56 protein-coding genes (1 of these 56 running past the window's edge) are annotated in these 56912 nt (G+C 66.0%); 37 read left to right on the forward strand and 19 right to left on the reverse strand.

From position 1 onward, the window contains the following. Positions 1 to 183: 183 nt before the first annotated feature. Positions 184 to 1395, reverse strand: coding sequence for a tyrosine--tRNA ligase (gene tyrS, locus BTJ49_RS10680; protein ID WP_113065402.1), 1212 nt, complete (start codon positions 1393 to 1395; stop codon positions 184 to 186). 193 nt (positions 1396 to 1588) lie between these two features. Between tyrS and BTJ49_RS10685 the strand changes: the two genes are divergently transcribed. After that, positions 1589 to 3034 carry a peptidoglycan DD-metalloendopeptidase family protein gene (locus BTJ49_RS10685; RefSeq protein WP_113065403.1) on the forward strand — a complete coding sequence of 482 codons (1446 nt, stop codon included), beginning with the start codon at positions 1589 to 1591 and terminating at the stop codon, positions 3032 to 3034. 7 nt (positions 3035 to 3041) lie between these two features. Continuing rightward, complete coding sequence (locus tag BTJ49_RS10690; protein ID WP_113065404.1) at positions 3042 to 4160, forward strand: anhydro-N-acetylmuramic acid kinase; 1119 nt, start codon at positions 3042 to 3044, stop codon at positions 4158 to 4160. 4 nt (positions 4161 to 4164) lie between these two features. Here BTJ49_RS10690 and BTJ49_RS10695 read toward each other — a convergent pair whose 3' ends face one another. From BTJ49_RS10695 to BTJ49_RS10705, 3 genes are read right to left on the reverse strand one after another with little or no spacing between them, the layout of a single operon-like run. After that, complete coding sequence (locus tag BTJ49_RS10695) at positions 4165 to 4452, reverse strand: hypothetical protein (protein ID WP_113065405.1); 288 nt, start codon at positions 4450 to 4452, stop codon at positions 4165 to 4167. A 47-nt stretch (positions 4453 to 4499) separates the two neighbouring features. Then, positions 4500 to 5807 carry an MFS transporter gene (locus BTJ49_RS10700; protein ID WP_113065406.1) on the reverse strand — a complete coding sequence of 436 codons (1308 nt, stop codon included), beginning with the start codon at positions 5805 to 5807 and terminating at the stop codon, positions 4500 to 4502. Further along, positions 5804 to 6577 carry an exodeoxyribonuclease III gene (locus BTJ49_RS10705; RefSeq protein ID WP_113065407.1) on the reverse strand — a complete coding sequence of 258 codons (774 nt, stop codon included), beginning with the start codon at positions 6575 to 6577 and terminating at the stop codon, positions 5804 to 5806. The genes BTJ49_RS10700 and BTJ49_RS10705 overlap by 4 nt, the downstream gene beginning before the upstream one ends. A gap of 83 nt (positions 6578 to 6660) precedes the next feature. Here BTJ49_RS10705 and pyrE point away from each other — a divergent pair, with 83 nt between their 5' ends. Both pyrE and BTJ49_RS10715 read left to right on the forward strand, forming a co-directional pair. Then, on the forward strand, positions 6661 to 7305 hold the full coding sequence (gene pyrE, locus BTJ49_RS10710; RefSeq protein WP_113065408.1) for an orotate phosphoribosyltransferase: 645 nt from the start codon (positions 6661 to 6663) through the stop codon (positions 7303 to 7305). Positions 7306 to 7383: 78 nt separating this feature from the next. Next, on the forward strand, positions 7384 to 8037 hold the full coding sequence (locus tag BTJ49_RS10715; protein ID WP_113065409.1) for a DUF4124 domain-containing protein: 654 nt from the start codon (positions 7384 to 7386) through the stop codon (positions 8035 to 8037). 46 nt (positions 8038 to 8083) lie between these two features. Here the strand turns inward: BTJ49_RS10715 and BTJ49_RS10720 are convergent, their stop codons facing one another. The 3 genes from BTJ49_RS10720 to coaBC are packed head-to-tail and all read right to left on the reverse strand — an operon-like array spanning position 8084 to position 12110. Further along, positions 8084 to 10426 carry a phosphomannomutase/phosphoglucomutase gene (locus BTJ49_RS10720; RefSeq protein ID WP_113065410.1) on the reverse strand — a complete coding sequence of 781 codons (2343 nt, stop codon included), beginning with the start codon at positions 10424 to 10426 and terminating at the stop codon, positions 8084 to 8086. 14 nt (positions 10427 to 10440) lie between these two features. After that, positions 10441 to 10896, reverse strand: a complete 456-nt coding sequence (gene dut / locus BTJ49_RS10725) for a dUTP diphosphatase (protein ID WP_113065411.1) — start codon at positions 10894 to 10896, stop codon at positions 10441 to 10443. Next, complete coding sequence (gene coaBC, locus BTJ49_RS10730) at positions 10893 to 12110, reverse strand: bifunctional phosphopantothenoylcysteine decarboxylase/phosphopantothenate--cysteine ligase CoaBC (RefSeq protein WP_113065606.1); 1218 nt, start codon at positions 12108 to 12110, stop codon at positions 10893 to 10895. The genes dut and coaBC overlap by 4 nt, the downstream gene beginning before the upstream one ends. 119 nt (positions 12111 to 12229) lie before the next feature. Here coaBC and radC point away from each other — a divergent pair, with 119 nt between their 5' ends. From radC to BTJ49_RS10745, 3 genes are all read left to right on the forward strand, one after another. Further along, positions 12230 to 12898 (forward strand): DNA repair protein RadC, encoded by a 669-nt coding sequence (gene radC / locus BTJ49_RS10735; RefSeq protein ID WP_113065607.1) that lies wholly within the window; start codon positions 12230 to 12232, stop codon positions 12896 to 12898. 542 nt (positions 12899 to 13440) lie between these two features. Continuing rightward, positions 13441 to 15129, forward strand: a complete 1689-nt coding sequence (argS, locus tag BTJ49_RS10740; protein ID WP_113065412.1) for an arginine--tRNA ligase — start codon at positions 13441 to 13443, stop codon at positions 15127 to 15129. Next, positions 15129 to 15704: an SPOR domain-containing protein gene (locus tag BTJ49_RS10745; protein WP_113065413.1), complete on the forward strand. Its 576-nt coding sequence runs from the start codon at positions 15129 to 15131 to the stop codon at positions 15702 to 15704. The genes argS and BTJ49_RS10745 overlap by 1 nt, the downstream gene beginning before the upstream one ends. 53 nt (positions 15705 to 15757) lie before the next feature. On the opposite strand, the gene BTJ49_RS10750 is transcribed toward BTJ49_RS10745, so the two are convergent. Next, positions 15758 to 17146, reverse strand: coding sequence for an RDD family protein (locus BTJ49_RS10750; protein WP_146742323.1), 1389 nt, complete (start codon positions 17144 to 17146; stop codon positions 15758 to 15760). 103 nt (positions 17147 to 17249) lie between these two features. Here BTJ49_RS10750 and BTJ49_RS10755 point away from each other — a divergent pair, with 103 nt between their 5' ends. Then, entirely contained in the window at positions 17250 to 17999 is a 750-nt protein-coding gene (locus tag BTJ49_RS10755) for an SDR family NAD(P)-dependent oxidoreductase (RefSeq protein ID WP_113065415.1), read from the forward strand. A gap of 11 nt (positions 18000 to 18010) precedes the next feature. Then, a complete protein-coding gene (locus BTJ49_RS10760) occupies positions 18011 to 18715 on the forward strand; it encodes an HAD family phosphatase (protein ID WP_113065416.1) in 705 nt (234 codons plus the stop codon). Here BTJ49_RS10760 and speA read toward each other — a convergent pair. Continuing rightward, a complete protein-coding gene (gene speA / locus BTJ49_RS10765) occupies positions 18694 to 20580 on the reverse strand; it encodes a biosynthetic arginine decarboxylase (protein ID WP_113065417.1) in 1887 nt (628 codons plus the stop codon). The genes BTJ49_RS10760 and speA overlap by 22 nt on opposite strands. Before the next feature lie 119 nt (positions 20581 to 20699). Here speA and speE point away from each other — a divergent pair, with 119 nt between their 5' ends. After that, positions 20700 to 21551, forward strand: coding sequence for a polyamine aminopropyltransferase (speE, locus tag BTJ49_RS10770; protein ID WP_113065418.1), 852 nt, complete (start codon positions 20700 to 20702; stop codon positions 21549 to 21551). Positions 21552 to 21583: 32 nt separating this feature from the next. Here the strand turns inward: speE and BTJ49_RS10775 are convergent, their stop codons facing one another. Then, entirely contained in the window at positions 21584 to 21781 is a 198-nt protein-coding gene (locus tag BTJ49_RS10775) for an antitermination protein NusB (protein ID WP_113065419.1), read from the reverse strand. A gap of 193 nt (positions 21782 to 21974) precedes the next feature. Between BTJ49_RS10775 and BTJ49_RS10780 the strand changes: the two genes are divergently transcribed. From BTJ49_RS10780 to BTJ49_RS10800, 5 genes are all read left to right on the forward strand, one after another. Further along, positions 21975 to 23012 (forward strand): hypothetical protein, encoded by a 1038-nt coding sequence (locus tag BTJ49_RS10780; protein WP_113065420.1) that lies wholly within the window; start codon positions 21975 to 21977, stop codon positions 23010 to 23012. Between the two features lie 90 nt (positions 23013 to 23102). Next, entirely contained in the window at positions 23103 to 23741 is a 639-nt protein-coding gene (locus BTJ49_RS10785; RefSeq protein ID WP_113065421.1) for a ParA family protein, read from the forward strand. Between the two features lie 55 nt (positions 23742 to 23796). Next, positions 23797 to 24270 carry a histidine phosphatase family protein gene (locus BTJ49_RS10790; RefSeq protein WP_113065422.1) on the forward strand — a complete coding sequence of 158 codons (474 nt, stop codon included), beginning with the start codon at positions 23797 to 23799 and terminating at the stop codon, positions 24268 to 24270. Positions 24271 to 24296: 26 nt separating this feature from the next. Beyond that, the gene (locus BTJ49_RS10795) at positions 24297 to 24935 is read left to right on the forward strand and encodes a YceI family protein (protein WP_113065423.1); all 639 of its coding nucleotides are present in this window, start codon (positions 24297 to 24299) and stop codon (positions 24933 to 24935) included. Positions 24936 to 24945: 10 nt separating this feature from the next. Beyond that, positions 24946 to 26799, forward strand: coding sequence for a phospholipase D family protein (locus tag BTJ49_RS10800; protein ID WP_113065424.1), 1854 nt, complete (start codon positions 24946 to 24948; stop codon positions 26797 to 26799). Between the two features lie 22 nt (positions 26800 to 26821). Here the strand turns inward: BTJ49_RS10800 and BTJ49_RS10805 are convergent, their stop codons facing one another. Further along, on the reverse strand, positions 26822 to 27316 hold the full coding sequence (locus BTJ49_RS10805) for an energy transducer TonB (protein WP_113065425.1): 495 nt from the start codon (positions 27314 to 27316) through the stop codon (positions 26822 to 26824). Between the two features lie 16 nt (positions 27317 to 27332). After that, positions 27333 to 28610: an acetyl-CoA C-acetyltransferase gene (locus BTJ49_RS10810; RefSeq protein ID WP_113065426.1), complete on the reverse strand. Its 1278-nt coding sequence runs from the start codon at positions 28608 to 28610 to the stop codon at positions 27333 to 27335. Between the two features lie 116 nt (positions 28611 to 28726). Between BTJ49_RS10810 and BTJ49_RS10815 the strand changes: the two genes are divergently transcribed. From BTJ49_RS10815 to BTJ49_RS10850, 8 genes are all read left to right on the forward strand, one after another. Next, positions 28727 to 29851, forward strand: coding sequence for a hypothetical protein (locus BTJ49_RS10815; protein WP_240601812.1), 1125 nt, complete (start codon positions 28727 to 28729; stop codon positions 29849 to 29851). A 206-nt stretch (positions 29852 to 30057) separates the two neighbouring features. Then, positions 30058 to 31599 carry an efflux transporter outer membrane subunit gene (locus BTJ49_RS10820; protein ID WP_113065427.1) on the forward strand — a complete coding sequence of 514 codons (1542 nt, stop codon included), beginning with the start codon at positions 30058 to 30060 and terminating at the stop codon, positions 31597 to 31599. 11 nt (positions 31600 to 31610) lie between these two features. Beyond that, entirely contained in the window at positions 31611 to 32774 is a 1164-nt protein-coding gene (locus BTJ49_RS10825) for an efflux RND transporter periplasmic adaptor subunit (protein WP_113065428.1), read from the forward strand. A gap of 9 nt (positions 32775 to 32783) precedes the next feature. Then, positions 32784 to 35846 carry an efflux RND transporter permease subunit gene (locus BTJ49_RS10830; protein WP_113065429.1) on the forward strand — a complete coding sequence of 1021 codons (3063 nt, stop codon included), beginning with the start codon at positions 32784 to 32786 and terminating at the stop codon, positions 35844 to 35846. 202 nt (positions 35847 to 36048) lie between these two features. Then, a complete protein-coding gene (locus BTJ49_RS10835; protein ID WP_113065430.1) occupies positions 36049 to 36579 on the forward strand; it encodes a DUF2127 domain-containing protein in 531 nt (176 codons plus the stop codon). A gap of 76 nt (positions 36580 to 36655) precedes the next feature. Next, positions 36656 to 36985 (forward strand): hypothetical protein, encoded by a 330-nt coding sequence (locus tag BTJ49_RS10840; RefSeq protein ID WP_113065431.1) that lies wholly within the window; start codon positions 36656 to 36658, stop codon positions 36983 to 36985. Between the two features lie 24 nt (positions 36986 to 37009). Next, a complete protein-coding gene (locus BTJ49_RS10845) occupies positions 37010 to 37519 on the forward strand; it encodes a hypothetical protein (protein WP_113065432.1) in 510 nt (169 codons plus the stop codon). Positions 37520 to 37580: 61 nt separating this feature from the next. Continuing rightward, entirely contained in the window at positions 37581 to 37925 is a 345-nt protein-coding gene (locus tag BTJ49_RS10850) for a TfoX/Sxy family protein (protein ID WP_113065433.1), read from the forward strand. A 34-nt stretch (positions 37926 to 37959) separates the two neighbouring features. Here the strand turns inward: BTJ49_RS10850 and BTJ49_RS10855 are convergent, their stop codons facing one another. Continuing rightward, positions 37960 to 38415, reverse strand: coding sequence for a GNAT family N-acetyltransferase (locus tag BTJ49_RS10855; RefSeq protein WP_240601813.1), 456 nt, complete (start codon positions 38413 to 38415; stop codon positions 37960 to 37962). Between the two features lie 681 nt (positions 38416 to 39096). On the opposite strand from BTJ49_RS10855, the gene BTJ49_RS10860 reads away from it, so the two are divergent. The 4 genes from BTJ49_RS10860 (at position 39097) to BTJ49_RS10875 (ending at position 41396) form a co-directional block, all read left to right on the forward strand. Continuing rightward, positions 39097 to 39480, forward strand: coding sequence for a hypothetical protein (locus BTJ49_RS10860; RefSeq protein WP_113065435.1), 384 nt, complete (start codon positions 39097 to 39099; stop codon positions 39478 to 39480). A 25-nt stretch (positions 39481 to 39505) separates the two neighbouring features. Further along, the gene (locus tag BTJ49_RS10865) at positions 39506 to 40072 is read left to right on the forward strand and encodes a hypothetical protein (RefSeq protein ID WP_113065436.1); all 567 of its coding nucleotides are present in this window, start codon (positions 39506 to 39508) and stop codon (positions 40070 to 40072) included. Positions 40073 to 40147: 75 nt separating this feature from the next. Then, positions 40148 to 40903: a hypothetical protein gene (locus BTJ49_RS10870; RefSeq protein ID WP_146742325.1), complete on the forward strand. Its 756-nt coding sequence runs from the start codon at positions 40148 to 40150 to the stop codon at positions 40901 to 40903. Positions 40904 to 40964: 61 nt separating this feature from the next. Continuing rightward, positions 40965 to 41396 (forward strand): hypothetical protein, encoded by a 432-nt coding sequence (locus tag BTJ49_RS10875; protein WP_113065438.1) that lies wholly within the window; start codon positions 40965 to 40967, stop codon positions 41394 to 41396. A 343-nt stretch (positions 41397 to 41739) separates the two neighbouring features. Here BTJ49_RS10875 and phhA read toward each other — a convergent pair whose 3' ends face one another. Further along, positions 41740 to 42627 (reverse strand): phenylalanine 4-monooxygenase, encoded by an 888-nt coding sequence (phhA, locus tag BTJ49_RS10880; protein ID WP_113065439.1) that lies wholly within the window; start codon positions 42625 to 42627, stop codon positions 41740 to 41742. 144 nt (positions 42628 to 42771) lie between these two features. On the opposite strand from phhA, the gene BTJ49_RS10885 reads away from it, so the two are divergent. From BTJ49_RS10885 to BTJ49_RS10895, 3 genes are read left to right on the forward strand one after another with little or no spacing between them, the layout of a single operon-like run. Further along, a complete protein-coding gene (locus BTJ49_RS10885; protein ID WP_206098401.1) occupies positions 42772 to 43251 on the forward strand; it encodes an Lrp/AsnC family transcriptional regulator in 480 nt (159 codons plus the stop codon). 52 nt (positions 43252 to 43303) lie between these two features. Then, a complete protein-coding gene (locus BTJ49_RS10890; RefSeq protein ID WP_113065440.1) occupies positions 43304 to 44113 on the forward strand; it encodes a lysophospholipid acyltransferase family protein in 810 nt (269 codons plus the stop codon). Next, the gene (locus tag BTJ49_RS10895) at positions 44110 to 45129 is read left to right on the forward strand and encodes an alpha/beta fold hydrolase (protein ID WP_113065441.1); all 1020 of its coding nucleotides are present in this window, start codon (positions 44110 to 44112) and stop codon (positions 45127 to 45129) included. Before BTJ49_RS10890 ends, BTJ49_RS10895 begins: the two co-directional genes overlap by 4 nt. 59 nt (positions 45130 to 45188) lie before the next feature. Here BTJ49_RS10895 and BTJ49_RS10900 read toward each other — a convergent pair whose 3' ends face one another. Then, on the reverse strand, positions 45189 to 46664 hold the full coding sequence (locus BTJ49_RS10900; protein ID WP_113065442.1) for an AAA family ATPase: 1476 nt from the start codon (positions 46662 to 46664) through the stop codon (positions 45189 to 45191). A gap of 112 nt (positions 46665 to 46776) precedes the next feature. Here BTJ49_RS10900 and BTJ49_RS10905 point away from each other — a divergent pair, with 112 nt between their 5' ends. The 7 genes from BTJ49_RS10905 to BTJ49_RS10935 all read left to right on the forward strand — a co-directional run bounded on the left by BTJ49_RS10905 (position 46777) and on the right by BTJ49_RS10935 (position 51185). Then, positions 46777 to 47868: a PQQ-dependent sugar dehydrogenase gene (locus tag BTJ49_RS10905; protein WP_113065443.1), complete on the forward strand. Its 1092-nt coding sequence runs from the start codon at positions 46777 to 46779 to the stop codon at positions 47866 to 47868. A gap of 52 nt (positions 47869 to 47920) precedes the next feature. Then, positions 47921 to 48544 carry a YbhB/YbcL family Raf kinase inhibitor-like protein gene (locus tag BTJ49_RS10910; protein WP_113065444.1) on the forward strand — a complete coding sequence of 208 codons (624 nt, stop codon included), beginning with the start codon at positions 47921 to 47923 and terminating at the stop codon, positions 48542 to 48544. A gap of 167 nt (positions 48545 to 48711) precedes the next feature. After that, positions 48712 to 48870, forward strand: coding sequence for a DUF1328 domain-containing protein (locus BTJ49_RS10915; protein WP_113065610.1), 159 nt, complete (start codon positions 48712 to 48714; stop codon positions 48868 to 48870). A gap of 33 nt (positions 48871 to 48903) precedes the next feature. Then, on the forward strand, positions 48904 to 49275 hold the full coding sequence (locus tag BTJ49_RS10920; RefSeq protein WP_113065445.1) for a hypothetical protein: 372 nt from the start codon (positions 48904 to 48906) through the stop codon (positions 49273 to 49275). Positions 49276 to 49278: 3 nt separating this feature from the next. Then, positions 49279 to 49749 (forward strand): hypothetical protein, encoded by a 471-nt coding sequence (locus BTJ49_RS10925; RefSeq protein WP_113065446.1) that lies wholly within the window; start codon positions 49279 to 49281, stop codon positions 49747 to 49749. Positions 49750 to 49753: 4 nt separating this feature from the next. Next, the gene (locus tag BTJ49_RS10930) at positions 49754 to 50002 is read left to right on the forward strand and encodes a hypothetical protein (RefSeq protein WP_113065447.1); all 249 of its coding nucleotides are present in this window, start codon (positions 49754 to 49756) and stop codon (positions 50000 to 50002) included. A gap of 61 nt (positions 50003 to 50063) precedes the next feature. Then, positions 50064 to 51185: an AI-2E family transporter gene (locus BTJ49_RS10935; protein WP_240601814.1), complete on the forward strand. Its 1122-nt coding sequence runs from the start codon at positions 50064 to 50066 to the stop codon at positions 51183 to 51185. 16 nt (positions 51186 to 51201) lie between these two features. Here BTJ49_RS10935 and BTJ49_RS10940 read toward each other — a convergent pair whose 3' ends face one another. The 4 genes in view from BTJ49_RS10940 to BTJ49_RS10955 are tightly spaced (at most 9 nt apart) and all read right to left on the reverse strand, a layout consistent with a single transcriptional unit that may run on beyond the window. Then, positions 51202 to 51936 (reverse strand): SDR family NAD(P)-dependent oxidoreductase, encoded by a 735-nt coding sequence (locus BTJ49_RS10940; protein WP_113065612.1) that lies wholly within the window; start codon positions 51934 to 51936, stop codon positions 51202 to 51204. After that, positions 51933 to 53378, reverse strand: a complete 1446-nt coding sequence (locus BTJ49_RS10945) for a TolC family protein (protein WP_168184719.1) — start codon at positions 53376 to 53378, stop codon at positions 51933 to 51935. Before BTJ49_RS10945 ends, BTJ49_RS10940 begins: the two co-directional genes overlap by 4 nt. 1 nt (position 53379) lies before the next feature. Further along, on the reverse strand, positions 53380 to 56571 hold the full coding sequence (locus tag BTJ49_RS10950; protein ID WP_113065448.1) for an efflux RND transporter permease subunit: 3192 nt from the start codon (positions 56569 to 56571) through the stop codon (positions 53380 to 53382). Between the two features lie 9 nt (positions 56572 to 56580). Next, positions 56581 to 56912 carry the 3' portion of an efflux RND transporter periplasmic adaptor subunit gene (locus BTJ49_RS10955; RefSeq protein ID WP_113065449.1) on the reverse strand. It continues 934 nt past the right edge of the window, so only the last 332 of its 1266 coding nucleotides appear in the window; its start codon lies beyond the right edge, outside the window; the stop codon is at positions 56581 to 56583.

Raw genomic sequence — 56912 nt, forward strand, 5'->3', positions numbered from 1 at the left:
AGGACGTTTCGTCCGAGGGAGCCGCACATTCTACATCGCTTTCCGTTTCCGTCAACACCCTTTTTCAAGGAAATTTTGTTGCCGGAGCGGAGCGCGAATCGCGCTGTGCCTGAGCGAGGCGCGAATCTTAGAGAGGTGGCACAAGATGCGCAAGCCTTTTTTGCAAAATCGCCGAAAAAAGTTTCAGGCCGTCTTGAGAAGCACCCGCGCGAAGTTGCGTTTGCCGATCTGCAGCACGCCCTCGAAGCCGGCCTCGAACACGCGTTGCGCGTCCTCTGCGACCTCACCGTCAATACGCACTGCACGCTCCTTGAGCTTGCGATTGGCTTCCGAGTTGGACTTGCTCAGCCCCGCCGCCGTCAGCAAGGCCGGCAGGCGAAGCCCCTCGTCTGGCACCACGATCTCATCGAGCGGCAGCAGCGAGGTATCGCCCTGCCCACGCACGACGGCATGCCAGCCGGCCACGGCCTGCTCGGCGGCCGCCGCGTCATGGAAGCGGGTCGCCAGTTCACGCGCCAGACGCAACTTGGCATCGCGCGGATTGAGCTGGCCGTTCTCGACTTCGCGCTTCATCGCCGCCAACTCGTCCAGCGAGACATCGAAACTGAGCAGTTCGAACCAGCGCCACATCAGTTCGTCGCCGATCTTCATCGTCTTGGTGACGATATCGATGGCCGGTTCGTTGATGCCGATGTAGTTGTCCAGCGACTTCGACATCTTGTTGACGCCGTCCAGACCTTCCAGCAGCGGCATGGTCAGCACCACCTGGGGCGGCTGGCCCTCGTGTTCCTGCAGCGCGCGCCCCATCAGCAGATTGAATTTCTGATCGGTGCCGCCCAGCTCGACGTCGGCCTTCAACGCTACCGAGTCGTAGCCCTGCACCAGCGGATACAGGAACTCGTGGATGGCGATGGGCTGCTGCGCCTTGTAGCGCTTGTCGAAATCATCGCGCTCGAGCATGCGCGCCACGGTGTGCTGCGAAGCCAGGCGAACCATGTCCGCCGCACTCATCTTGCCGAACCACTCGCTATTGAAGCGCAGCTCGGTCTTGTCGCGGTCGAGTACCTTATATACCTGTGCAGCATAGGTCTCGGCGTTGGCTTTCACCTGCTCGGGCGTGAGCGGCTTGCGCGTGACGTTCTTGCCGGTCGGGTCGCCGATCATGCCGGTGAAGTCGCCGATCAGGAAGATCACCGTATGCCCCAGATCCTGGAACTGGCGCATCTTGTTGAGCAATACCGTGTGCCCGATGTGCAGATCCGGTGCGGTCGGATCGAAACCCGCCTTGATGCGCAGCGGACGCCCCTGTTCAAGACGCTTCTTCAGCTCCTCTTCCTTGATGATCTCGTCGGCGCCGCGGCCGATCAGCGCCAGCGCGCCCTCGATGTCGCTCATGAAAACCTCATGTACTACGAAATGGGTGGGACCGGATCGGAGACGGCCCCGACCTGAACGCGGTTAATTGTGCGTTAACCGAGGTGATGAACGCAACGCTTTGAAAAAAAAGGCGTTGACGGGGTTTCCCGGGCCTCGCTATCGTAGCTGCAATTGCTACTTCTTTCGGCATACAGGGGCGGGAAATCTAGATATGGCTCGGGGTCCCTCGGCTGCGCATCAAGCGCGTCGCCAGGCGATGCGCCGCAAGGCACAGCGCCGGCATCAGCACTTCTATCAACGATACACGCACTGGTCCTTCGGTTCGTCCGACTCGGGGCCTCCGTTGCATTGGGCACGCGAACGCTGGGTGCTTGCTGCCGCAGCCGTGCTGCTGGTGGTGCTGTCCGCGCTGGTCATGCCCGCGTGGGCCAACGCGATGAAGCATCGCCCCACCGTGACCACCTACACCGAAATGCCGCTGGACCTGCCGACCCTGCCGCCGCAGGCGCCGCGCAAGCCCGTCGAGAACTGGCAGGTGATGCGCGTACAACCCGGCCAGACCCTTTCGGGACTGTTCGAGTCGCATGGACTCAGCTATCACGACCTGACCCTGGCGCTGGGCGCGACCAAGAAATCCGGCACCCTTCATGACCTGCACCCGGGCGATGTCTTCGGTTACCTCACCGACGCCAACGGCGCACTCGAAGCCCTGCGCTTCGATCTGGACGGCGGCCATCGCGTCGTGCTGCGTTTCGCCAACGGCGAAGTGACGCGCCACGTGCAGGAACGCGAACTGGAGCGCCGCGAGCACATCGCGCACGGCGTGATCCAATCGTCCCTGTTCGGCTCGGCCAGCAAGGCCGGCCTGAGCGAGGCGATGGTGGTGAAGCTGGCCGACGTATTCAAGTACGACATCGACTTCATCAAGGACATCCGCAGCGGCGACCGCTTTACGGTGGTCTACGACGATGTCTGGCGCGACGGCGCCTACCTGCACAGCGGCGACATCATCGCCGCCGAGTTCTACAACCGCGGCCACCGCTACACGGCCTTCCGCTTCCAGAAGCCGGACGGCACGTTCGGCTACTACAGCGAGGATGGCCGCCCGCTGCAAAAGGCACTGTTGCGTACGCCGGTGAAGTTCTCGCGTATCTCCTCGCGCTTCAGCCTGGCTCGTAATCACCCGATTCTCGGCTACACCCGTGCGCACAAGGGCGTGGATTACGCCGCACCGCGCGGCACGCCGATCCATGCCGCCGGCAACGGCGTGATCCGCGTGCGCGGCTGGGTGCACGGTTTCGGCCGCTTCATCCTGATCAAGCACGACGCCAAGTATTCGACGGCCTATGCGCACATGTCGCGCTTCGCCAAGGGCCTGCATATCGGTTCGCACGTGCGTCAGGGCCAGGTGATCGGCTACGTCGGCATGACTGGCCTGGCCACCGGCCCGCACCTGCACTATGAAGTGCGCATCCACGGCCATCAGGTCAATCCGTTGACCGTGACCATGCCGAAGCCGAAACCGCTGCAGCCGAAACTGCTGGCGCAATTCACGCAGCAGATGAAGCCGATGCTGGCGCGCATCGATGCGCTCGACGCCAACATCCGCCTGGCCAATCGGACAGACACGGCCAAGCGCGCGTCACAGACCGATTGACGCCGACATGCCGAACACCGATGCCGCGTTGTACGTCGGCCTGATCTCCGGCACCAGCGCGGACGGCATCGACGCCGCGCTGTGCCGCTTCGATCCGCATACCGAACTGGTTCACGCGCGCACACACCTGTGGCCGGACGCGTTGCGCGAGGACATCCTCGACATTTCGCAGGGCAACCGCCTGCTTGATCTCGATGCCTACGGCCGCCTCGACGTGGCCGTGGGACAATGCTTTGCCGAAGCCGTACATCAGCTCCTGCGCGAGGCTGACGTCCTGCCCTCGGCCGTGCGCGCCATCGGCTCGCACGGCCAGACGGTGCGTCACCGCATCCACGGCGACCAGCCCTTCACGCTGCAGATCGGCGACGCCAGCGTCATCGCCGAACGCACCGGCATCGATACCGTGGCCGACTTCCGCCGCGCCGACGTAGCTGCCGGTGGCCAGGGTGCGCCGCTGATGCCGGCCTTCCATGCCGCCGTGCTCGGCGCGCGCGAACATGTACGCGGCGTCCTGAACCTGGGCGGCATCGCCAACCTCAGCGTGCTGTACCCGGATGGCCGCGTGATCGGCTTCGACACAGGTCCGGCGAATGGCCTGATGGACGCCTGGTGTGCGCTGACCTACCACCAGCCCTATGATCGCGACGGCGCCATCGCCGCCAGCGGCAAGGTCGATGAAGCCCTGCTTGCGGCCCTGCTGGACGATCCCTATTTCGCGTTGCCTGCGCCCAAGAGCACCGGTCGCGAGGTCTTCCATCTCGACTGGCTGCGCGCGCGCGGCGACATCGACGCCATGGACCCCGCCGATGTACAGGCCACTTTGCTGGAACTGACGGTGCGCAGCATCGCTGATGCCGTGCGCCGCGAAGCAGCACAGATCGAGGATCTGGTGGTCTGCGGCGGCGGCGTGCACAACCATGCATTGATGCAGTCACTGGCCGAGCAACTGGCGCCCTGTCGCGTGCTCAGCAGCGAAACGCTGGGCGTGGCACCCGACCATGTGGAGTCGATGGGATTCGCCTGGCTGGCCCATCGCCGCCTGCGCGGCGAGACAGGCAACCTGCCCAGCGTCACGGGAGCGATCGGACCGCGACTGCTCGGCGCGATTCACGCGGCTCCGCGCTGAGCCTTCAGTCCTTCGAAGGCGGCTTGTGCGCCGCCAACCGACCGACCGGCGCAGAGGCCAGCGCATCCAGCGCTTCCTCGAACGCGGCCGTTTCTTCAGCCTGCCAGGTGCCGGCCAGTTTCGCGATGCTGTGGAACTCGCGTTCGGCGCCCAGCACCTCGCCGCCCAGACCCAGGCCGCTGCGCATGGCATGAAGAATCACGTCGTTGATCGACCATTTGCGGTCGCGCGCGATCTCCTTGATGCGCGCCACCATGGCGTCGTCAATGTGGCGTACTACGATGTCCGGCACGTGCGGAACCTCCTCCGCGCTACATGCCCCCTGTGCGGCCTATTGTGTCAGTTTTGCGACGCCTTGGCAGCCTCGTCCTCGGGCTCGCGCGGCCGGTCCAGCGTCATGCGCCGCGACAACCACGCCAGAAGCAGCAGCGTGGGCACCACGGAGAGCGCGCTGAAGATGTAGAAGCCCGAGTAGGTCCAGCGTTCCACCAGAAACCCCGAGAACCCGCCAATGAGCTTGCCCGGCAGATTGGCCAGCGAACTCAGCAGCGCGTACTGCGTGGCGGTGAATTCCATGCTGGTCAACGAGGACAGGAACGCGACCAGCACGACCCCGGCGAAACCCAGGGTCGAATTGTCGCCGGAGATCGCCGCGATGAAGGCCCAGGTCTGCCCCGGGTGCTGCGCCATCAGCAGATACAGCAGGTTGGACAACGCCACGCCCAGTGCCGCGATGTACAGCGAGCGCTTCAATCCCAGCGCTGCCACCGACACGCCGCCCAGGAACGCGCCGGCGATGCCAATCCACACACCGTACAGCTTCGATACCGTGGCGATCTGGTCCTTGGTGTAGCCGGTGTCGATATAGAACGGCCCGTTGATCACGCCCAGCATCTGATCGGGCAGCTTGAACAGGCCAATGAACAGCAGCAGCACGATCGCGATGACTACGCTGTGACGGTGGAAGAAATCGCGGAACGGGCCGACGAAGGATGCCTGAAACCCCACGCGCTCGCGTACATGGATGGTTTCCGGTTCGCGCATCACCAGCGTCGTCAGCAATGGCACTACCAGACAGGTGGCCATGGCCAGATAGGCCGTGTGCCAACTGCTGTAGGCCGCGATGTAGAGCGCCCCGGCCCCCGACACGATGAGACCGAACCGGTAACCCAGCGTGTAGGTCGCGGCCAATGCGGCCTGCGCCTCCGGCGGGGCGATCTCGATGCGGTAGGCATCGATCATGGTGTCCTGCGTGGCGCCGGAGAATCCGGCCAGCGCGGCCAGCGCCACGAACAGTTCCAGTTGCGCCGGCCCGGTCGCCGCCATGCCCGTGAGCGCCGCGATCAGCAGAATCTGCGACAGCGCCAGCCAACCGCGACGACGTCCCAGGAAGCCCAGGATGGGGGCCTTCCAGCGGTCCAGCAACGGCGCCCAGATGAACTTGAAGACGTAGAAGAAGCTGACATAGCTGAACAGGCCGATCGCCCCCAGCGTCAGCCCGAACTCGCGCAGCCAGATCGACAGCGTGTAGCCAATCAGCAGAAACGGCAGACCGGAACCGAAACCGAGCAAACACAATGTGCCCGCCGACGGTGTGGCGAAGGCCTTGACGATGCCGCGCCAGCCGCGCGGCTTGGCGGCAGTCATGCGTCGTAGTCCACAGTGAACGGCGCGTGATCGGAGAAGCGTTCGTCGCGGTAGATCGAGCAGTCGGTCATGCGCTCGCGCAGCGACGGCGTCGCCAGCTGGTAGTCGATGCGCCAGCCGACGTTGTTCTCGCGCGCGCGGCCGCGATTCGACCACCACGTGTACTCGACGGTGTCCGGCTTCAGCGCACGGAAGGCATCGACCCAGCCGCGCTGGTCGATGAGGCCGTTCATCCAGTCGCGCTCCTCCGGCAGGCAGCCGGAATTCTTCTGGTTGGACTTCCAGTTCTTGATGTCCAGCTCGCTGCGCACGATGTTCCAGTCGCCGCACACCACATAGTCGCGGCCGCTGTTCAGCCACTCGTCGAGAATGGGCGCGAACCAGTCCATGATGCGGAACTTGTACTGCTGACGCTCGTCGCCAGACGAACCGGACGGAAAATACAGCGACACCACGCTGAGATTGCCGAACCGCGCCTCGATGTAGCGGCCCTCGCAATCGAAATCCTCGCGGCCGAGCTCGGTGCGGATCTCATCCGGTTTCTGCCGCGAATAGATCGCCACGCCGCTGTAGCCCTTCTTGCTGCGCGCGTCGTGGAAACAGTCGTGATAGCCCTCGCGGGTGAACACCGGATCGTCGACCAACTGATGCGTGCGCGCCTTGGTTTCCTGCAGGCACAGCATGTCGGCGTCCTGCTGGTCGAACCACTCGAAAAACCCCTTGCGTGCCGCCGAACGAATGCCGTTGGCGTTGAGACTGATGATGCGCATGCGCGACGTTCCGGTGAAGGTTGCGGCATCATAACAATCTCGAGGGGCCGCATTCCGGCCCGTTTTCTGTTCAGGAGATTCGCGTGCAAGCGCATCAACGCCAATTCATCGAACTCGCGCTGCAGCGCGGTGTCCTGCGCTTCGGCGAGTTCGTGCTCAAGTCGGGGCGCATCAGCCCGTATTTCTTCAACCTCGGCCACATCGCCTCCGGTGCGGCGCTGGGGCAGCTGGGCCACGCCTACGCCACCGCGGCCATGGCTTCGTCGCTCCAGTTCGACATGCTGTTCGGACCGGCCTACAAGGGCATCCCACTGGCCGCGGCCACGGCCATCGCGCTGGCCGACGCGCATGATCGCGACACACCGTTCGCCTACAACCGCAAGGAAGCCAAGGATCATGGCGAAGGCGGCACGCTGGTCGGCGCGCCGCTGCAGGGACGCGTGCTGATCGTGGACGACGTGATGACCGCCGGCACCGCCGTGCGCGAATCGCTGGCCCTGATCCGCGCCCATGGCGCAACGCCGGCCGGCGTGCTGATCGCGCTGGATCGCCAGGAGCGCGGCGAAGGCGAGCGTTCGGCCGCACAAGAGCTGACGGCCGAGGAAGGCGTTCCGGTCGTCGCCATCGCCGGATTCGCCGATGTGCTGACCTACGCCGCGCAACAGCCCGAGCTGGCTGATGAACGCGAACACCTGCAGGCCTACCGCGACCGCTACGGTTCCATCTGAACCCTCACGACGACTTGTGCGCCGCTGCATACAATGCCGCGGCAGCGCACGGCTATACTCGGTCCCGGAGGATCGTTCATGCACAAAACCACATCCAGCCTCATCCTGATCGGCCTGCTCGCCTGCAGTGCGTCCGCGCTCGCCTGGCAAACCAAGCATTCGGAGAATTACCGCTACAGCTGGCGCGACGACAGCGGTCTGCCGCATTACAGCGACAGCCTCAACAGCGAAGCCATCAGGAATGGTTATGACGTGATCAACAGCAGCGGACTGGTGGTGCGTCACGTGCAGCGTCAGCTGACGCCGGAAGAGCGCAAGGTCGCCGAGGCCGAGAAGGCCAAGGCCGATGCAGCCAAGGCCGCGGCCGATCGTCAGCACGCGCAGGACGAACAGATGCTGTCGGCCTATCCCAACGAGCAGGTGTTCCGCGACTCGCAACAAGCCGAGATCGATGAGCTGACCCAGGCCATCCGCACCACCCAGATCAACCTGCATGCGCAGGAACAGAATCTGGCCCAACTGCTGTCGCACGTGGCCGACATCAAGCACGACGGCAAGCCGGTGCCGGCTTTCCTCGAAAAGCGCATTGACGCGCAACGTGCCGCGGTCACCGATCAGCGCGCAAAGCTCGGCAAGCAGCAAGAGGCCAAGGTCGAGGCCGAGAAGCGGGTCGAACGGCTGGTCCAGCGCTACCGCAAGCTGCGCGCCGCCGAGGATGCCGCTACGCGCTGACACGGGTTTTGCGCGGGCGGCCCTATCGGCTCGCCCGCGCGATTCATCAGAACGGCAACGCCAGATCCGGATCGACCGCGAGCAGCTGTTCGCGGAAGGTCTGCTGGATGCGCTTGAGCGCGGTCTCGTCGTCGGCATCGAAACGAAGCACCAGCACCGGCGTGGTGTTGGACGCGCGGACCAGACCCCAGCCGTCCTTCCAATCGGCGCGCAGGCCGTCGATGGTGGTCAGACGCGCACCTTCGAACTGCGCCTTGTCGCTGAACTTCTTGATGAAGGCGTAATGCTCGCCTTCCTCCATGGCAATCTTCAGTTCCGGTGTCGACACGCCCTTCGGCAGGGTCGCGAAGATCTCCTCGGCGCTGCGTTCGTCCAGGTCGCCGGCAATCACTTCCAGCAACCGCGCGGCGGCGTAGATGCCGTCGTCGAAGCCGAACCAGCGCTCGCGGAAGAAGAAGTGGCCGCTCATCTCGCCGGCCAGCAGCGCTTCGGTCTCGCGCATCTTCGCCTTGATCAGCGAATGGCCCGTGCGCCACATCAGCGGACTGCCGCCGGCGTTGAGAATGTCGCTCTGCAGATGCCCGGTGCATTTGACATCGTAGATGATGGTCGCACCTGGATTGCGCACCAGCACGTCGCGCGCGAACAGCATCAGCAGTCGATCGGGATAGACGATCTCGCCCTCGCGCGTGACCACACCGAGACGGTCGCCGTCGCCGTCGAAGGCCACGCCCAGGTCCGCACCCGTGCTCTTCACCGAAAGGATCAGATCTTCGAGATTGTGCGGGTCCGACGGGTCGGGGTGGTGATTGGGGAACTCGCCGTCGACCTCGCAGTACAACGGCACCACCTGGCAACCGATGGCCTGCAGCACTTGCGGGCCGATAGCACCGGCGATGCCGTTGCCGGCGTCGACGACGACCTTCAGCGGACGCTCGGCCTGCACGTCGTCGGCGATGCGGTCGATGTATTCGCCGACCACGTCCATGCGCCGCAGTTCGCCGCTTCCGCCGCTGTGCAGGCGGTTCTCGGCGATGCGTTCGTACAGCTCCTGGATCGCACCTTCCGACAGCGTCTCGCCGCCGACCACGATCTTGAAGCCGTTGTAGTCGGGTGGATTGTGGCTGCCGGTCACGGCCACGCCGGAGCCGGTATTGAAGTGATAGGCGGCGAAATACACCAGCGGCGTCGGCACGGCACCGATATCGATCACGTCGATGCCCGCTTCACGCAGGCCCTGTGCCAGGGCTTCGGAAAGTTCCGGGCCGGACAGACGACCATCGCGACCGATAACGATCTCTTTCAGACCCTTGTCCTGCATGACGCTGCCGATGGCCAGACCGATCAGGCGCGCGACATCGGCATCGATGTCCTTGTCGACCACGCCACGGATGTCATAGGCACGGAAGATGCTGCGATTGACGGCGCGCGCGGCGGCCGATGACGGTTCGGCCTTCGGCGCGGCTTTCTGCGCCGCCGCCGGGGCGTCGCTCTCGTTTTCCATTACATCAGACAAGACAGGCTCCAGATTCTCGTGAGTTCCATGTGACCGCATCGCACGCCGACGCATCCACAGCAATCCCGCGCTCGCAGCCAGGCACAACAATGTCAGCATTCCGCTGAACACGACCGAATCCGGCAGAACGATCCAGGCCACCGGCAACGCGGCGATCACTCGGAGACGGGTGCCCGCCACTTGCATGCCGAGGTCACCATCCTGGGGTTTGGCGCTGGTGCGCCCATGCCGGGTGAGGAGCAAGCCGTCGGCATCGTCACCCAAGCGCAGCTCCAGGCGCCCCGCAGCCGGATCGTTGCGCTCGAATGCGGCGCGTACCGGCGCGAAGGGAAATTCGACCCATGCATAGCCCAGCGGCGCACCCTTGTCGCCCACCTGACGCGCCAGGGTCAACACGGTCCGCCCCTTGCTCAAGATGGCCTGCATCAACGGTTGCGCCTCGTTGCTCTGCGCTCCGAGCAACTGCGCCGCCCGCGAATAGCCGAATTTGTCGTAATCGGCATGCACGACCTCGTCCAGCCCCGGACTGAAGAATTCGATGTCCACGGCATGGGGCAGCAGTGTCGCCGCGCGTTTGGCCGCTTCCGCGCGACCCGCGGCGTCACCCTGTTTCAGGGCGGCGAGCACGGCGCTGTCGCCGATCATCGCCTGCACCTTGTCACGATCGGCGCGCAACAGGGTCGACAACTGATCCACCGTCTGATGCTGCGCTTTGCGCACCTGCTCGACCGCGCCGCTCTTGCTGGCAATGAGCCAGGTCTGCCATCCGCAGAACAGCGCCGCTGCAATCAGTACAGTGGCCGCGGCCAGCAACCACAGTCGCTGCAGCAACTGCTTGAGTGCCTCCAGTTGCCGTTTCGCACGTTCGTTCATGTGTCCCCTCCGCCTCAGGCCACACCCGTGGAACCGAAGCCACCGCCCCCGCGACGACTCGGATCGAACGCATCGACCACTTGCCAACGTGCCTGGGTGACCGGCACGAACATCAGCTGGGCGATGCGATCGCCCGGTTGCATGGTGAACGCTTGTGCGCTGCGATTCCAGCACGAAATCATCAGCGGCCCCTGATAATCGGCATCGATCAGGCCCGTCGAGTTGCCCAGAATCAGCCCGTGCTTGTGGCCCAGCCCCGAGCGCGGCAGGATCAGCGCGCACCAGCGCGGATCGCCGATATGGATGGCAATGCCGCTCGGCACCAGCTCGCTCTGCCCGGGCTGAAGCGTCAGCGGCGCATCGATCGCCGCGCGCAGATCCATGCCGGCGCTACCGTCAGTGGCATACGCCGGCAGCGGAATGTCCTTGCCCAGACGCGGGTCGAGAATCTTCAGTTCAACATCGATCATGCGTTTGGTGGATTCCTGCGAGCATGGAATTGTGCGGCGATACGCGCGATCAGGGCCTGCGCTAGTTCACGCTTGTCGCAACGCGGAAGTTTTTCGCTGCTTTCCGGGCCGATCAGCGTCAGCGCGTTGTCTTCGGTCTCGAACCCCATTCCGACTCCGACCTGATTGGCGGCAATCAAGTCGAGCTTCTTGCGTTCGAGTTTTCCTCGGGCATACGCCTCGACATCCCGCGTCTCGGCAGCGAAACCGACCAGAAACGGCGGGTGCGCCAAGGCCGCCACCGTGGACAGGATATCGGGGTTCTCGGTCAGCTCCAGGGTCAGCGGCTGACCATCGCTTTTCTTCATCTTGTGCTCGGCCGGCGCGCGCGGGCGGTAATCGCCCACGGCCGCCGCAGCGATATAAATGTCGCTTCGCGGCGCTTCCGTCAGCACCGCGTCCAGCATCTGCTGCGCGCTGCGTACGTCGACGCGTCGCGCCACGCCGACCGGCGTCTCCAGGCAGACCGGTCCGGAGACCAGGCACACCTCCGCGCCGGCTGCTGCTGCTGCCGCGGCCACGGCGTAGCCCATGCGTCCCGAACTGCGATTGCCCAGATAACGCACCGGATCAATGTCCTCGAATGTCGGGCCGGCGCTGACCAGCACCCGCATTCCACGCAGCGGGCCGTCGCCGAAACTGGCGGCCAACGCATCGCGCAGTTGCACCGCCTCGAGCATGCGCCCATCGCCGACCTCGCCGCAGGCCTGGTCGCCGCTACCCGGACCGTGCACCTGCACGCCGCGCGCACGCAGCGTCTTCACATTGTCCTGCACGGCCGCGTTCGCCCACATCTGCTGGTTCATCGCCGGCGCCACGTGCAGCGGTGCGGCGCTGGCCAGACACAGCGTGCTGAGCAGATCGTCCGCCATGCCGTGCGCCAAACGCGCCAGGATGTCGGCGGACGCCGGCGCGACCAGGATGCGCTCGGCCCAGCGCGCCAACTCGATGTGGCCCATCGCGGCCTCGGCCTGCTCGTCCCACAGACTGCTGCGAACCGGCTGCCCGGACAGGGCCTGGAACGTGGTCGCCGTGACGAAACGCTCGGCCCCCGCCGTCATGACTACGCGGACTTCGGCGCCCGCTTCGCGCAGACGACGAACCAGCTCGCAGGCTTTGTAGGCGGCGATACCGCCGGACACGCCCAGCAGAATGCGACGTTGGGCCAGACTCATGTCGGAACTCACTGACGATCAGGCAAGTCCGTAGCTTACCGGATTCGACCGTCCGCGCCCCTGTCCGCGTCGTGATCGAGATCGCGATGATGCATGTGCTTATTCAAGGGAGTGTATGCATGGGCATTGCCGACTGGCCGCGCAGCGAACGACCGCGCGAACGACTGTTGAAACACGGCGCGACCGCATTGAGCGACGCCGAACTGCTCGCTGTGCTGCTGGGCAGCGGTACCCGCGGCAAGGATGCCGTCGCGCTGGGGCGGGAACTGCTGCAGGCCGGCGGCAACCTGTCCGCCCTGCTCTCCGCCGCCGAACCGCCGCGCCTGCGCGGCCTGGGACAGGCCAAACACGCCCGTCTGGCCGCCGGTTTCGAACTCGCCCGGCGCGCACTGGGCGAGGAACTCGATCGCGGCGCACCGCTGCGCGATCCGGTCGACAGCGCGGCCTATCTCAAAGCGCGCCTGCGCGACCTTCCGCATGAAGTGTTTGCCTGCCTGTATCTGGACAACCGGCACCGCGTGCTCGGCTTCGAGGAGTTGTTCCGCGGCACCATCGACGGCGCCAGCGTGCATCCACGCGAGGTCGTGCGCGCCTGCATGCGACACAACGCGGCCGCCGTGATCTTCGCCCACAACCACCCTTCCGGCGTCGCCGAACCCAGCGCCGCCGATCGCACCATCACCCTGCAGCTTCGCGAGGCACTGCAGATGATCGACGTGCGCGTACTGGATCACCTGGTGGTCGGCAGCGGCCTGCCCGTATCGATGGCCGCACGTGGTCTGATCTGAACCGCCCCATGGCATCAGGCCATAAAAAAAGCGCGGCCGGAGCCGCGCTAGTCACTTCGTCGCGAGTTCTTTGGAGGAGATCAGCGACCACCGTCCCGTAAAGCGGGGGAGTTTCGCCACGGGCAAGTGCAACAGCGCATCGATCCGGGCGTCCGACCCGTTTCCTGCGCCGCGTGCAGTGTCGCGCCCGAGCATGACCAACGTATGACATGGCAAGCACACAACGGACGTTTCGATTTGTTTGTCGCACAGTTATGCACAATTTCATAAAACGGTCACTTACGCGGGCAAGCTGCATGCCGAAACGAGAAACATTATACAAGTATTTATTTTACAACAGGTTTTTTTATCATCACCCTGATGAGAAAAATAAGAAAAAATCCTAGGCGACGCCAGCGCCGACCTTGCCCACAGACTTATCCACAGGCTTGTCCACGCCCGGGAATCGACCGCAAAAGGTCAGTCCGCACGCCCACTTGCGGATGTTCGAGCGCCCTGCGGGCTGCTAGCATGGCAGCTTCCCGCAACCATCGAACCCAGCCGTGAAACAGCAGCTCCACGACCTGGTGCTGCAGGCCTTTGCCGCCCTGCAGCACGACGCCACCCTGCCCACCGACCTGACCGCGCCCGATTTCGTCATCGAACGCGCGCGCAACCGCGAACACGGCGATTTCGCCACCAACGCGGCGATGCTGCTGGCACGCCCGGCACGACGCAATCCGCGCGAACTGGCGCAGGCACTGGTCGCCGCGCTGCCGCCGAGCGAACTGGTCGAGCGCGTGGAAATCGCTGGCCCCGGCTTCATCAACTTCTTTCTGAGCCCGGCGGCCTACCACGCCGAAATCGGCCAGGTGCTGGATCGCGGCGCGCACTACGGCCACAACGGCGTCGGCGACGGGCGCGTGGTCGGCGTGGAATTCGTGTCCGCCAACCCGACCGGCCCGCTGCACGTCGGCCACGGCCGCAACGCCGCGCTGGGCGACTGCGTCGCGCGTCTTCTCGACGCCAGCGGCTGGGACGTGAAACGCGAGTTCTACTACAACGACGCCGGCGTGCAGATCCAGAACCTGGCGATCTCCACCCAGGCGCGCTGCCGCGGCCTGGCGCCCGGCGACGAGGGCTGGCCCGAGGACGGCTACCGCGGCGAGTACATCGCCGACGTGGCGCGCGCTTATCTTGCCGGCGAGTCCGTTTCGGCCGACGACCGCACCGTCACCGCCGCGGCCGATCCGGAAGACCTGGAGGCCATCCGCGACTTCGCCGTGGCCTATCTGCGTCACGAACAGGATCTGGATCTGAAGGCCTTCGGCGTCCACTTCGACGTCTACTTCCTGGAATCCTCGCTGTACGAAGGCGGTCAGGTCGAGGAAACCGTCCGCGAACTGCAGGCGCACGGCCACACCTACGAGGAAGGCGGCGCACTGTGGCTACGCACCACGGACTTCGGCGACGACAAAGACCGCGTGATGCGCAAGTCCGACGGCACCTACACGTATTTCGTGCCGGACGTGGCCTACCACCGCAACAAATGGCAGCGCGGCTACACGTCCGCCATCACGGTGCTGGGCGCCGATCACCACGGCTCGCTGGCGCGCGTGAAAGCCGGTCTGCAGGCGTTGGACGCCGGCATCCCGAAGGGCTACCCGGACTATCTGCTGTACCAGATGGTCACTGTGATGAAGGGCGGCGAGGAGGTGAAGATCTCCAAGCGCGCCGGCAGCTACGTCACCCTGCGCGACCTGATCGACGAGGTCGGCCGCGACGCCACGCGCTACTTCCTGATCGCGCGCAAGGGCGATTCGCAGCTGACCTTCGACATCGACCTAGCCCGCTCGCAGTCCAACGACAACCCGGTCTACTACATCCAGTACGCCCACGCCCGCGTGTGCAGCGTGCTGCGCCAGTGCCAGGAGAAGGGCCTGGCATTCGACCCGGGCGAAGGCCGCAAGCATCTGGCACGGCTGGACAACGAGCACGAGCAGGCGCTGATGACCGAACTCTCGCGCTACCCCGAGATCGTCGAGTCGGCCGCCGAGAGTCTCGAACCGCACCTGCTGGCCAACTGGCTGCGCGAACTGGCGCAGGCCTTCCACACGTACTACAACTCCCACCAGTTCCTGGTCGACGACGACACCCTGCGCCAGGCACGCCTGACCCTGGTCACGGCGACCCGCCAGGTGCTCGCGAACGGACTGGACCTTTTGGGCCTGTCGGCCCCGGAGAGCATGTAATGCCACCTCGCAAGAACAAGCAGGCCGTGCGCAACGGCGGTTTCCCGGCCTGGGGCTGGGTCCTGATCGGCCTCATCATCGGCGCCATCCTGATGGCCATGGCCACCCGCGGTGGCTGGCTGCCGATGGGCCGCAAGCACAACGGTCCGCAGCCGAACCCCAACGCCACGGTGCCGCGCGGCAGCGAGCCGGGCGTGGCCGATCAGGCCGCCGGCACGAAGAAGAAGTCCAAATACGACTTCTACTCGGTGCTGCCGGAGAAGGAAGTGATCATTCCGGACGCCGAGATCAGCCGCCAGGCCAAAGCCGAGACGCAACCCGGCAATGCCTCGCCCGCCGACAGCGGCGGCTACCTGCTGCAGGTTGGTTCGTTCCCGAACGCCTCCGATGCCGAGGCGATGAAGGCGAAGCTGGCGCTGCAGGGTTTCGTCGCCGAAGTGAAGCCCGTGACCATCGATGGCCACACCTGGAACCGCGTACGCCTGGGGCCTTACACGTCGGCCGCCAAACTGGAATCCGCCAAGCAGCGGCTCGCATCGGCCGGCATCAAGGCCATCGCGCTGAAGGAACACTGATCGCTTTCACGTTCGCGCCCTTTCATGAGCGCGAACGCGATCCGGCGGACCGCTCAGCGACAGGACCGCGGCAGATATTTGTGCGGAAGATCCGGACTGAGGCACCGCCAGATCACCACGCCGTGACTCAGCTCCGGCGTGAACAACAGGTGTCGGTCGCGCACCTGCGGTGACGCACGATCGTTGTAGCGCACGGTGACATCTCCGTAATCGACCTTCACCTCGGCCACGTAACGGCCAGCCAGCTGCGACGGCGACGGCAGGCCAAGCGCGGCGTTGTCCTGCGGCGGACGATCCTTCTCGCGCATGTAGCGCGCAACGGCCGCCTTGGGCATCTGCGCAAGTTGCACGCCTTCGACCACCTGCGTGCGAACCACATACCCCTGATATGCCGGAATGGCGATCGCGGCCAGTATGCTGATCGGCACCAGACTCACGCCGACCACGATCAGGGCGATGGCCCAACCCGGGAGCCCGGTGCGCGCCGGCGGCGGCGAGGACGGATCGGCCCGATAGGCTTCCAGCGGCGTCTTGCGCACCACCAGACTCCCCGCCATCAGGTCATGCAGCGCCTGCTTGCGCGCCGTGAAACCCGCCATGATGTAGCCCATCAGAAGAAGCAGGCCCGACAGCAACTTGCCCAGATAGCGCCCCAGCGCTCGCCCAAACCCGATCCGCCGGCCGTATTCATCCGTCACACGCAAACCCAACGCCAGCTTGCCCGGTGTGGCCTGCAGCGCCGACGACTCGAACACGGCGAAATAGACCAGGATCAACACGAAGTTCACCGCGTAGATGCCCAGGATCGATGATCCCGCCCGCTCCGGATGCCCGGCCATGGGAATCATCAGCAGAGCATCGATGATGGCCAGCGGTATCCACAGGGCCAGCGTATCGATGAGGTAGGCGACGAAGCGCATCCAGAATCCGGCATGCAGCCCGCGGCGCGCACTTTCGGTAGGCAAGACACGGCCCGCCGACGGCCTGGACGCCGTCATGGGTGTCGCGCTCGGTGGTGGCGGAACGGGCATCGCTTCGGCCACGGTATTCCGCAGCAATTCGCTGAGCGTTTGCCACTGCTTCGTGCCCTGCGCACAAGCCTGCGTATCGGCGGACAGCGTGCCTTCATGCAGCGCGTGCCGTACATAGGTCGCGCTCAAGGGACCGCGCGTGCCCTGGCGCATGCGCACCCACAGCCGCGACGACGACCCTTCCTCGAGCAGCACCGCATCGGCACCGCAGGACACGAGCGCCTCGCGCTGCCGTTCCGCGGCTTCCTGCGGAACCGCCTTCAGCGTCACCGGCATTCGCGCCAGCACGCGCTCGCTGAACGCCATGGCATCGAGCTTGAGCAACTGCGCGACACGCTCCCACACCGACGGCGCATCGCGGTCGGGCTGCACCCTTCCGGTCAAGGTCACCGAATACATCGCTTCGGACATGATTTCCCCCATGTTTTTCCCCCAATGCACCCGATTCTAGTCCAGCCGGGCGCAAAACGAAGCACGGCTCCGCGCCGGTGCACGAAACCGCTACACTGGGCGGATGACGAAAACAGCCATGGTGACCGGAGCCACCTCCGGATTCGGCGCAGCCATCGCCGAACGACTCGTGAAGGACGGCTGGTGCGTGGTGATCTGCGGACGCCGCGCGGAACGCCTGCAGACCATGGTCGAGCGCCTCGGTGCTGACAAGGTGCACGCTGCCGCCTTCGACATCCGCGACGACGACGCCATCGAAGCGATGCTCGATGCGCTGCCACCCGCCTTTGCCGACATTGACCTGCTGGTCAACAACGCCGGCCTGGCGCTGGGCACCGAGCCGGCCCAGTTCGCCGACCTGAACGAATGGCGGCAGATGATCGACACCAACGTCACCGCGCTGGTCACGCTGACGCACGCGCTGCTGCCGGCGCTGATCGAACGCCGCGGCGCGATCGTCAACATCAGCTCGATCTCGGGCAGCTATCCGTACAAGGGCGGCAATGTCTACGGCGGCACCAAGGCGTTCGTCACGCAGTTCACGCTGGGCCTGCGCACCGATCTGCACGGCACCGGCGTGCGCGTGACTTCGGTCGAACCGGGCATGGCCGAGACCGAATTCACCCTGGTGCGCACCGGCGGCGATCAGGCCGCCTCGGACAAGCTCTACGCGGGCACCCACCCGATCACGGCCGAGGACATCGCCGAGACCGTCGCCTGGATCGCGCATCTGCCGCCGCACCTCAACGTCAACCGCATCGAGGTGATGCCGACCAGTCAGTCGGCCGCGGGGCTGCAGGTGCACCGGGACTGATCCGCGACGGCATGTCCGCTCCCGACGAAGCCCCCGGCGAACCGTTCCGGTTGCTGATTCTCGACTGCGACGGCGTGCTCGTGGACAGCGAACGGATCGCCAACCGGGTGTTCGCCGAGATGCTCGGCGAGCTCGGCCTGACACTGCAGCTCAACGACATGTTCGAACACTTCGTCGGCCTGACGATGACGCAGTGCCTGGATCGGGTCGCGGACCTGCTGGGCAGGCCCGCGCCCCTGGGGTTCGTGGCCGCCTACGATCGGCGCACCCGTGATGCGCTGGAACACGAAGTCCAACCGGTCCCTGGCATCGTCGAAGCACTGGATCACATCACGCTGCCCTGCTGCGTGGCCTCCAACGGCGAACAGGCGAAGATGCGCATCTCCCTGGGTGCCACCGGCCTGTGGCCGCGATTCCGCGGTCGCACGTTCAGCGCCGAGGAGGTGCCGCGCCCGAAACCGGCGCCGGATGTCTACCTGCTCGCAGCCGAACGCAACGGCACCGATCCGGCCGACTGCCTGGTGGTCGAAGACACGCCGACGGGCATCGCCGCCGCCGCGGCGGCGGGCATGACCGTGTTCGGCTACGCCGCAAACATGCCGGCGCAGCGACTGCGCGCGGCCGGCGCGCACGCGGTGTTCGAAGACATGCGCGAACTGCCGGCGCGCATCGCGGCCGGAAGACCGAGGTCGTCTCAGGACGTCTCTTCGAGGTAGGTGTAGCCGGTCAGTCCGGCTTCCAGCGTGGCGCGCAGGGCCTCGGCCTCGTCACCCTCGATGCCGGCGGCCTGCAGCTTTTCCGCATACGTCGCGCGCAGGTCGTCCAGCGCGTAGCCGACATAGTCGAGCATCAGGTCGGCGGTGTCGCCGCGGCGCACGTGGTCGAAACGGAAGCCCTCACCATCGCAGCGCACATTGACCGCATCGGTGTCGCCGAACAGGTTGTGGATGTCGCCCAGGGTCTCCTGGTACGCACCGACCATGAAGATGCCCAGGCGGTAAGACTCGCCCTCGCGCACCTCATGCAGCGGCAGGCTCACGTCCACGCCCTCGGCGTCGACATAGGCGTCGATGCGGCCGTCGGAATCGCAGGTCATGTCGACCAGCACGCCACGTCGCGTCGGCGCTTCGTCCAGCCGCGCGATCGGCGCGATCGGGAACACCTGATCGATGGCCCACACATCGGGCACCGACTCGAACACGGAGAAGTTGCCGAAGTACTTGTCGACCAGCTTTTCGTCCAGCTCGTCCAACGCCTGCCGGTGCGCGCGCTCGCCGGGCATCAGGCGCGGACGCACCGCGCCGACGATGGCGTAATACAGGTCATCGAGGCGCGCGCGGTCGGCCAGGTCCAGCTGACCGAGCGCATACAGCGTCTGGCCCTCGGCGAGGTGATGCTGGGCCTCGTGGAACAGCTCCAGCGGCGGGCGCTCGTCGAGGGCCGCGTGCACATCGCGCAGGTGGCGCAGCACCGCCGGCTCATCCTCGCGCGGCGGATCGACGCGGCCTTCCGGCACGCGCTCGACCTCGCTGACGTTGACCACCAGCACGGCGTGATGCGCGGTCATCGCGCGGCCGGCCTCGGTGACCAGTCGCGGCTTGTTGATGCCCTCGGCGATACAGGCCTCGGCCAGCGGCTGCACCAGACTCGCCGCGTACTGCTCCATCGAGTAGTTGATCGAATTGAAGCTGCGCGAGCGCGTGCCCTCGTAGTCCACGCCCAGGCCGCCGCCGGCGTCCATGATGGTGATCGGCACCTGCCGCTTGCGCAGCTCGATGTAGTAGCGCACCGCCTCGCGCATGCCGGTGGCGATGTCGCGCACGTTGGAGATCTGCGAACCCATGTGGAAATGCAGCAGACGCAGGGTGTGCTTCAGACCCGCGTCCTCCAGCCGCTTGACCAGCGCCAGCAACTGGCGCGGACCGAGGCCGAACTTGCCCTTGTCGCCACCGGTGTTCTGCCACTTGCCGGCGCCGATCGAGGCCAGCCGCACGCGCACGCCGAGCAGCGGCTCGACGCCCAGCGCCTTCGATTCGGCGATCACGTAGTCGAGTTCGGACGGCTTCTCGATGACGATGTGCACGCGCAGGCCCATCTTGATGCCGATCAGCGCCAGACGGACGTACTCGCGGTCCTTGTAGCCGTTGCACACCACCAGACTGTCCGGTCGCGCCAGGCCCAGCACCGCCATCAGCTCCGGCTTGGAGCCGGCTTCCAGGCCGAAGCCCTTGTCGCCCACGCGCGCCAGCTCGCCGGCCACGCCGCGCTGCTGGTTGACCTTGATCGGGTACACGGCGGTGTAGCCGCCGGTGTATGCGTACGCTTCCATCGCCTGTTCGAAGGCGTTCTGCAGACGCTGCAGACGGTCGGCGAGAATGTCCGGGAAGCGCACCAGCAGCGGCATGCGCAACCCTTCGGCGCGCGCCTTCTCGACCACCTCGGGCAGCGATAACGTCGGCCCTTCGGCGCCCTGCGGACGCACCGTCACGGCGCCGCTGTCGGCAACATCGAAATAGCCCGCGCTCCAGTTCGGAATCGACCAGGTACGACGCGCGCGATCGATGTTCCAGTCCGTGCTCATCGTTGCCGTGCTCCGCGGAAAGCCTGAAACGACGTAGTGTAGTGCAGCATGTGCGGATACGGACAAGCCGCTACAATGTGCGGTCGATCCGCGTCCCCCATGACTTTCAAGGAACCGTCATGTCGCAACCCAGCTGGTTCACCGAGGCCCACGAGGCTTCCGGCTCGTCCATCGGTTTTCGCACCGAGGCGCTTCTGCACGCGGAGAAGACTCCGTTCCAGAGCATCGAGATCCACAAGACCACCGATTGGGGCAACCTGATGGTGATCGACGGCTGCGTCATGCTGACTTCGCGCGACAACTTCCTGTACCACGAGATGATGACGCATCCGGCGCTGTTCACGCATGCGCTGGCCAAGCGCGTGGTCATCATCGGCGGCGGCGACTGCGGCACGCTGCGCGAAGTGCTCAAGCACGAGGAAGTCGAGCACGTCACCCAGGTCGACATCGACGAACGCGTCACGCGCCTGGCCGAGGAATACTTCCCGGAGCTGTGCGACTCCAACGACGATCCGCGCGCCGAACTGCTGTTCGACGACGGCATCAAGTACATGGCCGAACGGGAGCCGGGCAGCGTGGACCTGGTGATCGTCGATTCCACCGATCCGGTCGGCCCGGCCGAAGGTCTGTTCAACGCCGACTTCTACGCCAGCTGCTTCAAGGCGCTGCGCCACGGCGGCCTACTGGTGCAGCAGTCCGAATCGCCGCTGGCGCACCTGGACCTGATCAAATCCATGCGTGGCGCGATGCGCACCGCCGGCTTCAATGCGCTGAAGACGCTGCCGTTCCCGCAGCCGTGCTACCCGACCGGCTGGTGGAGCTGCACCATGGCGCGCAAGGGCGGCGACCTGTCCGGCTTCCGCGAACGCGGCGCCGCGACCAAGACCTTCGCCACGCGCTACTACAACGTCGACATGCACAAGGCCGCGCTGGCGCAACCGGAATTCATGCGCCAGGCACTGGGCGAGTAAGATCGCCGGCGGCGTACGTCACGCCGCCGCGGTCAGAACAGCGTCTGCCGCTGCTTTGGCAGCAGCACGAGAACCAGGGTGGCGATCGGACCCAGCAGCAAGGACAGCAGAAACCAGCCCAGGCCGCTGCGATTCTTTCCTTGCGCCAGACCGGCATTGATCAACGCGAGCGTGCCCCAACCAACGAAATAAGGAGCGCCGTTGGAGGCCAGGTTCGCGAATTCATCCATTGCTGTTCTCCGCAATTTTGGAACATGGGTGCGTGCCGGCGTGCGTCGCGCATGCGCGAACCGACACAAGTGCCTCTCCGCACTCTAACAACGAAAACGTTACCGAGACGTTTGCGTACGGCCCGCGACTCAGCCGCTCTTCATGATCGGCGCGTAAGGTGAGGCGAATGCTCTCGCCAAGGAGAAGAACGCCATGACGTGGCGCACCGCTTTCACGTCCTTGCTCACCATCCTGTTCGGCCTGACCGTACTGCCCGCGCATGCGGAGAACGCTGCTGCACAACGTAAGGCGCGTGAGCAATTCCAGCATGACCTGGTGTCCGTGCTGGCTCTGCGGGCCGATCCGAAACCGCTGCTGGGCGCGGCCCTGCTGGCACGTGCCGGCGATATCGACCACGGCGGTCCGCTCGACTTCCATCATCTGATTACCCGCGCCGCCGCCCAGGATGCCGGGCCGGCCGCGAACTGGGTCCGCCTGAGCGACTGCGACGCCCAGGCCGACAACTGCCCCAACACCAAAGCCCTGGACGCATTGGTCAAGCAGGCGCCGGACAATGCCGCCGTGTGGCTGCTGCGCATGGGCCAAGCTGCACAAAACGGCGACGCCAAGGCCACCGAGGCCGCCTTGCAGAAGGCCGCCAACGCGAGCCAATACGACGATTACACCGGGCGCAGCCTGCAGGCGTTGGCGATCGCCGTGATGCAGCTGCCGCCGCCCCCGGCCACGCTGTCGGGCGAGGGCAGCCCGCGCGCGCAGGTCGCCGATCTGCAGATGACCCTGGTCTACGGCATCGGCGACGCCCAGCCCCTACCCGGCTTCCACTTGGCCGCGGCGCAGTGCCTGCCCAAGGTGGTCAAAGAGCAGCCGCAACGCCGCGCCACCTGCCTGAAGCTGGCCCACGTGCTGGTCTGGGGCAGCAGCCCGCTGGCCCGTTCGCTCGGACTGCACCTGCGATCGACGCTGTCCGAGGATGCCGCGGTACGCGCCCGAGCCGACGCCGCGATGCGCGACCTGACCTGGCAAGTGCGGCATTTCGGGCAGCTGGAGGCACAGGCCCGCACCCACCCCGAGTTGGCACAGCGCATGCTGATGCTGGCGCGACAGGGCGGCACCCAGATGAGCCTGATGCAAGCCACGCTGCACATGGCCGGCATTCCGCTCGAAGCCCCCGACGAGGCCTCGCCGCAACCGGCAGCGGCGGCCTCCAGCCCGGCCGTGGAAACGCCCTGACTTGCGCTGACGCCCGCGCCGTGTAGGCTTGTCGCACGTCACCGCGCGTCCGCGCGGCGGCCTTCCCTCGAGCTACGGGAGCAGTCGGCGATGCAGACGATACTTGTGGCAAGCAGCAAAGGCGGTTGCGGCAAGACCACACTGGCCACCAATCTGGCCGCCGCACGCGCGCAGAAGGGGCGCAACGTGGTCATCATCGACGCCGATCGCCAACACTCCAGCTACCACTGGTGCGCGCGCCGCGCCGAACACGAGCACCTGCCCGGCGTACTGGGCATGGACGGCTCGCCCAGCCAGACCTTCGATCGCCTGCCGCCGGACACCGAACTGGTCATCATCGACACCCCCGCCGGCATCACCGAATACCAGCTCACGCCCTGGCTCGAACGCGCCGATGCAGTGCTGGTGCCCGTGCTCCCGTCGGTCATCGATCTGGACGCCACCACCACATTTGTCGACATGCTGCACGCCATGCCACCGGTCAAACGTGGCAAAGTGCCCGTGGGTCTCGTCGGCAACCGGCTCAAGCCCTGGACACATGCCAGCCAGGACGCCGTGGCGCTGCTGCGCGACCTGCCCTTTCCGGTGGTCGGCGCGCTGCGCGACAGCCAGGCCTACGTTCTGTTGACCGGCCTGGGCAAGAGCATCTTCGACTACGCTTCCGAACACGTACGCCGGCATCAGGATGACTGGCGCAAGCCACTGCGATGGATCGCGCGCAACACTTAGCACGCCGGCCCCGCGCCGCCCGAACACCCGCTCGCTTGCCCCGGATCCTTCGCTCATGCATGACATCATTCTTCTGCGCCACGCCGCGGCCATGTCCTCGGCACCCGACGGCACCGACGGCGCACGCCCTCTCAGCACACTCGGCGAGAACGAAGCGCGCGCCGCCGGCCGCTGGTTGCGCGAACACAATGTGCAACCAGCCCGCGTACTGTGCTCCCCGGCCCAGCGCGCCCTGATGACCGCGCGCAACGTGCTCGACGTGCTGGGCAGCGACACCAGCCCGACCCTGGAACCGGCGATCTACGACGCCGTGCCCGGCACGCTGATCAACCTGATCGAACAGCACGCCACATCCGGCATCCTGGTGCTGGTCGGCCACAACCCGGCACTGGAACAACTGGTCGGTCTGCTGTGCGAGGGCCGTTCCAGCGAAGTCCGCGGCATGCCGCCGGCCGGGCTGGCCTGGCTGCGCGCCGACCTGCCGCTGGACCCGGGCGGCGCACAGCTGCACGCCTTCTGGTCGCCCTGAGCGGGCGCATCGCCGGCCCCAGCGCCATGTATGCGCGCGCGCTCAAGCGAAGCTCGCGATGTTTCGTCGCACTGGCGACGCTGTTCGCCTGCGCGACGCTTCAGGCCACCCCCGCCACCACACTGCACATCGATCGCGGTCGCTCGCACGCGGCATTCAGCGTGCGCCTGATCTGGTGGCAATCGGTGATCGGTCGATTCGATGACGTTCGCGGCCAGATTCGCATCGATCCGGTTCATCGCACCGCACGCGTCCAGGCGCGTATTCGTGCCGAAAGCGTCCGCGTGAAGCCCTCGCGTTATCGAAAGCGACTGCTCGGCAAGCATTTCTTCGATGCCGGAACCTATCCGGACATCACCTTCACCTCCGACCCCATACCGCTGGCGCAGCTGCATCGGGACCATGAACGCCTGAAGGGACAGATCACCCTGCATGGCGTGACGCGACCGATGACGCTTCGTCTGTACGACACGCAATGCCCGGGCCAGGGATTCGACCAGTGCACGCTGCATCTGCGCGGATGGCTCGATCGCACGCATTTCGGCATGCGCGCCTACCGCGCCTTCGTTTCCTCGCGGGTGAACCTGAGTCTGGTGATCCGTCTGCGGGCCGAACCTGAACCTTCACCGTCGCCGCCCGCGCCGCACGGGACGGACACCCGCTAGAATTGCCCGCATGACCAGCCGACTTCGATGCGCGTTGTCCCTGCTGGCGCTGATCATGTTGCTGCAGGGATGCGCAGTCTCGCGGGTGCATGTACGCCAGGCCGCCTCCATCATCCAGCAAAGCCAGCCCGCCAACGCGACACGTTGCCAGCGGGCAGACCACTGCGCCACGCCCTCGCCCCTGATGGCCGCGGCCGAGGATGCGCAGCACTACTCCACGGCCAAGCATCCCCAGCACGTCGTCACGCTGCTCAACAGCGGCGAAGCGGCCCTCGCCGCGCGCATCAACCTGATCCGCGCAGCGAAACGCAGCATCGACCTGCAGACCTACATCTGGGCGCCCGACGACAGCGGAAAACTGATGCTCGACGAGTTGGTGCGCGCGGCCCAGCGCGGCGTGCACGTGCGCATCATCGCCGACCAGCTGTTCTCGTTCTCCGATCCCTCCCAGCTGGCGCGGCTGGCGCGGGTCAATCCGAATTTCCAGCTGCGCCTGTACAACCCGACCTTCGCCAACGCCAAGACGCCGCCGCTGGAATTCGCCGCCGGCATCATGTGCTGCTTCTTCCAGTTCAACCAGCGCATGCACAACAAGGTGATGGTCGTCGACGGCACCATCGGCATCACCGGCGGGCGCAACATCGAGGATCGCTATTACGGCTGGGATCCGAAGTTCAACTACATCGACCGCGACGTCATGGTCGGCGGCCCCGCCGCGCGCGAGATGGCGACCAGCTTCCAGCATTTCTGGGTGCACAAGCGCACCAAGCGTCTGACCCAGCTGCGCGACGTCAATACCATCCTGCGCGAAACCGGCGTCAAACCGGTGCATTGGACGGAGCCCCGCTACGCGCACCCCGGGCGCGTCGCCGAAGTGCGCCGGCAGGCCGAGGACCCTCGCTGGCTGGGCCAGCACATCCTCGATCACACGCTTCGCGTGGGGCCGGTCGAGTTCTTCTCCGACTTCCCCGGCAAGACCGACAACCCGGGGCGCATGCGTTCACAGGAACTGACCGAACACATCATGCGCATGATCTCGCACGCCAAGCACCAGATCGTGCTGCAGACGCCGTACCTCGTGATGAGCAAGCAGGCGCGCCGGATCTTCCTGAAGCTGCATCGTGAGCAGCCGCGCCCGCGCGTGATCGTGTCGACCAATTCGCTGGCCTCGACCGACGCCTTCGCGGTCTATGCGATGTCCTACAAGCACCGCAAGCGCTACCTGAAGGACTACGGTTTCGAGATCTACGAACTGAAACCGCATCCGGCCGACATGCCGGTACTGACCCTGCCGGCCGCCGACGATCAATCCGCCCCGCCCTCCGCGCCGATCGCGCGCCAGGACATGCACCGCACTCGCCGCCGCAACAGCCCGGCGCCGCTGATCGAAACCCAGGGCATGCGCATCGGCCTGCATGCCAAGTCCATCGTCGTCGACGATGCGTTCGCGATGGTCGGCTCGCACAACTTCGATCCGCGCTCGGACCACTACAACACCGAGGCCGGGATCATCATCTACGACTCGCGCTTCGCCGAGCAGCTGAAGCGCTCGATTCTGCGCGAGACGCAGCCGAAGAACGCCTGGACCATCGCCCCGCGCCAACCCAAGGTGCCGGTGCTGACGTACATCAACCAGGCCATCGGCACCGTGTCCGAACACCTTCCGCTGTTCGATTTCTGGCCGTTCCGCTACGCCACCAGCTACGACATCGATCCGGGCTGCCGGCCGCTGACGCCATACGACCCGAAATTCTTCCAGTGCTACCACGCGGTCGGCGACTTCCCCGGCGTCGCGCTGCCATTCAAGACCATCTACACGCGCATGATCACCGCCTTCGGCGTCGGTCTCAGCGGGATTCTGTAGGCGACAAAGCGCCCGCTTCCGTTCAGCGCACGCCGGGATCGATGCGGAAGCGGATCGGCAGCACCGCTTCGCGACGCGCGTGCGGCGGCATGTCGAAGGTCCAGCGCCGTGCGGCGGCCAATGCGGCCTGATCCAGGCCGGCATCGCCGCTGGACTGCTGCACGTGCGCCTGCGTGACATGTCCCCGGGCATCCAGCATCACGCGCACGCGGACCAGACCCTCGCGATGCGTGCGCAGCGCAGCGATGGGGTAGTGCGGCGACGGCGTGTACGTGGGTCTCGGCTCGATGGCCTGTGCGCTCGCGACGGCCGCATCGGCACGTGCATCGCGCTTGGCCCGCTCGCGCGTCGATCGATGACGCCTGTGCACGGTCGGCAGCGGCTTCGTCGCGCGCATGCCCGGGTCCAGCGTCACACCGTCACTCAAGCGCTGCACGCTGCTGAGCAGCGCGGTCGCGCCGATGCTGAGCAACAGCACCAGCAGACTGAGTGCAAGGATGATGCGAAGGCGCGGCATGGAATCCGCTCCCGGATCAGGGACGCTCGAGGATGGCCGTCACGCCCATGCCGCCAGCCGTGCAGATCGAGATCAGGCCGCGGCCCGAACCCTTCTGTTCGAGCAGCTTGGCGAGCGTCGCGACGATGCGCGAGCCGGTGGCGGCGAACGGATGACCGACCGCCAGCGACGACCCGTGGACGTTGAGCTTGGCCGGATCGATCGAACCCAGCGGCTTGTCCAGGCCGAGGCGATCGCGGCAGTAACTTTCCGACTCCCACGCGCGCAGCGTGCACAGCACCTGCGCGGCGAAGGCCTCGTGGATCTCGTAGAAATCGAAGTCCTGCAGCGTCAGGCCAGCCTCGGCGAGCATGCGCGGCACCGCGATGGTCGGCGCCATCAGCAAGCCCTCACCGTGCACGAAATCGACCGCCGCGACGCGTGCGTGGGTCATGTACGCCTGCACCGTGTGCCCATGCGCGGAGGCCCAGTCGTCACTGGCCAGCAGCACGGCGGAAGCACCGTCGGAAAGGCCGGTGGAATTGCCCGCGGTCAGCGTGCCGTGGCCCGACGTGCGATCGAAGGCCGGTCGCAGCGAGGCGAGTTTCTCCAGGGTGGAATCCGGACGCAGGAAACCGTCGCGCTTCAGGCCGCGGAACGGCACCAGCAGATCGTCGAAGAAACCGGCCTCGTAGGCCGCCGCCAGTTTGCGATGGCTTTCCAGCGCCAGCTTGTCCTGGTCCTCGCGGCTGATGTTCCACTCGCGCGCCATCAGCTCGCAGTGGTCGCCCATCGACTTGCCGGTGCGCGGCTCGGCCACGCCCGGGAACGACGGCTTGAATTCACCGAAGGAGAACCCGCGGAACGCCGCCTTGATCTTGTCCATCGGCGTCTTCGCGCGGTTGATGCGCAGCAGACGCTTGCGCAGCCGATCGTTCAGCGCCACCGGCACATCGCTGGTGGTGTCGCTGCCGCCGGCAATGCCGGCCTCGATCTGGCCGGCGGCGATCTTGTTGCCGATCAGGATGGCGTTGTCCAGCGACGTACCGCAGGCGCGTGCCGTGGTGATGCCGGGCGTGGTCGGCGCCAGACCGGAACTCAGCACCGCCTCGCGCGCGATGTTCCAGTCCGAGGCGTGCTTGAGCACCGCGCCCATCGCCACTTCGCCCAATTCCTCGCCGTGCAGGCCGAAGCGCTCGACCAGCGCGCCGAGCACCTTCACCGACATGCCGAAATTGCCGACCTCCGCATACGCGGTGTTGTTGCGGCAGAAGGGAATGCGAACGCCACCGATGACGCCAACACGCTTTTGCATGATCTGTCCCGCTCCTGTGGGCCTCTTAAGGTAACGCGCGCGTGCCCATGGCGGAAGCCTGCGCGGTCACTGTATTCGCTCGCGGTACACTTGCGCTTTTGCGAGGCGAGTCCAGCGTGGACCACGACGACCTGATCAGCTGCCCCGGCGTGCTGGCGCTGGAATGCGCTCCCGGCACCCACCCTTCCCGCGTCCTGCTCGAACGCGATGAAATCGAGGTGCTGGCGGGATTCATCGCCGCCGACCTGGCCGGTCTGCTGCCGGACCTGACCGAGACGCGCCTGGCCGTCGCCGGCGCGCTGTTCGACGCCGCGCAATTGCTGCGCCCACAGTTTCCCGCCTACGCGACCCTGGATGAGCTCGCCGCACGCCTGCCGCGCGATCGCGGCGGCATCGTCGCCTTCGGCGCACGCGACGGCCGCATGCCGGCTCAGCCGCTGACGCCCGACCCGGTGCTCGCCGGCAGCCCGATGTTGTACCTCCCATGGACACTGCAAGCACCGCAGTCCATCGGCAAGGAACTGGGCGAGGCCATGGAAGTGGAACTGATCGGCCGCGGCGAAGCCGGTACGCGCACCGCCGATTTCCTCATGCGCACGCTCGACATGCAGCTCGAGCATGCACGCTATCTCAGCCGCCACGACCTGATGGCACTAACCTGCGTGCAGTACGAGCACGCCAACCTGGCCCCGCTCTGGAACGTGCTCGAAGCGGCCTTGCTGAGTCCGGCTTCACGCGAGGACACGGTGAGTGCGCGCGGTCTGCCCATGCGCTACGCCGACGGTACCGTGCAGATCGCATCGCCCCTGACGCAGCTGCGCGAACGCGCATCGGATGCCGACGACGATGTGCACACCCTGGCCGGATGGGTCTTCGAACTGCGCCAGTTCGCCGCCGTCCTGCAGGCGCACGCCGTGCCGATGCAACTGGACGGTAATGCCGACGATGCATCGACGCGGTTCCTCGACATCCACGCGCCGGCCGATCCCGCCCTGCCGCCCCCGGCGCTCTACACGCACCGCGCGCCGGGCCTCGGCGTCATCGCCGTCAGCGTCGCCCAGACCGACGGCGCACGCATGCATGTGCTCGCCAACGCACTCCTTCTCGGCGGCCGACTCGACGACCACCTTGCCGTGCTGGCCGCACGCTTCGACGCCGACGCCGCACCGCATGAACTGGAACGCGTGCACCTCGACGCCGATCGTCGACTGACTCCACCGCCCGCGCAACGCCTGCACTAAGCACGAACCCGGCGGCGCAGCCGCCGCCCTGACATAGCCGGATGTCCGAGTCGCCTTGCCCCGACCGAATGCGTATGATGCGCATTTGGGGAGGGCGTGATGCGACGCTTCGCGGGCATCACGACCTGATTGCGCTCGACCACTATATCTAAACTAGCCAGTATGGTATTTTGCCATGCCGGCTCTTGCTGCCTCAGGTTCTTGCCTTGACTCAGTCATCTGCTCGACTCAACGCCGCCGCACCCATTCTCCGCCGCGGCGGACTCGCGCTTCTGGTCGGCCTGGCCCTGGCCGGCTGCGCGGTCGGACCCAACTACAGTCGTCCGGATGCGCCGGCGGTCGACCGCTATACAGCCGGCAAGCTTCCGGCATCCACCGTGTCCGCCGATGCTGTCGATGGCGACGCCCAGCGCTTTCTGCAGGGCCGCGCCGTGCCGCAACGCTGGTGGACAGCCTTCGGCAACCCGGAACTGGACCGCCGCGTGCATCAGGCACTTGCTCACAGCCCCAGCATCGCCTCGGCGCGGGCGGCCCTGCGCCAGGCGCAGGAAAACGCGCGCGCCGCGGGCGGAGCGCGGTGGCCGGCCGTGGATGCCGGCGCTGGCGCGACACGGGAAAAACTGTCCGCTGCGCAATCCGGAACGGGTCGTGCCGTGGGGCCGTACACCCTGTACAACGCCTCGGTCAGCGTGGGCTACACGCTGGACCTGTTCGGCGGCGTGCGCCGCGGCATCGAGGCGCAGGAAGCCCTGAGCGACGTGCAGCGGGCACAACTGGATTCCACGTATCTGACCCTGGCCGGCAATGTCGTCACGGCCTCGCTGCTGGAAGCCTCGCTGCGCGAGCAGATCCGCGCCACCGAGCAGATCGTCAAGATGCAGCGCGACTCGCTCGACATCGCCGAGAAGCAGCGCAAAATCGGCGCCAAGTCGCTGTCCGATACGCTCGCGGTGCGTGCTCAGCTGGCCACGACCCAGGCCACGCTGCCGCCGCTGCGCGCGCGACTGGCCGCGACGCGCAACCGCCTTGCAACCTACCTCGGCGTGCCGCCCGCGCAACTGGAAGCGGTGCCGTTGACGCTGGACGCCGTGCGCCTGCCGCGGGACATCCCGGTCAGCCTGCCTTCAAAGCTGGTCGACCAGCGGCCGGACATCCAGGCCGCCTCTGCGCAGCTGCACGCGGCTTCGGCGCAGGTCGGCGTCGCCACCGCGGCGATGCTGCCGCAGATCACCCTGTCCGGCAGCGCCGGTTCGCAGACGCTCAGCGCCGGCGACCTGTTCTCGGCCGGCACCGGCGCATGGTCGGTGGGACTGAACCTGACCCAGCCGCTGTTCCACGGCGGTGAGCTGCTGCACAAGAAGCGTGCGGCGCAGGCCGGGCTGGACAAGGCCCGCGCCGACTGGCAGCAGACGGTGCTGGTTGCTTTCCAGAACGTCGCCGACGCCCTGCAGGCACTGCAGTTCGACGCGCAGACCCTGGCCGCGCAGGCGACCGCCGAGGAAGCCGCTTCGCAACGCCTGGCGCTGACCCGCCAGCAGTACCGCCTAGGCGCCACCGGCTATCTGGATCTGCTGGATGCCGAACGCAGTCTGCAACAAGCCCGCATCAACCTGATCCAGGCGCGCGCCGCGCGCCTCTCCGACACGGCCGCGCTGTACACCGCTCTCGGCGGTGGATGGCGCGGTGATGACCGCACGACCACCCCTGCCGCGGCGGCTACATCCGCCGCTCCGGCCGTTTCCAACTGAGGAGTTCGCGCATGCCCAAGCGCGCCGACAAGAAGAAGCCCAGTCTCGCCAAGCGCATGATCCTGATGATCGTGGGCGTCCTGGTACTGATTGCCGTGATCGCCGGCATCAAGACCCTGCTGGTGATGCGCATGATCAAAAGCATGCCCAAGCCGGCACCGATCACCGTCAGCACCATCAAGGCGGTGGACAAGACCTGGCAGCCCTCGCTGCAGGCGGTCGGCTCCCTGCGTGCCGCACGCGGCGCGGATCTGGCGATGGAAGAGTCCGGCCTGGTCACTGCAGTGAAGCTGCATTCCGGTCAGGACGTGAAGAAGGGCCAAGTGCTGCTGCAATTACGTGACGGCGACGAAGTGGCCAAGCTGCACCAGCTCGAAGCCAACGCCAAGCTCGCCGGCATCACCTTCGACCGCGCCCGCCAACAGCTGGCGGCCAAGGCCATCAGCAAGGCTGCGTACGACAGCGCCTCGGCCGACTACAAGGCCCGCCAGGCCGCCGTGCAGGAACAGAAGGTGGTGGTCGCCAAGAAGCAGCTGCGCGCGCCGTTCACCGGCCGCGCCGGCATCATCACCGTCAGCCCCGGCGACTTCGTCAACACCGGCACCACGCTGGTCACCGTGCAGCAGCTCGACCCGCTGTACGTGGACTTCAACGTGCCGCAGCGCGAACTGGGCCGTCTGCGCGTGGGCCAGGACGTGCACCTGCACGTCGACGCCTACGGCGACCGGGTGTTCGATGCCAAGCTCAGTGCGATCAACCCCAAGGTCGATACCAACACGCGCAACGTGAAAGTCGAAGCCACCGTGCCCAACCACGACAAGGCGCTGACGCCGGGCATGTTCGCCAAGGTACGCATCGACGTCGGCCAGAAGCAGGAGCGTCTGACGCTGCCGCAGGCCGCCATCGTCTACAACCCGTACGGCGACACGGTCTACGTGGTGCAGCCGGGCAAGGGCAAGGACGAGAACGGCAAGCCGAACCCGCCGACCGTGCAGCAGGCCTTCGTCACCACCGGCGAAACGCGTGGCGATCAGGTCGCGATCCTGAAGGGCATCAAGCCGCTGACCCAGGTCGTCACCAGCGGCCAGATCAAGCTCAAGAACGGCGCCTCGATCAAGATCGACAACCGCGTGCAGCCCGCCGACAGCCCGGACCCGACGCCGCAGGAGCACTGAGCGAACGCCATGAATTTCACCGACGTCTTCATCAAGAAGCCGGTCCTGGCGATCGTCGTCAGCCTGCTGATCCTGGTGCTCGGCATCAAGGCGGTCAGCAGCCTCACGGTGCGTCAGTACCCGAAAACCGAGAACGCCACGGTCACCGTCACCACCGCCTACTACGGCGCCGACGCGCAGACCATGGCGGGCTTCGTCACGCAACCGCTGGAACAGGCTATCTCGCAGGCGCAGGGCATCGACTACCTGTCCTCGTCCAGCACCCAGGGCGTGTCCACCATCACCGCCACGCTGCGCCTGAACTACGACGCCAACCGCGCGCTGACCGAGATCACCACGCAGGTGAACTCGGTCAAGAACCAGTTGCCGCCGCAGGCCCAGCAACCGGTGCTGACAGTACAGACCGGGCAGACCATCGATGCCATGTACATGGGCTTCTACAGCGATGTGCTGCCCACCAACAAGATCACCGACTACTTGGCACGCGTGGTCAAGCCGAAACTCGACGCCGTCGAGGGCGTGCAGACCGCCGAGCTGCTCGGCGCGCGCAAGTTCGCGTTGCGCGCCTGGCTTGATCCGGCCAAGATGGCCGCACGGGGCGTCACCGCCAGCGATGTGCAGCAAGCGCTGGCGGCCAACAACTACCTGGCCGCTGTCGGTTCCAGCAAGGGCCAGGCGGTCACCGTCGATCTGACCACCGACAGCAACCTGCACACAGTCGACGAGTTCAAGCATCTGGCCATCAAGCAGGTCGACGGCTCCATCGTGCGCCTGCAGGACATCGCCAAGGTCGAGCTCGGCTCGGAAAACTACAACTTCAACGTGGCCTTCAACGGCAAGCGCTCGGTGTTCATCGGCATCAAGGTCGCCCCGAACGCCAATGTTCTCGACGTTGCCAAGCGCGTGCGCGACACGTTCCCCGACATCCAGCAGCAGCTGCCGAACGGCCTGACCGGCGAGATCGTCTACGACGGCACCAAATTCGTGAACAGCTCCATCGATGAGGTCGTAAAGACGCTGATCGAGGCGCTGGTCATCGTCACCGTGGTCATCTTCCTGTTCCTGGGCAGCCTGCGCGCGGTCATCATTCCCGTGGTCGCGATCCCGCTGTCGCTGGTCGGCACGTTCTTCATGATGCTGGCTCTCGGGTACTCCATCAATCTGCTGACGCTGCTGGCTCTGGTGCTGGCGATCGGCCTGGTGGTCGACGACGCCATCATCGTGGTCGAGAACGTCGACCGACACATGAAGGAGGAGCACAAGACGCCACTGCAGTCGGCGCTGCTGGCCGCACGCGAGCTAGGCGGCCCGATCCTGGCGATGACCGTGGTGCTGATCGCGGTGTACGTGCCGATCGGTTTTCAGCAAGGCCTGACCGGCGCGCTGTTCACCGAGTTCGCCTTCACCCTGGCCGGCGCGGTGACGGTCTCGGCCGTGGTCGCGCTGACGCTGTCGCCGATGATGACCTCGCGCTTCTTCCACAGCGACCAGAAGGATGCTCGCCTGGCCCAGTTTATCGACCGCCAGTTCACACGCGTGCAGAACCGCTACCGTCGCATGCTGAGCAACGTGCTGACCACCAAGTCCGTGATCATCGTGATGTCGGTGCTGCTGCTGCTGGCGACGATCGCGCTGGGCATGACCGCGCAGTCGGAGCTGGCACCGGAAGAGGATCAGGGCGTCGTGCTCGGCCAGATCGTGGGCGCGCCCAATACCACCGCGCAGCAAATGAACGTGTACGCAGAGCAGATGTTCGAAGACGCCAAGACGCTGCCTGAGTACGACCAGATGTTCCAGCTGACCGGCGTTCCTACAGTCAACCAAGGCATCGGCGGCGTGCTGCTCAAGCCATGGGAACAGCGCGATCGCAGCGCCCACGAACTGCAACAGGTGTTGCAGCAGAAATGGAACAACATCGCCGGCGCACAGGTCGCAGCCTTCCAGTTCCCGGCCCTGCCCGGCGCGCAGGGCCTGCCGATCCAGGTCGTCATCACCACCACCGAACCGTTCCAGAACCTCAACGAGGTCGCCAGCAAGGTGCTCTCCGAGGCGCAGGCCAGCGGCAAGTTCTACTTCATCGACTCGGACCTGAAGGTCGACAAGCCGCAAAGCACGGTCAAGCTCGATCGCGACATGATCACCTCGCTGGGCCTGACCCAGCAGGACGTCGGTGCGGCCCTGGGTGCCGCGCTGGGCGGCGGTTACGTCAACTACTTCTCGATCTCCGGCCGCTCCTATCGCGTGATCCCGCAGGTGCTGCAGGTGGACCGCCTCAACCCGGACCAGGTGCTGGACTACTACATTCGTGCTCCGGACGGTTCGGTGATCCAGGCCTCGACGGTGGCCAAGGTCGCCAACGAAGTCGTGCCGCGCTCGCTGAATCACTTCCAGCAGCTCAACTCGGCGACGATCTCCGGCGTGTCCGGCATGTCGCAGGGCGAGGCACTGACCTACCTGCGCGACCTAGTGAAAAAAGTTGCGCCGACCGGCTACAACGTCGACTACTCCGGCCAGTCACGCCAGTTCATGAAGGAATCGGGCGGCTTTGCGGGCACGCTGTTCTTCGCCGTCATCATCGTGTTCCTGGCGCTGGCGGCGCAGTTCAACAGCCTGCGCGATCCGGTCGTGATCCTGGTGTCGGTGCCGCTGGCGCTGTTCGGCGCGCTGATCTTCGTCAACCTGTTCGCCAGCCTCAACATCTACACCGAGGTCGGACTGGTGACGCTGATGGGCCTGATCAGCAAGCACGGCATCCTGATGGTGGAGTTCGCCAACCAGTCGCAACTGGAGGGCATGTCCAAACGCGACGCCATCCTCCACGCCGCCTCGGTGCGTCTGCGCCCGATCCTGATGACCACCGCGGCCATGGTGCTCGGCGTGCTGCCGCTGGTCATCGCCACCGGCGCCGGCGCGGCGGGTCGCTTCAACATGGGTCTGGTGATCTCCACCGGCCTGGCCATCGGCACGCTCTTCACGCTGTTCGTGGTGCCGGCCTTCTACCTGCTGCTGTCGACCGATCACCACGCCGACAAGCAGGACGGCGATCCGCAGCGGCTGACGGCGGAAGCCTGATCCAGACGCCACTGCAGGAAGACGTGATCCACACGTCGCATAGAAAAGGGCGCGGTCATCCGCGCCCTTTTTCTTTCGTATCGCGATGAACTGCGGACCAGCCCCCAGCCTCCGCCTGGACGATGCCGCCCGACGCACTTTTCCACCCGCCCGCCGCTGGCGCTAGACTGGATGCCTGTCTTCTCAGGGGGAGGAAGGCCTCATGGATAACCCGCCGAAACGCTCGACCTTCGTGACCGTGGTCGCGTGGATCTTCATCATCCTCGCCGGCTTCGCCACCCTCATCGGCACACTGCAGAACATTCTGTTCGCGACCCTGATGAAAGGACCGGCCTTCGATCAGGCCATGCACGACATGCCGCACACCTCGCCCGTCATGCAGGCCATCTGGTCGCATTTCCAGCTGATTGCAGTCGTCATGCTGATCCTCGCCGTGATGAACCTGATCGCCTCCATCGGCCTGCTCAAGCGTCGCAACTGGGCACGTCTGCTGTTCATCGGGCTGCTCGGCGTCGGCATCGCATGGCAGCTGGCCGGCATGGTGCTGCAGCATTTCGCAATGGCATCGATGCAGACACAGTTCGCCGACGTGCCGAACATGCCCGACATGCATGCCTTCATGACCGGCATCTACGCGTTCGCCATCCTCCAGGGACTGGCGATCAGCGGCGTCTTCATCTGGATCATCCTGCGCCTGATTTCACCGCGCATCCGCGCCGAGTTCGCATCGTGAACCGACGCGATGCCGCCCATCGCATGGGCCGATTCCCTGTCACGCCCACGTTTTCAACGAAGAGGTCTCGTCCATCATGCTGCGCTTCCTGAGAAACATCCTGCTCGGCGCCGTGCTGGTCTATGTCCTGGCCTGGGGACTCGATGCCATCGGCCACTGGCTGCATGCATCCGGCCACGCGTCGAACGTGCCGCACGGCATCGGCGCGGGATTCATCTACCTGGCCTACCTGCTGCGCATGCCAGTGCGTCTGTTCGCTTCGCTGGCGCACTCCCACGCGCTGCACGTCAGCGCCACCGTGGCCGGCTATGTTCTGTGGGGCGTGATCCTCGCACTGATGGCGCGCGCGCAGACCGCCCAGCGGGCGCGTCGACGCCGCGCATCGCCGCCCAAGGACAGCACCTGACACAAGGACAAAGGCAGCAAGGACATGCCCAGCCCGACCATCGACACCCTCGACCGCATCGTCGCCTTTCTCAATCAGATTGGCATCGCCACCCGTGAGGGCGAGGTGCCAGCCGACGCCTTCCTGCCCGGCGTGCGCGTGCACGAAGGCGGGCTGATCTTCGATCGCGCCGCGCTGCGCTGGCCCGGCGACCTGCTGCACGAAGCCGGTCATCTGGCCGTCGCGCCGCCCGCCTTGCGCGCGCAACTCAGCGGCGACATCGAACTGCCCGCCGACATTCCGCACGCCTCGGAGATCGAGGCCACCGCCTGGGCCTGGGCCGCGCTGTGTCACCTGGGACTGGAACCGTCCGTACTTTTCCACGAGGGCGGCTACCACGGACGTTCGGAAGGACTGATCCGCACCTACTCACTGGGCGTGCATCCCGGTGCATTCGGACTGGCGCAGATCGGCCTGACCCACGCCGGCGCCGCGAACCCCTCTTCAGGTGTGCCGGCCTACCCGCACATGACGCAGTGGCTGCGGCAGGCCTGAACGCCTCGGTCGCAACCGCGCCTATACTGCTTTCCACACGCCACGCTCACGGGAGACACGCATGGCCACCGATGCCGATTTCATCGCCTACGTCCATGAGCAGACCGGCCTCGGCGAAGCCGTGCGCTACCGAAAGATGTTCGGCGAGTACGCGTTGTACCTGGACGACAAGGTGGTCGCGCTGGTGTGCGACAACCGCGTGTTCCTGAAGCCGACGGACGCGGCGCGCGAACTGATCGACGCCGTCGAGGAAGACGCGCCGTATCCGGGCGCGAAGCCGCACATCGTGCTGGATGAGTACCTCGACGACCGCGACACCCTGGCGCGCCTGCTGCGCGTCACCGCCGAAGCACTGCCGGCGCCAAAACCTCGCAAGAAGAAGGCCCGCGCGCGCAAGACGTCCTAGTCATCCGTTCCCGGCATGGCGGGCGCGTACCGGCTCAGCCGAACTCCACTTCGTACATGTGGTAATCGCAGCGCTGCATGCCCAGGCCTTCGTAGGTCTTCTGCGCACGGTGATTCTCGTGCTCGACGTACAGGCGCATGCCCACCGCGCCGGCCTCGCGCGCACGCTGCTCGACAGCGGCATACAGCGCGCGGAACACGCCGCTGCGGCGTGCAGACTCGACCACGTAGACGCTCTGGATCCAGAAGAAGTCGCCGTTGCGCCAGTCGCTCCATTCGTAGGTGACCAGCAGACTGCCGACCGGCTCGCCGTCCCGTTCGGCGATCAGGTAGAAGCCGCGGCGCGGTTCGTCCAGCACGCCGCGCACGCCAGCCGTCAGCACGGCGCGGTCGAGGGTCTTGTCTTCGGTTTCGGCGGCCATGGCCGCGTTCCAGGCGACCAGGTGGTCGAGGTCGTTGGGGGTGGCGGGGCGGATGGTGAGGTCGGTCACGGGGGTGCTTGTGTTTGTGAGGGGAAGGATCAAGCCTAGTATGTCGGCTGTGGCCTGCACAAAGTTCCTCTTCATCCTAAAAGCGGTTTCGTCCGGCTAACGCCGGCCGAGTCACTTCTATTGCTTGTCCAATAGAAGTAACCAAGACAAGGACACCCCAGCATCCGCGCCCTCCGGCCCTGCGGGCCTCCGGGTCCGCTCCGGGTTCCGGGGGTTCGCCGACAGCACATCCTGTGCTGACGACGAACTGGCGCACATCCCTGTGTGCCACCCTACGGGCCTGATCCTCCACCCTCCGCCGCTACCGAAGGGGAATGAAGAGCGCACCTTGGAACATCGCGTTATATTCACTGGCATTGTGATCACTGGCAGCTTCCGACCCATTGCGGTTGTTGGCGAGTCTCGCAGCGCGTCGCTTAAGGTGCGCCACGCGCCATCCCGCGTGCGCGGAGTCTAAGCCGTTCAATGACATGGGGTCTGTTACACCCGCTGATCCGGGGGTGTAACTCATACACCCGCGAATCCGCCGCATAACATCCCGCGGACTCGCGGCTGCGAGCGCCTCCATATCCAGGCTAAGTCACTGACTCCGTGTAGGACTTCGCCGATTGTTCGAGCCCACGACCGCCGGCATACTGGGCGCAACACCCCGTTTAGGGGGTCTAATTGGCGTTGGGCGCTATGAAGCGAAAGGCATCGTTGCTGTTGCTCCTTCTACCGAGCGTTGCGGTAGCGGAAGTCTCCGACAAGATGGCAACCATCCCGGAGGTGCTTGTTCAAGGCGCGGTCGCGGCTGCAATTGCCTTCGCCGTTTCGAGGTTCCGCTGGTGGCTCGTGTTTATTGCGGCCAGCTGGGCTCTTTTACTGGCTGTGGGTGCGTATGGGCTCTGGGAGGAAAAGCACATGAGAGAGGCGGTGCTTCATGAGCAAGGCATCAAGTATTTCGTTGCTCTCTCAGCCGAGTTTGGTTGTGTGGTCGCTAGCGGCGTGCTTGGGGCGTTTCTCAATAGGAGAGCTCGGCGCGCCCAACAAGGCGTTCAACGCGACGGCTTCGCCGCGCGTTAACTTGAGCGTCAGGCACCAATAGACCATGGCCGCGGACTTCTTCTTCGCTAATCCAACGTTCACCATTCAGCCGCTGAAGCCTGTCGCCGTATTCAAGTGGCGGCACATTGGCGATCCGGAGGTTCAGTACGCTATTGCCGTGGAAGAGCAGTATTTGAACTTCCACCTATACATGCTGAACAACCTCCGTCACACCAAGGCCGGCCAGCTGGCGCAGCCACCCTATGTGGCCGAGCTCGGGTTATCTGTCCGGGCGGGAGCAGTTAAGGCAGCGGTACTCGTTGCAGCATCAATCCTCGAGGCGGCACTTCGCGCACTTGCAGAGGCTCGCGGCTACCCGCTCAACGCAGACCAACGCCGCAGAACATTCGGGAACGTCATTCGCGCATGGGAGCAAGACGGTGCGCCGCGTGCCGAGGTAGCGGCTATCTGGCCAGACGTTAGGGCCGTGCATGAAGTGCGCAACTTTGTGCATCTCCACAAGGCTGCCCGCGACTCCGATGCCGAGTGGGGGAAGGTTCTTCAAAGCGAACAAGCACTCTTGCAAGGAGCACTAAATGCAATCGAGCATGTTGCGCAAATTGGTGCCTAACCCTGCAGTCGAGTGGACCTGCGCGAAACCCCGCGCAGGTCGCTCACTTCCACGTTGGGCCGCTTTGGAGGGACTGTGAAATCAAGCAGAGTGGACTTCTTCGCTAATGGACTGTGCGTCCACTGCCACCTAGTTAAGAATGAGCTCTCCACCTTCGGAGATTTCCACGAAACCACGGAGGCGTTCTGGCAGAGCGCAGATAAGGGGCTGCAGAGCGACATCGATACGATTCTCGCGAAGAATCCGGAGTCTGATCACAACGAGATAGTCGAGAGCTACGGATGGGAGATGCACTTAAATCAGTCGCGATATCCGGACCTTCATCGTAAGGCGCTGATAATCTCGATTTACGCTTACGTTGAGGACCAGCTCAACGGTCTGTGCCAGATACTCGAAGAGAGCTTGGAAGGGGCGATCAGCCTAAAGGATTTAGCGGGCCGGGGCACCGAACGGGCGTTTAAGTTTCTTTCCAAGGTTGCGTTGTTTAACCTTGGGGAGATTAAGACAATGGCCTTCGTCAAACATACGAATCTTCTCCGTAATGCGCTTGCTCACGAAGGAGGCCTGCTTCCAGGTCAGCCGAACCACCTTCTCAACAAACTCATTGCGGACAGCCCGGACTTGCATGGCGAGCCAGGAGATAAGGTGCGCATCGACAGTGACTTTGTACGGCGATTGATCGAGACGCTGGAGGCATTCTTCAGTGAGCTCGATACCCAGATTCAGGCGTTCATGAAGCGATTCGACGCCGCCCAACAACACGCTGCACCCGACGGCCCTCCCTCCGCGGCTTCGCCGCTCCGGCAGGGCCCGGGTGAGCGTGAGCGTTGATCCGGGCAAAAAAGGGGACGGAGGCAATTAAGCTGAGCCTTTCCCTCCTCGGTGTCCCGCCATGATGCTCGGCAACTCCTTCCGCCCGCTGTGGGTCGAGTACAAGCGCCCCTGGAAGCTGGGTTCGCTTCTTGCGGGCATCGGGTTGCTGATCGCGGGTTCGTTCTACTACCGGGCGCCGGACTGGGATGTTCCGATCAGCATCATCATGGCGGTGGTTACCTATCTCACCGCCCCATGGAGCCTGCGGGTGGTGGTGGAGCGGCGGTGGCGGTACCTGCCCTTGGCGATGTTCTTCACCTGGTTCAGCGTGGATGGTTGCTACTGGCTGTACTGGCGCGCCAGGGACCCGGTGGCGCTTGCGCTAATGCGGGATGCCAATTTCCCTGCGTCACTGTCCCTGTACGCCATGTGCGGCCTGATCTGGTACTACAACGGCAGCCTCAAGCAACTGCTCGCCGATGCCAGGACGTGGCTCAAAGAGAAGAAGTGACAGAGACGCCGAGCATCACGGCAAGAGCGCGGAACTCGTTCATATGTGCCGTAACGATATGACCTGCGACCCCCAACCCCTTCGGTAGCGGCGGAGGGTGGAGGATCAGGCCCGCAGGGTGGCGCACAGGGATGTGCGCCAGTTCGTCGTCAGGTCAGGATGACCTGTCGGCGAACCCCCGGAACCCGGAGCGGACTCGGAGGAGCGAAGCTCCGCAGAGCGCGGACGTTGGGGCGCCCTTCTTTGGTTCCTTTCTTGGGCGAACAAGAAAGGAACCCGGCCGGCGCCAGCCGGTCGGAACGCTCTTCAGAACCCCAACGACACGCCAAACACCAACCAGGCGTCAGGCGTCCTCGTCGGTAGCAAACCCCTCGCGCGTCCCCCGATGAATCACATCATCGGAATCGAGAACATCCCGCGCCCGAATCGAAGGCTGATTCGCCAACCGCGCATAGATCGGCGTGAAATCCGGCCGCGTCGCGTCGAACAGCTGCTCGAAGCTGTCGATGACGAAATAGGTCTGCTGGTAGGTATCGATGCGGTACTGCGCGCGCATGATGCGCTCCAGATCGAAGCCGATGCGGTTGGGCGCATCCGACTCCAGGCAGTAGATCGACTCGCCCTTGGAGCTGACGATGCCGGCGCCGTAGATGCGCAGGCCCGCGTCGGTGCGGATCAGGCCGAATTCGACCGTGTACCAGTACAGGCGCGTGAGGTTGAGCAGCGCTTCCTCGCTGATGCCGTGCGCCTTCAGCGCGCCGCGGCCGTAGGCTTCCATGTAGTCGGCGAAGACCGGGTTCATCAGCAACGGCACGTGACCGAACAGGTCGTGGAACAGGTCCGGCTCGGAGATGTAGTCGATCTGCTCGGGCTTGCGGATCCACCACGTGACCGGGAAACGGCGGTTGGCCAGGTGCTCGAAGAAGGTGTACTCGGGCAGCAGGCCTTCGACGCCGACTAGCTCCCAGCCGGTGGCTTCGCGCAGGATCGGGTTGAGTTCGCTGAACTTCGGAATCGCGTCGGCCGTCATCTGCAGCACGTTCTGGCTGTCCAGGAACTCCTGGCAGGCGCGACCGTCCAGCACCTCGCGCTGACGCGCGAACAGCTCGCCCCAGACGTGGTGGTCGACGCTGCTGTAGTCGTCCCACGGCTGCTCCACCACGCCGGTGGCGTAGACCGGGATGGTGCCGCGGTCGGTCTGCTGGTGTTCAACGCGTCGTGGGGTGTTCATGGCGTGACTCCGAATCAAACGTGTAGGCCGCCTATCAGCTTAGACAGATGCACGCGCAAGATGGTTGCCGAGTTGCGCCGAAAGCCCGAAAAAGCGCAATATTCTTTCAAGAAACTATCATTTTTGACGATTTTATGCCGAATCATGGCCATTGACCGCACAGATCGGCGCATCCTCGAAGTGCTGCAGCGCGAGGGGCGCATCACCAATGCCGAGCTGGCCGAGCAGGTCAGCCTGTCGGCCTCGGCCTGCCTGCGCCGGGTGCAGCGGCTGGAAGCCGCGGGGGTGATCGCCGGCTACGCCGCGCAGGTCGATCCGCAGGCGATCGGGCTGGGGCTGCAGGCCTTCGTCCGCGTGCAGTTGAAGCAGCACGACGGCGAGACCATCGAGCGCTTCGTGCAGCTGGTCAACGGCTGGGACGAAGTGGCCGCCTGCCACGCGCTGACCGGCGACATGGACTATCTGCTGCACATCCACGTGGCCGACCTGGAGCATTTTTCCCGCTTCCTGCTGGACCAGCTGCTCAATACCGCCGGCGTGGCCGACGTCAATTCCAGCTTTGTGCTGCGCACGGTCAAGCGCGCGGCATCGCTGCCGCTGACGCAGCTTCCGCACACGGCCTGACGCGCGCGATGCTGGCAGTGCACGCGGCCCCTCGCGTATCCTTGCAAGTTCGATGAATACACCCGCCCAGCCCATCACTCGCACGCGCGATCCGTGGCGCGCGATCCGCTACCTGTATCGCGTGCCGCTGCTGCTGCTGCACATCATCGTCGCCGTCGTGCTGGCGTTGACCGTGTTCACCTGGGCACGCCAGACCGTGGACAAGGGCCGCGAGCCGCTGGCGCACCGGCTGATCCGCTGGTGGTCGCGCGTGCTGCTGCGCATCTTCGGTTTCCGTGTCTATCGCTACGGGCGTCCGCTGCCGGACCCGGCCATGTTCGTGTGCAACCACTCCTCGTGGCTGGACATCGAGCTGATGCACACCCAGCGCGCGGTGTGCTTCGTGGCCAAGGCCGAGATCGCGCGCTGGCCGCTGGTCGGCTGGCTGGCCTCGACCGGCGGCACCATCTTCCACCGGCGCGGCAGCAACCATTCGCTCGGCGTGGTGATGAAGGAGATGACCCGGCGGCTCGGCGCGGGTCGCTCCGTGGCCGTGTTCCCCGAGGGCGGCACCAACGACGGCCGCAAGCTGAAGGTCTTCCATGCACGGATCTTCCAGGCCGCGCTGGACGCCGATGTGCCGGTGCAGCCAGCCGCGCTGCGCTTCATGCGCGACGGCGAGCGCTGCTACGACGCCGGCTTCCTGCCGAACGAGAGCTTCATGGGCAACTTCCTGCGCCTGCTCGGCGACCCGCCGCTGGACGTGGAAGTGCACTTCCTGAAACCGGTGCCGCGCTTCGACGCGGGCCGCAAGCGCATGGCCGAAACCGCACGCCAGGCCATCGCCGACGCACTGGACGGCGTCGGCGAGGGGGATCGGTGAGCCTGCCCCGCGGTGCCGACTTCCAGCCTCCGCGGCTGCTGCGCAACGGTCACGTGCAGACCATGCTGTCGTCCAGCAGCCTGCGTCGCCTGCTGCTGCGCCCGCTGGCGCGCAAGGTCAACGGCAACAGCGAAGACGTACGCTTCACCCTGTCCGACGGCGTGCGCCTGACCGGTGCGATCACCCGGCAGAAGATGCGTGACAAGGCGCGGGGTCTGGCCGTGGTCTACCACGGCTGGGAAGGCAGCATCGATTCCTCGTACGTGCTGCAGACCGGCGCCAGTCTGCTCGATGCCGGCTGGGACGTGTTCCGGCTCAACTTCCGCGATCACGGCGACACGCACCATCTGAATGTCGGCCTGTTCCACTCCTGCCTGATCCACGAGGTGGTCGAGGCCACCGCCGAGGCCGTCGCCCGCTTCCGCAATCCCGGCGCGCCGGTGGCGCTGGCCGGTTTCTCGCTGGGCGGCAATTTCGCCCTGCGCGTGGCCCTGCGCGCGCCGAGCGCGAATCTGCCGCTGGCGCACACCATCGCGATCTGTCCGGTGATCGATCCGCACGCCGGCCTGTTCTCGCTGGAAACCGCGCCGTGGATGTACGAGTGGTACTTCATGCACAAGTGGCGCGGATCGCTCAAGCGCAAGCAGAAGCTGTATCCGCAGCAGGACTACTTCACCAACGAGGATCTGCGCCAGGGCCTGCGCGGCCTGACCCGCGTGCAGGTCGAGCGGCACACCGAATTCGGCACGCTGGACGCCTATCTGGACGGCTATTCGGTCAGCGGCGAGCGTCTGGCCGAGCTGAAGGTGCCGACCACCATCCTCACCGCCGAGGACGATCCGGTGATCCCGGTGAATGAGTTCCGCGAGCTGACCCTGCCCCCCGAGGTCGAGCTGGACATCGCGCCGTACGGCGGCCACTGCAGCTTCATCCAGAACTGGAAGCTGCGCAGCTTCACCGACGACTACATCACCGCGCGCTTCAACGCCGCCGCCGAACGCACCGAACGTTTCTGAAACGCGCCTCGTCGGACGGACGCGGTTCCGCTTGACCCGGCAACCGCGTGCAGCGGCGTTCAGTCCGCCGGAACGCAGCGCACGCCGGCCCAGTCGCGCAACGCCTGCACGCGTTCGGCCATCAGCACCGACAGCGGCCGCGTCGAACGCAGTGCGTTTTCGAGCAACGCCTGATCCAGCACGCCGACCCCGCCCACGGTGTCATAGAGCGCGCTGACGATGGCCTGCTCGATCTCCGCGCCGGAGAATCCTTCGCTGATTGCAGCCAGCGCCGCCAGATCGAAGTGGGCGGGATCGAGATCGCGCTGTTTCAGGTGCAGCGTGAAGATCTCCTCGCGTACCGCCGCGCTGGGCAGGTCGACGAAGAAGATCTCGTCGAAACGGCCCTTGCGCAGCAGCTCCGGCGGCAGCTGGTCGACCGCGTTGGCGGTGGCGACCACGAAGACCCGCGCCTTGTGCTCGGCCATCCAGGTCAACAGGTAGCCGAGCACGCGACGCGACACACCGCCGTCATCGCCGCCGCCAGCCAGACCCTTCTCGATCTCGTCGATCCACAGCACGCACGGCGCCAGCAGTTCAGTCGACTGCAGCGCCTCGCGCAGGTTGCGCTCGGTCTCGCCGTGGAACTTGTTGTACAGCGTGCCGAAGTCCAGCCGCACCAGCGGCGCACCGAGGCCACCGGCAATGGCCTTGGCGGCCAGGCTCTTGCCGCAGCCCTGCACGCCCAGAAGCAGCAGGCCCTTGGGCGGGTCCAGCTTCGGCGCGTCCTCGCCGCCGAGGAACACCGGCCGGCGACGTTTCACCCATTGCTTGACGCGGCTCAGGCCGGCGACATCGGCGAAGCCCGCCGTGTCGTACTCGAAATGCAGCAGGCCGGAACGGTTCAGCAGTTCGAACTTGGCCTGCATCAGGCGCGGCAGATCGTCGGGGCCGAGCGCGTCGTCGTCGTGGATCAGCTTGCGCACGATGCGGCGCGCGTCGGCACGGGTCAGGCCCAGCAGGTTGCGCACGATCAGACGCGCGGCCTCGCCGTCCACCTCCAGCTTGCGACCGGTCTTGCGCTGCCAGGCCACCGCTTCGCTGCGTACCAGGCCAGCCATCGCCTTGAGGTCGGGCAGGCTCAGGCGCACCGTCGTCGCCAGCCGCTCCAACTCTTCCGGCAGCTCGATCTTGGCGCCCACCAGCACCAGCGTGTGCGGCGCGCTGCGCTGGCGCTGCACGATCTCGCGCAGCATGCGCCGCGTCATCGCGTAGCCCAGATACGGGTGCGCGTCGAACAGCAGGTAGATACCCGCCGTGTCGTGTTCGCGGATCGCCTCCAGCGTGCGCGACACGTCCGGCGGAACACTGGCCTCGGGCTGCTCGAAATCGAGTCGCGTCAGGCCGTCGGTGATGGTCCAGCGCCACAGCGGGCGCAGGTGCTGGCCGATCACGTGGCGGAAACTCTCGATCACGCGCTGCTCGTCGAGGGTCTCGATCACGATCAGCGGCGTCGACGCGCGCACCAGCGTGCCCAGGTCGTTCAGATTGTTCATGTGTCCCCCGATCTTCAGCGCGAAAAGATAACAGAAGCGCGCATGCGGTCATGCCGGTTTCGAGCCTGCCGGTGTAACCTGAGAGACCCGATCCGCACCGGAGCCATGCACCATGCGCACGCTGTTCGGACTCTTTCTTGGCGCGCTTGTCTTCACGGCGCACGCCGCGCCGCCCATCCAGCGGCTGAGCCTGCCGCCCGGTTTCCATATCGCGGTCTACTCGGACGACGTGCCCGGTGCGCGCGAACTGGCGCGCGGCCCGGACGGCACGATCTACGTGGGTTCGAACAACGGCCGCGTCTACGCGCTCACCGACCGCAACCACGATGGTCGCGCCGTCGCCGTGCACGTGCTCGCACACGGACTGCGCAACCCGATCGGCGTCGCCTTCCACCATGGCGACCTGTACGTGTCGGCGGTCGACCGCATCGTGGCACTGCGCGACATCGCCGACCATCTCGACGATCCGCCGAAGCCGCAGTTGGTGACCGATCACCTGCCCGACAAGTCCCATCACGGCGGCAAGTTCCTGGCCTTCGGCCCGGACGGCAAGCTGTATGTGCCGGTCGGCGCGCCCTGCAACATCTGCGCCCCGCCGCTGCCATTCGCCGCGCTGTGGCGCATGAACCCGGACGGCAGTCATCGCGAACTCGTCGCACGCGGCATCCGCAACACCGTCGGTTTCGACTGGCAACCGGGCAGCGGCAAGCTGTGGTTCACCGACAACGGCCGCGACATGATGGGCGACGACCTGCCCAGCGACGAACTGAACCGCGTCGACCGCCTCGGCGAGCACTTCGGCTATCCCTACTGCCACCAGGGCGACACGCCCGACCCGGAATACGGCAAGGGCCATCCCTGCAAGGACTACGCGCCGCCCGCGGCCAAGCTGGGCGCGCACGTGGCCGCGCTCGGCATGCGCTTCTACACCGGGACAATGTTCCCCGCGCGCTTCCACGGCGCAATCCTGATCGCCGAGCACGGCTCCTGGAACCGCACCAAGAAAAGCGGCTACCGCGTGATGGCCGTGCGCGTGAAGGGCGACCGCGTGCTGCAGCAGGTTCCGCTCGTCACCGGCTTCCAGCAGAACGAACGCGCCTGGGGTCGCCCGGTCGACGTGCTGCCGCTGCCCGACGGCAGCGTGCTGGTCAGCGACGACCTCGCTGGTGCGGTCTACCGCGTGACCTATTCGCCGCCGCATTGATGCCGGCGCGAGCCGACCCAATCTTCCTCACCGTTCCCAGCAAGGAGATGCCATGAAATTCCGCAGCGACAGTTTCGCCCACGGCGATCCGATCCCCACCGAATTCGCCTTCGGCAAGATCGGCGCGCCGGTCGAACTCTCCGACAATCGCAGCCCGCACCTGGCCTGGTCCGACGCGCCCGAGGGCACCCGCTCGTTCGCGCTGATCTGCGTGGACCCCGACGTGCCGAGCAAACCCGACGACGTCAATCAGGAGGGCCGCGAAGTGCCCGCCGACCTGCCGCGCGTGGAGTTCGTGCACTGGGTCATGGCCGACATCCCGGCCGAATGCGGCGAGTTCGAGGCCGGCGCGTGCTGCGAGGGCACCACGCCCCACGGCAAACGCGACCCGGCCGGCCCGCCCGGGTCGAAGCAAGGCATCAACGACTACACCGGCTGGTTCGCCGGCGACGAAAGCATGTCCGGCGACTACTACGGCTACGACGGTCCGTGCCCGCCGTGGAACGACAGCATCATCCACCACTACCACTTCAAGCTGTACGCGCTGGACGTGCCGAGCCTGGGTCTGGACGGACGCTTCGACCTGGCCGACCTGCGCCGCGCCATGGACGGTCACGTGCTGGCCGAGGCCGAGTGGATGGGCACCTACACGCTCAATCCCCGCCTGGCCGGATGATCGCGTCACCACAGGGGTTCAGCAACCAGTCACCTTGCTGAACCCTCGCGGCCGCACCATGAAAGCGTTCAGGACGGATGCACCGCCACGCTTCCAGGATGGTCGAGTCGATGCCACGACGATGCATCGACGCCGCGATACGGCGGCGCAATCAGAAGGATTTGCACATGCTTTCTTGGGCCATCACGTTTCTGATCATCGCCATCATCGCCGCCGTGCTCGGCTTCGGCGGCATCGCTGGCGCGGCAGCCGGCATTGCCAAGATCCTGTTCATCATTTTCCTGGTGCTGTTCATCGTCGCCCTGATCCGCGGTCGACGCACATAGCGCCTCCCACGCACGACACAGGAGAACATTCCCATGGCAAGCAAGAACAAAGAGAACGAAACGCATCCGGACTTCGACGAGCGCATCGCCGAAGGCGCCGAGCGCCTGAAGGAGCGCGAGTCGGCCGCCCTGCACGCCACCCGCGATGCGGTGGTCAGCGGCACCGAGCGCACCGAGCGCGCACTGCACCGTGCCACCGACGCCACCGCGTCCGCCGCGCAGCGCACCCACGACCGCGCCGCGCGCCTGGGCGAAAAGGGTCAGGAGAAATGGGCCGAGGGCCGGGACTACGCCGAACAGTCGCTGGATCGCGTGTTCGACTACGTGCGCGAGAACCCGGGCAAGTCCCTGGCCATGGCGGTAGCCGGCGGCTGGCTGCTCGGCAGCATCCTGCGTCGGCGCTGATCGGTGCAGTCGCCCGAAAGCGACGGCCCGGCGGAACCGGACGACGCGCCGCAGGACGCACCTCGCGACGAGGATGCGTCCGCGGATCGTCTGGACATTCCGGCCGCCTGGGAGGCCGCGCGAACGCTGTTCGACGCGACGCGCGAATTCGCCGTCGCGCTGTTCGCGCTCGCCCGCAGCGAACTGCGTCTGGCGCGGGTCAGCTGGCCGCTGGTGTTCGCGCTGGTGGTGGTGCTGGTCGGCCTCAGCTTGTCGCTGTGGGCCAGCCTCATCGCGCTGATCGGCTGGGGACTGTACCTGCTGACCCACTCGGTCGGGCTGGCGCTGGCCGCACTGGTCGGCGTGCATATCGTGCTGCTGGTCGTCGCCCGCCTGCTGCTGCGCCGCACCGCGCGCAACATGACCATGCCGGCCACCCGTGCCGAGATGCGCGACCTGTTCGCGCGCGCCCGGCGTGCTCCCGAGGATCGATAAAGCAATGCGCTACCGACGTGCCCTGATCGAATGCCACATGCGCCGCGCCGAAGCCACTGAGCAACGCCGGCGCGTCCGCGCGGCCGTGCAGACGCTGGACCGCCAGTACCGCGCCGCGCCGGCGCTACCGCTCGGCGTCGCCGCCCTGGGCGGCTTCCTGCTGGGCCGCCACCGCCCGGACTGGCGTCCGCCGCGCCGCGCATGGTCGCTGGCCTGGCGCTGGGGTTTCGGCTTCCTTCGCGGCGTACTGTAATGAACCGGCATCGAAGGCTTCACCACGACGCGGCGTCGTACCGCCGCGCCGGGAGAGGGACATGACGCAAGAACGGCCATCCGGCGAATCCAGGCTGCCGGCCACGCCGGGCGATGCGGCGGAGAAAGACGCCCGTCCGCTCGAACTGCGTCGCCCCACCCAGGCCATGAGCCTGATGCTGACCGCGCTGCTGGTGCTGGCGCTGCTCTACACGCTGGCGCTGAGCCAGACCCTGGTCGTGCCGCTGATGCTGGCGATGTTCCTCGGCCTGGGCCTGAACCCGCTGGTCGCCAGTGCGGCGCGCCTGCACATTCCGCGTTTTCTTTCGGCGATGGTCGTGATGTTGGCCGTGGCCGGCGGTTCGGTCGGCGCGGTCACGCTGCTGGCGCCGCCAGCGGTGAAGTGGCTGCAGCAGGCGCCGAGTGCGATCCGTCACGATCTGGCACCGAAGATCAAACCGTTCACGCGCAAGCTCGACGAGGCCAACCGCGCCACGCAATCCCTGGTCGGCAGCGGCACGCGGCATACGGCCACGCCGCGGCCGGCACGCTTCGATGTCTGGGACGTCATCGCCATCACCCCGCGCGTGCTGGCGTTCGCGCTCACCGTCGGTCTGCTGGTTTTCTTCTTCCTGATCTTCGGCGACCGCATGCTGCTGAAGCTGGTCGAGGTTTCGCCTTCGTTCGCCAGCAAGCGGCACGTGGTCACCATCGTGCGCAGTATCCAGGCCGAGGTGTCGCGCTACATCTTCACCGCCACCTGCATCAATTTCACACTGGGCGCTTTGACCGCGCTGATCCTGTGGGGCCTGAAGATGCCCGATCCGCTGCTGTGGGGCGGTCTGGCGGCACTGGCCAACTTCGTGCCCTACGTCGGCGCGATCAGCATGACGCTGGTGCTGACGGTGGCCGGCAGCATGCACTTCGACCACCTGCTCAATGCGCTGGCCCCGGCGCTGAGCTTCGCCGCGCTGACTTCCGTCGAGGGCAACCTGGTCACACCGATGATCATGGGCCGACGCATGCGCCTGTCACCGGTGGCGATCCTGATCTGGCTGTTGCTGTGGGCGTGGATCTGGGGCATCGCTGGCGCGCTGCTGGCGGTGCCGATGCTGACCACGGTAAAGCTGATCGCCGAACACATCCGCGGCTGGGAGTGGTTCGCCCACCTGGTCGGGCGCTGAGCGCGCCCCGCCGGCATCACCAGTCAATGGCCTGACCATCTTGGAAGAAACGGCCGGTCGGCGCGGGCGAAGGCAGACTCACCGCCCACACGATGCCCTCGGCGCCGCGTTCCACCGGTCGCCCACCCGGACCGCCGAGATCGGTGGCGACCCAGCCCGGGCACACCGCGTTGACCGTGATGCCGGTGCCGTCCAGTTCGTCGGCCAGCGTGCGCGTGTAGCTGTTGAGTGCCGCCTTCGACGCGCGATACGCAACGCAGTGCGGACCGCTCGACGAGCTCGCGCCGCAGCGGCTGGAGACATTCACGATGCGCCCGTAGCGATGCCGACGCATCAGCGGCAGCATGGCGCTCGTCAGCCGCCAGCTGCCGTACAGATGCGTGTCCATGGCAGCCTGCGCCGCGGCCAGATCGTTGCCGCTGGCGTCGGCATCGTGGTCGTAGTAGCCGCCGGCGTTGTTGACCAGCACATCGAGCCGTCCGTAGGTGATGTCGACCCAGCGCGCCAGCGTGTCGACCTGCTCCTGCCGCGTGACGTCCAGCTGCACCGCGACCACCTCGCCCGCTGCACCGACCAGACGACGCGCAGCGATCAGGCCCTTGTCCAGATCGCGCGCGCCGAGCAGCACGGTCATCCCGGTGGCGCTCAACTGATGCGCCACCTCGAAACCGAGTCCGCGGTTGGCGCCGCTGACCAGCGCAACGCGGTGCACCGGCGTCGCCGCCGGTCCCGGCCGGGCGCGCGCGTTCACGGCGTCCCGCCCGCTTCCGCGACGGCGCTGCACGACGCATCGCCGCATGCCTGCCACCCACCGCCAAGTGCCTTGTACAACGCCACCGCGCGCGTGTTGACCGCGGTTTCGGCCTGCGCCAGCTGGTCCTCGGCGGCCAGCTGCGTACGTTCGGCGTCGAGCAGTTCGAGGAAGCCGGTCGCACCCTCGCGGTAGCGCACGCGCGCCAGGTCGGCGGCGCGGCGGCTCTGACGACGCTGCTCCAGCAGTTCGTTGACGCGCACGCGCTCCTGGTTGAAACCGGTCACGGCGTTATCCACATCCTCGATTGCCAGCAGCACGGTCTGCCGGTAGTTCGCTTCCGCTGCGTCGGCGTCGGCTTCGCTGGCGTGCAGATTGGCGCGCACGCGCTGCACGTTCAGTCCATTCCAGGTAATGCTCGGCGCCAGTGACCAGGCGCGCGTGGCCGCGCCGCCGAAGTCGTTGCTGCGCCCGGCGAGAAAGCCGAGGAAACCGCCCAGACGCAGATGCGGAAAGTAATCCGCCTTGGCCACGCCAATGCGCGCGTTGGCTGCCGCGTAGGCGCGCTCGGCGGCCTGCACGTCGGGACGGCGCGCGAGGATGTCGCCGGCCGCACCGATCGGCAGATCGACAGCGATGGGACGGAAATTTTTCGCCGAAAGGTCGATGCCCAGTTCGCCTGGACGCTCGCCCAGCAGCACGGCGAGACGGTATTTTTCGGCACGAACGCGCGTCTTCAACACAGGCAATTGCGCACGCACGGCGCTGAGCCGCGCCTTGGCGCTGGCCAGTTCCTGCTCCGACGCGGCGCCGAGTTTCCGCCGCACTTCGATCAGATGCATGGTCTGCATCTGGTTATGGATGTCGCGCTGGGCGATGTCGAGCCGGGTCTGCGCGCCACGCAGTTCGAAGTAGTTGCGCGCCACCTCCGCCAGCAGGCTGACCTGCGCGTCACGCAGTTGCGCCTGACGCACACCGAGGTCAGCACGGGCGGCTTCGACCGAGCGACGCACGCCGCCGAACAGATCGATCTCCCACGATGCGTCGAAACCGGCGCGGTACGTCGTGACCGTGTGCCGCTGGTCGTCAAAGCCGGGCTGCTGGCCGCGGCTGCGCGTGTAATCCGCACCCGTGGTGAGGTCCGGCAAGTAGGCCGAATGCGCCACGCCGAGCTGCGCCCGCGACGCGCGCAAACGCGCCACGGCGATGCGCAGATCGAGATTGTTGGCCGCCGCATGACGGATCAGCGCATCCAGCATCGGATCGTCGAATTGTTTCCACCATGCCGCCTGGAACGCGGCTGCGTGCTCCTGCCCGGCCTGCAGATCCTGCAGCGTCGGCACCGCCGGATGCGGCATGCGGTAGTCCGGCCCCACACTGGCACAGCCGGCGAGGACCACGGCCGCGACCAGCGCGGCCATTTTCATCAGCGATCGTTTCATCTCAGGAATGCTCCAACTGCGGCAGCGCATGCTGCTCAGCGCGCTCCCGGGCGCGCGCCTGGCGGCGTTCCACCAGGGCGCGAATGACGACATAGAACAGCGGCGTGTAGATCAGGCCGAACAGCGTCACGCCGAGCATGCCGGAGAACACGGCCACGCCCATGGCGTGACGCATCTCCGCACCGGCGCCGTGCGAGGTCACCAGCGGCACCACACCCATGATGAACGCGAACGAGGTCATCAGGATCGGACGCAGTCGCAGCTTCGCCGCCTGCAACACCGCCTCGTGCCGGGACATGCCCTCGTGCTGGCGTTCACGGGCGAACTCGACGATCAGGATCGCGTTCTTGCACGCCAGGCCCACCAGCACGATCAGGCCGATCTGGGTGAAGATGTTGTTGTCGCCGCCGCTCAGCCACACGCCGGCGATGGCCGACAGCAGCACCATCGGCACGATCGAGATCACCGCCAGCGGCAACGACCAGCTCTCGTACAGCGACGACAGCACCAGGAACACCAGCAGCACGCACAGCGGGAACACCAGCACCGCGGTGTTGCCGGCGAGGATCTGCTGGTAGGTCAGCTCGGTCCACTCGAAGCTCATGCCGTTGGGCAGGTTGTCCTTGGCCAGCTTTTCCATGGCCGCCTGCGCCTGACCGGAACTGAAGCCGGGCGCGGGACCGCCGTTGATCTCCGCGGTCGGGTAGCCGTTGTAGTGCTGCACGCGGTCCGGGCCGGAACCGCGGTGCACGGTGACGAACGAACCCAGCGGCACCATCTGCCCCTGCGCGTTGCGCGTCTTCAGGCCGAGAATGTCCTGCGGCGTGTGGCGGAAGGCCGGATCCGCCGAGACATTGACCGGGTAGGTACGGCCGAAGCGGTTGAAGTCGTTGACGTACAGCGAACCGAGGTAGGCCTGCATGGTCTGATAGGCATCGGTCAAGCTGACGCCTTCGGCCTTGGCCTTCTCGCGGTCCACGTCGGCGTCCACCTGCGGCACGCTGACCTGGAAGCTGGAGAACAGGCCGGCCAGCGCCGGGTCCTTGCGGCTCTTGGCGATCAGGTTCTGGGTCTGCTTGTACAGCGCGTCGAAGCCGCGGTCGGCGCGGTCCTCGATCTGCATGCGGAAGCCGCCGATCGTGCCCAGCCCCATCACCGGCGGCGGCGGGAACACGGCAATGTAGGCGTCCTGGATCGACGCGTACTTCTGGTTCAGCGCACCGGCGATGGCGCCGGCCGACAGCGCCTTGCTGCGGCGCTGGTCGAACGGCTTCAGCGTCACGAACACGATGCCGGAGTTGGAACTGTTGGTGAAGCCGTTGATGGACAGGCCCGGAAACGCCACCGCGCTCTGCACGCCCGGCTGCTTCAGCGCGATCGCGCTCATGCGGTGTATGACGTCCTCGGTGCGGTCCAGCGTGGCCGCGTCCGGCAGCTGCGCGAACGACACCAGATACTGCTTGTCCTGCGTCGGCACGAAGCCGCTCGGCACGTGGGCAAAACCGAACCAGGTCAGGCCGATCAGGCCGGCATAGATCACCAGCGCGATGGTGCCCTTGCCGAGCACGCGTTTCACGCCGCCGACGTACGCGTCCGATCCGCGATGGAACAATCGGTTGAACGGATGGAACAGCCAGCCCAGACCGCGCTCCATCCAGCGCGTCAGACGATCCTTGGGCGCGTCGTGGCCCTTCAGCAGCACAGCGGCCAGCGCCGGACTCAGGGTCAGCGAGTTGAACGCCGAGATCACCGTGGAGATGGCGATGGTCAGCGCGAATTGACGGTAGAACTGGCCGGTCAGGCCGCTGACGAAGGCGGTCGGCACAAACACCGCGCACAGCACCAGCGCCGTGGCCACGATCGGTCCGGTGACCTCGCGCATGGCCTTGCGCGTGGCCTCGCGCGGCGACTGGCCCAGCTCGATGTGCCGCTCGACGTTCTCCACCACCACGATGGCGTCGTCGACCACGATGCCGATCGCCAGCACCAACCCGAACAGCGACAGCGCGTTCAGCGAGAAGCCGGCCACGAACATCACCGCGAACGTGCCGATCAACGACACCGGCACCGCCACCAGTGGAATGATCGACGCGCGCCAGGTCTGCAGGAACAGAATCACCACCAGCACCACCAGCAGGATCGCTTCCAGCAGCGTATGCGCGACCGCCTCGATCGAGCCGCGCACGAACACGGTCGGATCGTAGACGATGGAATAGTCCACGCCCTGCGGAAAATTCTTCTTCAGCCGCGCCATGGTGGCGCGCACTTCGTCGGAAATCTGGATGGCGTTGGAACCCGGACGGGCGAAGATCGGCATTGCCACCGCCGGCTTGTTGTCGAGCAGGCTGCGCAGTGCGTAGTTGTCCGAACCGAGCTGTACGCGGGCGACGTCGCCCAGATGCACCACGCCGCCATCGGCATCGGTGCGCAGAATGATGTTGCGGAAGTCGTCCGCGCTGACCAGACGCCCGCGCGTGTTGATGTTGAGCTGGAACGCCGAATGCGTCGGACCCGGCGGCGCATTCAGCGCACCGGCGGCGACCTGCACGTTCTGCTCGCGGATCGCCTTGACCACATCCCCCGTGGTCAGGCTGCGCTGGGCCAGCTTCTGCGGGTCCAGCCACACGCGCATGCTGTACTGGCCGGCGCCGAAGATCTGCACGTCACCCACGCCCTGCAGGCGGCCGAGCACGTCCTTCACGTGCAGCCGCGCGTAGTTCGACAGGTACAGCATGTCGTAGCGTTTGTTGGGCGAGGTCAGGTGCACGACCATGGTCAGGTCGGGTGAACTCTTCTGCGTGGTCACGCCCAGTCGCTGCACTTCCTCGGGCAGCTTGGGCAGCGCCTGCGCGACACGGTTCTGCACTTCGACCTGGGCGTTGTCCAGATCCGTGCCGAGGGCGAAGGTCACGGTCAGGGTCAACGCGCCGTCGCTGGTCGACTGCGAGGCGCTGTACAGCATGCCCTGCACGCCGTTGATCTGTTCCTCCAGCGGCGTGGCGACAGTCTCGGCGATGACCTTGGGATTAGCGCCCGGATAGCGGGCGTGCACTACCACGGTGGGCGGCACCACTTCGGGATATTCGCTGATCGGCAGCTGGAAGACCGCGATGCTGCCTGCGATCACGAACAGCAGCGACAGCACCGCGGCCATGATCGGCCGGTCAACGAAAAACTGGGCAAAATTCTTCATGGGACGGATTCAGTCCTTCGACGCGCCGTGACCGACCGCGGCGGTCGTCACGGACGCGGTCGCGTCATCGGGTGTGGGATGCTTCTTCGCATGCGGCGCGGTGGCCTCGACCAGCGCCCTGTCGTGCGCGTCCAGGCGGTAGTCCATCGCCACGCGCTCAGGCTTGACCTCGACGCCGGGGCGCACGTGCTGCAGGCCGTTGACGACCACCATCGCATCGCCCTTCAGACCGCCGTCGATGACGCGCAGGCCGTGGTACAGCCCACCGGTCTCGACCTTGCGGTAGGCGACCTTGTTCTGCTTGTCGAGCACGTACACGAACTGGTTGCCCAGGTCGGTGC

It is taken from the genome of Oleiagrimonas sp. MCCC 1A03011 (assembly GCF_003267965.1).
Lineage (GTDB): Bacteria > Pseudomonadota > Gammaproteobacteria > Xanthomonadales > Rhodanobacteraceae > Oleiagrimonas > Oleiagrimonas citrea.

Coding starts and splice junctions, on each gene's coding strand:
- BTJ49_RS10885 (WP_206098401.1), top strand. CDS start 42,772: ATGGCCATTGACCGCACAGATCGGCGCATCCTCGAAGTGCTGCAGCGC.
- BTJ49_RS10900 (WP_113065442.1), bottom strand. CDS start 46,664: ATGAACAATCTGAACGACCTGGGCACGCTGGTGCGCGCGTCGACGCCG.
- BTJ49_RS10790 (WP_113065422.1), top strand. CDS start 23,797: ATGCATGACATCATTCTTCTGCGCCACGCCGCGGCCATGTCCTCGGCA.
- BTJ49_RS10905 (WP_113065443.1), top strand. CDS start 46,777: ATGCGCACGCTGTTCGGACTCTTTCTTGGCGCGCTTGTCTTCACGGCG.
- BTJ49_RS10760 (WP_113065416.1), top strand. CDS start 18,011: ATGTCCGCTCCCGACGAAGCCCCCGGCGAACCGTTCCGGTTGCTGATT.
- BTJ49_RS10865 (WP_113065436.1), top strand. CDS start 39,506: ATGGCCGCGGACTTCTTCTTCGCTAATCCAACGTTCACCATTCAGCCG.
- BTJ49_RS10685 (WP_113065403.1), top strand. CDS start 1,589: ATGGCTCGGGGTCCCTCGGCTGCGCATCAAGCGCGTCGCCAGGCGATG.
- BTJ49_RS10785 (WP_113065421.1), top strand. CDS start 23,103: ATGCAGACGATACTTGTGGCAAGCAGCAAAGGCGGTTGCGGCAAGACC.
- BTJ49_RS10915 (WP_113065610.1), top strand. CDS start 48,712: ATGCTTTCTTGGGCCATCACGTTTCTGATCATCGCCATCATCGCCGCC.
- BTJ49_RS10750 (WP_146742323.1), bottom strand. CDS start 17,146: ATGTCCGAAGCGATGTATTCGGTGACCTTGACCGGAAGGGTGCAGCCC.
- BTJ49_RS10715 (WP_113065409.1), top strand. CDS start 7,384: ATGCACAAAACCACATCCAGCCTCATCCTGATCGGCCTGCTCGCCTGC.
- BTJ49_RS10825 (WP_113065428.1), top strand. CDS start 31,611: ATGCCCAAGCGCGCCGACAAGAAGAAGCCCAGTCTCGCCAAGCGCATG.
- BTJ49_RS10830 (WP_113065429.1), top strand. CDS start 32,784: ATGAATTTCACCGACGTCTTCATCAAGAAGCCGGTCCTGGCGATCGTC.
- BTJ49_RS10920 (WP_113065445.1), top strand. CDS start 48,904: ATGGCAAGCAAGAACAAAGAGAACGAAACGCATCCGGACTTCGACGAG.
- BTJ49_RS10875 (WP_113065438.1), top strand. CDS start 40,965: ATGATGCTCGGCAACTCCTTCCGCCCGCTGTGGGTCGAGTACAAGCGC.
- BTJ49_RS10860 (WP_113065435.1), top strand. CDS start 39,097: ATGAAGCGAAAGGCATCGTTGCTGTTGCTCCTTCTACCGAGCGTTGCG.
- BTJ49_RS10705 (WP_113065407.1), bottom strand. CDS start 6,577: ATGCGCATCATCAGTCTCAACGCCAACGGCATTCGTTCGGCGGCACGC.
- BTJ49_RS10810 (WP_113065426.1), bottom strand. CDS start 28,610: ATGCAAAAGCGTGTTGGCGTCATCGGTGGCGTTCGCATTCCCTTCTGC.
- speA (WP_113065417.1), bottom strand. CDS start 20,580: ATGAGCACGGACTGGAACATCGATCGCGCGCGTCGTACCTGGTCGATT.
- radC (WP_113065607.1), top strand. CDS start 12,230: ATGGGCATTGCCGACTGGCCGCGCAGCGAACGACCGCGCGAACGACTG.
- phhA (WP_113065439.1), bottom strand. CDS start 42,627: ATGAACACCCCACGACGCGTTGAACACCAGCAGACCGACCGCGGCACC.
- BTJ49_RS10755 (WP_113065415.1), top strand. CDS start 17,250: ATGACGAAAACAGCCATGGTGACCGGAGCCACCTCCGGATTCGGCGCA.
- BTJ49_RS10945 (WP_168184719.1), bottom strand. CDS start 53,378: ATGAAACGATCGCTGATGAAAATGGCCGCGCTGGTCGCGGCCGTGGTC.
- BTJ49_RS10835 (WP_113065430.1), top strand. CDS start 36,049: ATGGATAACCCGCCGAAACGCTCGACCTTCGTGACCGTGGTCGCGTGG.
- BTJ49_RS10890 (WP_113065440.1), top strand. CDS start 43,304: ATGAATACACCCGCCCAGCCCATCACTCGCACGCGCGATCCGTGGCGC.
- BTJ49_RS10745 (WP_113065413.1), top strand. CDS start 15,129: ATGCCACCTCGCAAGAACAAGCAGGCCGTGCGCAACGGCGGTTTCCCG.
- BTJ49_RS10720 (WP_113065410.1), bottom strand. CDS start 10,426: ATGAACGAACGTGCGAAACGGCAACTGGAGGCACTCAAGCAGTTGCTG.
- BTJ49_RS10950 (WP_113065448.1), bottom strand. CDS start 56,571: ATGAAGAATTTTGCCCAGTTTTTCGTTGACCGGCCGATCATGGCCGCG.
- BTJ49_RS10930 (WP_113065447.1), top strand. CDS start 49,754: ATGCGCTACCGACGTGCCCTGATCGAATGCCACATGCGCCGCGCCGAA.
- BTJ49_RS10935 (WP_240601814.1), top strand. CDS start 50,064: ATGACGCAAGAACGGCCATCCGGCGAATCCAGGCTGCCGGCCACGCCG.
- coaBC (WP_113065606.1), bottom strand. CDS start 12,110: ATGAGTCTGGCCCAACGTCGCATTCTGCTGGGCGTGTCCGGCGGTATC.
- BTJ49_RS10910 (WP_113065444.1), top strand. CDS start 47,921: ATGAAATTCCGCAGCGACAGTTTCGCCCACGGCGATCCGATCCCCACC.
- speE (WP_113065418.1), top strand. CDS start 20,700: ATGTCGCAACCCAGCTGGTTCACCGAGGCCCACGAGGCTTCCGGCTCG.
- tyrS (WP_113065402.1), bottom strand. CDS start 1,395: ATGAGCGACATCGAGGGCGCGCTGGCGCTGATCGGCCGCGGCGCCGAC.
- BTJ49_RS10775 (WP_113065419.1), bottom strand. CDS start 21,781: ATGGATGAATTCGCGAACCTGGCCTCCAACGGCGCTCCTTATTTCGTT.
- BTJ49_RS10805 (WP_113065425.1), bottom strand. CDS start 27,316: ATGCCGCGCCTTCGCATCATCCTTGCACTCAGTCTGCTGGTGCTGTTG.
- BTJ49_RS10800 (WP_113065424.1), top strand. CDS start 24,946: ATGACCAGCCGACTTCGATGCGCGTTGTCCCTGCTGGCGCTGATCATG.
- BTJ49_RS10850 (WP_113065433.1), top strand. CDS start 37,581: ATGGCCACCGATGCCGATTTCATCGCCTACGTCCATGAGCAGACCGGC.
- BTJ49_RS10780 (WP_113065420.1), top strand. CDS start 21,975: ATGACGTGGCGCACCGCTTTCACGTCCTTGCTCACCATCCTGTTCGGC.
- BTJ49_RS10795 (WP_113065423.1), top strand. CDS start 24,297: ATGTATGCGCGCGCGCTCAAGCGAAGCTCGCGATGTTTCGTCGCACTG.
- BTJ49_RS10690 (WP_113065404.1), top strand. CDS start 3,042: ATGCCGAACACCGATGCCGCGTTGTACGTCGGCCTGATCTCCGGCACC.
- BTJ49_RS10845 (WP_113065432.1), top strand. CDS start 37,010: ATGCCCAGCCCGACCATCGACACCCTCGACCGCATCGTCGCCTTTCTC.
- BTJ49_RS10840 (WP_113065431.1), top strand. CDS start 36,656: ATGCTGCGCTTCCTGAGAAACATCCTGCTCGGCGCCGTGCTGGTCTAT.
- BTJ49_RS10700 (WP_113065406.1), bottom strand. CDS start 5,807: ATGACTGCCGCCAAGCCGCGCGGCTGGCGCGGCATCGTCAAGGCCTTC.
- dut (WP_113065411.1), bottom strand. CDS start 10,896: ATGATCGATGTTGAACTGAAGATTCTCGACCCGCGTCTGGGCAAGGAC.